The sequence below is a fragment of the Enterobacter cloacae complex sp. P42RS genome (genome assembly GCF_014930595.1).
GTDB classification, from domain to species: domain Bacteria; phylum Pseudomonadota; class Gammaproteobacteria; order Enterobacterales; family Enterobacteriaceae; genus Enterobacter; species Enterobacter bugandensis.
The window spans coordinates 1-51471 of sequence record NZ_JADBRK010000024.1; the positions used below are offsets into that span (position 1 = coordinate 1).

The 51471-nt window shown below is 53.6% G+C and carries 50 protein-coding genes, 3 tRNA genes and 2 pseudogenes; 37 read left to right on the plus strand and 18 right to left on the minus strand.

Annotation, left to right across the window (positions count from 1 at the left end; translation table 11 throughout):
• Positions 1 to 86 precede the first annotated feature (86 nt).
• From amyA to fliD, 4 genes are all read right to left on the minus strand, one after another.
• Positions 87 to 1574 (minus strand): alpha-amylase, encoded by a 1488-nt coding sequence (gene amyA / locus IM314_RS20165; RefSeq protein ID WP_193358892.1) that lies wholly within the window; start codon positions 1572 to 1574, stop codon positions 87 to 89.
• A gap of 64 nt (positions 1575 to 1638) precedes the next feature.
• Positions 1639 to 2001: a flagella biosynthesis regulatory protein FliT gene (fliT, locus tag IM314_RS20170; RefSeq protein WP_193358893.1), complete on the minus strand. Its 363-nt coding sequence runs from the start codon at positions 1999 to 2001 to the stop codon at positions 1639 to 1641.
• A 5-nt stretch (positions 2002 to 2006) separates the two neighbouring features.
• A complete protein-coding gene (gene fliS / locus IM314_RS20175) occupies positions 2007 to 2411 on the minus strand; it encodes a flagellar export chaperone FliS (protein WP_028013691.1) in 405 nt (134 codons plus the stop codon).
• Between the two features lie 13 nt (positions 2412 to 2424).
• Positions 2425 to 3843 carry a flagellar filament capping protein FliD gene (gene fliD, locus IM314_RS20180; protein WP_193358894.1) on the minus strand — a complete coding sequence of 473 codons (1419 nt, stop codon included), beginning with the start codon at positions 3841 to 3843 and terminating at the stop codon, positions 2425 to 2427.
• A gap of 367 nt (positions 3844 to 4210) precedes the next feature.
• On the opposite strand from fliD, the gene IM314_RS20185 reads away from it, so the two are divergent.
• From IM314_RS20185 to IM314_RS20265, 18 genes and pseudogenes are all read left to right on the plus strand, one after another.
• Positions 4211 to 5047, plus strand: a complete 837-nt coding sequence (locus IM314_RS20185) for a flagellin (RefSeq protein ID WP_028013689.1) — start codon at positions 4211 to 4213, stop codon at positions 5045 to 5047.
• A gap of 164 nt (positions 5048 to 5211) precedes the next feature.
• Entirely contained in the window at positions 5212 to 6642 is a 1431-nt protein-coding gene (locus tag IM314_RS20190) for a hypothetical protein (RefSeq protein WP_193358895.1), read from the plus strand.
• A gap of 15 nt (positions 6643 to 6657) precedes the next feature.
• Positions 6658 to 9993 carry a methyltransferase domain-containing protein gene (locus IM314_RS20195; protein ID WP_193358896.1) on the plus strand — a complete coding sequence of 1112 codons (3336 nt, stop codon included), beginning with the start codon at positions 6658 to 6660 and terminating at the stop codon, positions 9991 to 9993.
• 3 nt (positions 9994 to 9996) lie between these two features.
• Positions 9997 to 11151: a DegT/DnrJ/EryC1/StrS aminotransferase family protein gene (locus tag IM314_RS20200; RefSeq protein ID WP_193358897.1), complete on the plus strand. Its 1155-nt coding sequence runs from the start codon at positions 9997 to 9999 to the stop codon at positions 11149 to 11151.
• Between the two features lie 12 nt (positions 11152 to 11163).
• Positions 11164 to 11862 (plus strand): WbqC family protein, encoded by a 699-nt coding sequence (locus IM314_RS20205; RefSeq protein ID WP_193358898.1) that lies wholly within the window; start codon positions 11164 to 11166, stop codon positions 11860 to 11862.
• Position 11863: 1 nt separating this feature from the next.
• Complete coding sequence (locus IM314_RS20210) at positions 11864 to 12826, plus strand: hypothetical protein (RefSeq protein ID WP_059358235.1); 963 nt, start codon at positions 11864 to 11866, stop codon at positions 12824 to 12826.
• On the plus strand, positions 12820 to 13785 hold the full coding sequence (locus tag IM314_RS20215) for a hypothetical protein (protein ID WP_150144197.1): 966 nt from the start codon (positions 12820 to 12822) through the stop codon (positions 13783 to 13785). Before IM314_RS20210 ends, IM314_RS20215 begins: the two co-directional genes overlap by 7 nt.
• The gene (locus IM314_RS20220; RefSeq protein ID WP_193358899.1) at positions 13782 to 14234 is read left to right on the plus strand and encodes an N-acetyltransferase; all 453 of its coding nucleotides are present in this window, start codon (positions 13782 to 13784) and stop codon (positions 14232 to 14234) included. Before IM314_RS20215 ends, IM314_RS20220 begins: the two co-directional genes overlap by 4 nt.
• On the plus strand, positions 14231 to 14968 hold the full coding sequence (locus IM314_RS20225) for a bifunctional 2-polyprenyl-6-hydroxyphenol methylase/3-demethylubiquinol 3-O-methyltransferase UbiG (protein ID WP_193358900.1): 738 nt from the start codon (positions 14231 to 14233) through the stop codon (positions 14966 to 14968). The genes IM314_RS20220 and IM314_RS20225 overlap by 4 nt, the downstream gene beginning before the upstream one ends.
• Positions 14969 to 15116: 148 nt before the next feature.
• Positions 15117 to 15836 (plus strand): RNA polymerase sigma factor FliA, encoded by a 720-nt coding sequence (locus tag IM314_RS20230; RefSeq protein WP_014170714.1) that lies wholly within the window; start codon positions 15117 to 15119, stop codon positions 15834 to 15836.
• A 54-nt stretch (positions 15837 to 15890) separates the two neighbouring features.
• Entirely contained in the window at positions 15891 to 16442 is a 552-nt protein-coding gene (fliZ, locus tag IM314_RS20235) for a flagella biosynthesis regulatory protein FliZ (RefSeq protein ID WP_028013680.1), read from the plus strand.
• A gap of 86 nt (positions 16443 to 16528) precedes the next feature.
• Positions 16529 to 16813 (plus strand): annotated as a pseudogene (locus tag IM314_RS22060) (transporter substrate-binding domain-containing protein); the annotation flags it as partial.
• Positions 16802 to 16981: pseudogene (locus IM314_RS22065) on the plus strand (LuxR C-terminal-related transcriptional regulator); the annotation flags it as partial. The pseudogenes IM314_RS22060 and IM314_RS22065, both read left to right, overlap by 12 nt.
• Entirely contained in the window at positions 16978 to 18810 is a 1833-nt protein-coding gene (uvrC, locus tag IM314_RS20245) for an excinuclease ABC subunit UvrC (RefSeq protein WP_041909391.1), read from the plus strand. The pseudogene IM314_RS22065 and the gene uvrC, both read left to right, overlap by 4 nt.
• 56 nt (positions 18811 to 18866) lie before the next feature.
• Positions 18867 to 19415 (plus strand): CDP-diacylglycerol--glycerol-3-phosphate 3-phosphatidyltransferase, encoded by a 549-nt coding sequence (gene pgsA / locus IM314_RS20250; RefSeq protein ID WP_041909393.1) that lies wholly within the window; start codon positions 18867 to 18869, stop codon positions 19413 to 19415.
• Between the two features lie 152 nt (positions 19416 to 19567).
• Positions 19568 to 19643: transfer RNA gene (locus IM314_RS20255), tRNA-Gly, on the plus strand.
• A gap of 46 nt (positions 19644 to 19689) precedes the next feature.
• Positions 19690 to 19763 (plus strand) — tRNA-Cys (locus tag IM314_RS20260).
• A 12-nt stretch (positions 19764 to 19775) separates the two neighbouring features.
• Positions 19776 to 19862: transfer RNA gene (locus IM314_RS20265), tRNA-Leu, on the plus strand.
• A 272-nt stretch (positions 19863 to 20134) separates the two neighbouring features.
• Here IM314_RS20265 and IM314_RS20270 read toward each other — a convergent pair.
• From IM314_RS20270 to IM314_RS20300, 7 genes are all read right to left on the minus strand, one after another.
• A complete protein-coding gene (locus IM314_RS20270; protein ID WP_047362808.1) occupies positions 20135 to 20587 on the minus strand; it encodes a DUF3828 domain-containing protein in 453 nt (150 codons plus the stop codon).
• 1 nt (position 20588) lies between these two features.
• Complete coding sequence (locus tag IM314_RS20275) at positions 20589 to 20948, minus strand: hypothetical protein (RefSeq protein ID WP_047362807.1); 360 nt, start codon at positions 20946 to 20948, stop codon at positions 20589 to 20591.
• A 161-nt stretch (positions 20949 to 21109) separates the two neighbouring features.
• Positions 21110 to 21826, minus strand: a complete 717-nt coding sequence (locus tag IM314_RS20280; RefSeq protein WP_045631541.1) for an ABC transporter ATP-binding protein — start codon at positions 21824 to 21826, stop codon at positions 21110 to 21112.
• Positions 21823 to 22698: an ATP-binding cassette domain-containing protein gene (locus tag IM314_RS20285; RefSeq protein WP_045260336.1), complete on the minus strand. Its 876-nt coding sequence runs from the start codon at positions 22696 to 22698 to the stop codon at positions 21823 to 21825. The genes IM314_RS20280 and IM314_RS20285 overlap by 4 nt, the downstream gene beginning before the upstream one ends.
• Positions 22695 to 23969, minus strand: coding sequence for a high-affinity branched-chain amino acid ABC transporter permease LivM (gene livM / locus IM314_RS20290; RefSeq protein ID WP_047362806.1), 1275 nt, complete (start codon positions 23967 to 23969; stop codon positions 22695 to 22697). The genes IM314_RS20285 and livM overlap by 4 nt, the downstream gene beginning before the upstream one ends.
• An 11-nt stretch (positions 23970 to 23980) precedes the next feature.
• The gene (locus tag IM314_RS20295) at positions 23981 to 24895 is read right to left on the minus strand and encodes a branched-chain amino acid ABC transporter permease (protein WP_047362805.1); all 915 of its coding nucleotides are present in this window, start codon (positions 24893 to 24895) and stop codon (positions 23981 to 23983) included.
• 99 nt (positions 24896 to 24994) lie between these two features.
• Complete coding sequence (locus IM314_RS20300) at positions 24995 to 26116, minus strand: branched-chain amino acid ABC transporter substrate-binding protein (protein WP_028013667.1); 1122 nt, start codon at positions 26114 to 26116, stop codon at positions 24995 to 24997.
• Between the two features lie 415 nt (positions 26117 to 26531).
• Between IM314_RS20300 and IM314_RS20305 the strand changes: the two genes are divergently transcribed.
• Positions 26532 to 27200: a YecA family protein gene (locus IM314_RS20305; RefSeq protein ID WP_028013666.1), complete on the plus strand. Its 669-nt coding sequence runs from the start codon at positions 26532 to 26534 to the stop codon at positions 27198 to 27200.
• Positions 27201 to 27237: 37 nt separating this feature from the next.
• On the opposite strand, the gene tyrP is transcribed toward IM314_RS20305, so the two are convergent.
• From tyrP to yecR, 3 genes are all read right to left on the minus strand, one after another.
• On the minus strand, positions 27238 to 28449 hold the full coding sequence (tyrP, locus tag IM314_RS20310; protein WP_041909407.1) for a tyrosine transporter TyrP: 1212 nt from the start codon (positions 28447 to 28449) through the stop codon (positions 27238 to 27240).
• Positions 28450 to 28694: 245 nt separating this feature from the next.
• Positions 28695 to 29192 carry a non-heme ferritin gene (ftnA, locus tag IM314_RS20315; protein WP_028013664.1) on the minus strand — a complete coding sequence of 166 codons (498 nt, stop codon included), beginning with the start codon at positions 29190 to 29192 and terminating at the stop codon, positions 28695 to 28697.
• 203 nt (positions 29193 to 29395) lie between these two features.
• A complete protein-coding gene (yecR, locus tag IM314_RS20320) occupies positions 29396 to 29734 on the minus strand; it encodes a YecR family lipoprotein (protein WP_041909409.1) in 339 nt (112 codons plus the stop codon).
• Positions 29735 to 29988: 254 nt separating this feature from the next.
• Here yecR and IM314_RS20325 point away from each other — a divergent pair, with 254 nt between their 5' ends.
• From IM314_RS20325 to IM314_RS20335, 3 genes are all read left to right on the plus strand, one after another.
• Positions 29989 to 30627, plus strand: coding sequence for an RpiB/LacA/LacB family sugar-phosphate isomerase (locus IM314_RS20325; RefSeq protein ID WP_028013662.1), 639 nt, complete (start codon positions 29989 to 29991; stop codon positions 30625 to 30627).
• 118 nt (positions 30628 to 30745) lie between these two features.
• On the plus strand, positions 30746 to 30829 hold the full coding sequence (gene azuC / locus IM314_RS20330; RefSeq protein WP_014884364.1) for a stress response protein AzuC: 84 nt from the start codon (positions 30746 to 30748) through the stop codon (positions 30827 to 30829).
• A gap of 110 nt (positions 30830 to 30939) precedes the next feature.
• Complete coding sequence (locus tag IM314_RS20335; protein ID WP_008500405.1) at positions 30940 to 31191, plus strand: DUF2766 family protein; 252 nt, start codon at positions 30940 to 30942, stop codon at positions 31189 to 31191.
• A gap of 40 nt (positions 31192 to 31231) precedes the next feature.
• Here IM314_RS20335 and IM314_RS20340 read toward each other — a convergent pair whose 3' ends face one another.
• Both IM314_RS20340 and IM314_RS20345 read right to left on the minus strand, forming a co-directional pair.
• On the minus strand, positions 31232 to 32575 hold the full coding sequence (locus IM314_RS20340) for an anaerobic C4-dicarboxylate transporter (RefSeq protein WP_193358901.1): 1344 nt from the start codon (positions 32573 to 32575) through the stop codon (positions 31232 to 31234).
• Between the two features lie 163 nt (positions 32576 to 32738).
• Entirely contained in the window at positions 32739 to 33242 is a 504-nt protein-coding gene (locus IM314_RS20345) for a non-heme ferritin-like protein (RefSeq protein ID WP_028013660.1), read from the minus strand.
• A gap of 787 nt (positions 33243 to 34029) precedes the next feature.
• Between IM314_RS20345 and araF the strand changes: the two genes are divergently transcribed.
• From araF to otsA, 5 genes are all read left to right on the plus strand, one after another.
• Positions 34030 to 35019, plus strand: a complete 990-nt coding sequence (gene araF / locus IM314_RS20350) for an arabinose ABC transporter substrate-binding protein AraF (protein WP_008500409.1) — start codon at positions 34030 to 34032, stop codon at positions 35017 to 35019.
• Positions 35020 to 35090: 71 nt separating this feature from the next.
• Positions 35091 to 36605, plus strand: a complete 1515-nt coding sequence (gene araG, locus IM314_RS20355; RefSeq protein WP_028013659.1) for an L-arabinose ABC transporter ATP-binding protein AraG — start codon at positions 35091 to 35093, stop codon at positions 36603 to 36605.
• A 14-nt stretch (positions 36606 to 36619) separates the two neighbouring features.
• Complete coding sequence (gene araH, locus IM314_RS20360) at positions 36620 to 37600, plus strand: arabinose ABC transporter permease AraH (protein ID WP_032644894.1); 981 nt, start codon at positions 36620 to 36622, stop codon at positions 37598 to 37600.
• A 176-nt stretch (positions 37601 to 37776) separates the two neighbouring features.
• Entirely contained in the window at positions 37777 to 38580 is an 804-nt protein-coding gene (gene otsB, locus IM314_RS20365; RefSeq protein ID WP_193358902.1) for a trehalose-phosphatase, read from the plus strand.
• A complete protein-coding gene (otsA, locus tag IM314_RS20370) occupies positions 38555 to 39979 on the plus strand; it encodes an alpha,alpha-trehalose-phosphate synthase (protein ID WP_028013656.1) in 1425 nt (474 codons plus the stop codon). Before otsB ends, otsA begins: the two co-directional genes overlap by 26 nt.
• Before the next feature lie 17 nt (positions 39980 to 39996).
• Here otsA and uspC read toward each other — a convergent pair whose 3' ends face one another.
• On the minus strand, positions 39997 to 40425 hold the full coding sequence (uspC, locus tag IM314_RS20375; protein ID WP_163332576.1) for a universal stress protein UspC: 429 nt from the start codon (positions 40423 to 40425) through the stop codon (positions 39997 to 39999).
• Between the two features lie 795 nt (positions 40426 to 41220).
• Here uspC and flhD point away from each other — a divergent pair.
• The 6 genes from flhD (at position 41221) to cheW (ending at position 46653) form a co-directional block, all read left to right on the plus strand.
• Positions 41221 to 41571: a flagellar transcriptional regulator FlhD gene (gene flhD, locus IM314_RS20380; RefSeq protein ID WP_028013654.1), complete on the plus strand. Its 351-nt coding sequence runs from the start codon at positions 41221 to 41223 to the stop codon at positions 41569 to 41571.
• Between the two features lie 2 nt (positions 41572 to 41573).
• Complete coding sequence (gene flhC, locus IM314_RS20385; RefSeq protein ID WP_013096051.1) at positions 41574 to 42152, plus strand: flagellar transcriptional regulator FlhC; 579 nt, start codon at positions 41574 to 41576, stop codon at positions 42150 to 42152.
• A gap of 123 nt (positions 42153 to 42275) precedes the next feature.
• A complete protein-coding gene (gene motA, locus IM314_RS20390) occupies positions 42276 to 43163 on the plus strand; it encodes a flagellar motor stator protein MotA (protein WP_008500417.1) in 888 nt (295 codons plus the stop codon).
• Positions 43160 to 44089 (plus strand): flagellar motor protein MotB, encoded by a 930-nt coding sequence (gene motB, locus IM314_RS20395; protein WP_028013653.1) that lies wholly within the window; start codon positions 43160 to 43162, stop codon positions 44087 to 44089. The genes motA and motB overlap by 4 nt, the downstream gene beginning before the upstream one ends.
• A 4-nt stretch (positions 44090 to 44093) precedes the next feature.
• A complete protein-coding gene (cheA, locus tag IM314_RS20400; protein WP_028013652.1) occupies positions 44094 to 46130 on the plus strand; it encodes a chemotaxis protein CheA in 2037 nt (678 codons plus the stop codon).
• A gap of 19 nt (positions 46131 to 46149) precedes the next feature.
• A complete protein-coding gene (gene cheW / locus IM314_RS20405; RefSeq protein ID WP_041909416.1) occupies positions 46150 to 46653 on the plus strand; it encodes a chemotaxis protein CheW in 504 nt (167 codons plus the stop codon).
• Positions 46654 to 46748: 95 nt separating this feature from the next.
• Here the strand turns inward: cheW and IM314_RS20410 are convergent, their stop codons facing one another.
• The gene (locus tag IM314_RS20410) at positions 46749 to 48008 is read right to left on the minus strand and encodes a dicarboxylate/amino acid:cation symporter (protein WP_041909418.1); all 1260 of its coding nucleotides are present in this window, start codon (positions 48006 to 48008) and stop codon (positions 46749 to 46751) included.
• 430 nt (positions 48009 to 48438) lie between these two features.
• Between IM314_RS20410 and IM314_RS20415 the strand changes: the two genes are divergently transcribed.
• The 4 genes from IM314_RS20415 to IM314_RS20430 all read left to right on the plus strand — a co-directional run.
• Positions 48439 to 49011: a spore coat protein U domain-containing protein gene (locus IM314_RS20415; RefSeq protein ID WP_059355163.1), complete on the plus strand. Its 573-nt coding sequence runs from the start codon at positions 48439 to 48441 to the stop codon at positions 49009 to 49011.
• 12 nt (positions 49012 to 49023) lie between these two features.
• Positions 49024 to 49572, plus strand: coding sequence for a spore coat U domain-containing protein (locus tag IM314_RS20420; protein ID WP_193358903.1), 549 nt, complete (start codon positions 49024 to 49026; stop codon positions 49570 to 49572).
• 16 nt (positions 49573 to 49588) lie between these two features.
• A complete protein-coding gene (locus IM314_RS20425) occupies positions 49589 to 50347 on the plus strand; it encodes a molecular chaperone (RefSeq protein ID WP_193358904.1) in 759 nt (252 codons plus the stop codon).
• Positions 50323 to 51471, plus strand: a 1149-nt coding sequence (locus IM314_RS20430; protein WP_193359405.1) for a fimbria/pilus outer membrane usher protein, incomplete at its 3' end; no start/stop codon positions are given. The genes IM314_RS20425 and IM314_RS20430, both read left to right, overlap by 25 nt.

The window sequence follows — 51471 nt, forward strand, 5'->3', positions numbered from 1 at the left end:
AAACTCAGTGACAGTTTACCCGTCTGTTGACGGGTAACTGAAGTGACTTTAAACATACAAGGGCATCAGGCCGCACGTTTCCCGTTCTACAACGCATCCTCAATCACCCACACGCTGACGCTTCCCCCTTTACAGGTAAAGGTGCCTTCGCCATCCGCCGCGGTGGTGACCGTTTCTTCACGATTGCCGAGGAAATCACGCCACGTTTTGTTGCCGTAGTTTTCTCCCAGGCAAATCACCTTCTCGCCATCGTCGCCGTTCGACATCACCACCACGCAGCCGGGATCGTCTTCCGTGCCGCTGCGGCTGAAGGCGATGCAGTTTGGATGGTCAAAAAAGAGCGTCTGCACGCCGTGGGCAAAGCGCTGGCGGGCGAGGATCAGCTCGTGAAGCTGCTCAATCACCGGCATATCAATATGGTACGTTTCACCGTCGCCTCCCGTATCGTCATAGCTTGCGCCGAACAGATCCGGATAGAAGACGCTCGGCACGCCGTTTTCCCGCAGCAGGATCAGCGCGTACGCCAGCGGTTTAAACCAGGCTTCAACCGGGGCCTCCAGCGCCTGCAAGGGTTGAGTGTCGTGGTTCGCGACGAGGGTCACCGCATGGAACGGGTCGGCCTCCACCAGCGTGCCGGTGAAGATTTGGCTCATGTCGTAATCCCGGCTCTGACGTGACGCTTCGTGGAATTTCATCTGCAGCGGGGCATCAAACAGCATGGTTTTCCCCTCGACCTGGTCAATATAGGCCTGAAGTTTATCCACCTCGTGAGACCAGTATTCCGCCACGATAAACAGCGGCTGTTCGGCGACTTCCTGAACGTGCTCAATCCACTCTTTGTAAAACCAGGCGGGAATATGCTTGACGGCGTCCAGACGAAAACCGTCGCAGCGCGTCTGTTCCATGACCCAGCGGGCCCAGTATTTGATCTCCTCGGTGACGGCGTGATTGCGAAAGTCGATGTTTTCGCCCATCAGGTAATCGAAGTTACCCATCTCATCATCGACCTGGTCATTCCAGCCTTCTCCGGTGTAGTCGTTGACGATTTTAAAGATCCCGTCTTCATCCGGGTTTTCAATATGGTCGACGCCGCTAAAGCATTTGTAATCCCAGATAAACTGCGAATATTGCCCGGCGCGGGCAGGGAAGGTGTAGCGAGTCCAGGCCTCACACTCAATGATTTCATCATCAATTTGTGTACGGTCCTGTTCGTTCACGCGCTGCACGCGGACAGGCTCTTTCTCATCAGCCCCCATTTTGTGGTTAACCACCACGTCCAGCAGGACGGCAATGTCGTTGCTTTTGAGGGCGTCGATGGCTTCCAGCAGCTGCGCTTTGTCACCGTATTTCGTGGCGATGCTGCCTTTCTGATCAAACTCGCCGAGGTCAAACAGATCGTAAGAGTCATAGCCAACCGAATACCCGCCGGAAGCTCCTTTATACGCGGGCGGGAGCCAGATCATGTTAATGCCGATTTCGTTAAGGTTGGGGGCTAACGCCGTGACTTCTCGCCACAATTCACCGCCAGCGGGGTAATACCAGTGAAAGCATTGTAACAGGGTGGGGTTTTTCATCGTCCGTGCTCCAGAAGCCATATGGCAGACTTCTGGAGTATGGTTGATGAATCGCTAATGTGTCTTATTGATTCATCTCTCCGGGAAATAAAATGTTGCCAGAAAGCCTACCGTAGGTAACGTTAACGTTTTTTTGCTTATTGGTTTGAGCAATAAGGCCGCTTAGCTCACTCATCCTCTCCTGCAGCAACGTCTTCAGAATGATTTCATTCTGAAGCACCTGATTCAGTATTACCATCGCCTGGTCCTGAATCCCCTTACTGTTGGGTGGAAAAGGCGTCGTGCTGATCTCTTCAACCAGCGAAACGTACGCCACTTCCTGGTCAATAAGCTCATCCCATTTCCCGGATTGAGCAAGGCTTAGCATGGTATTGCTAAGGGCATTAAGGGCATGCCACTTTTTAAGGGATAAGCTGGAGTCGTTCATTACAGTTAATCCTGCTTGGGAGAATAACCCGGGCCGATTTGCTTCCAGGCGTCGGAAATATTGAGCAGCAGAGCCTCGACTTCGGTAATGGCCTCGATGTCATTGCGCAGGTTGGCATGTAACAAACGGCGTACCATATAGTCGTAAAGCGCAGAAAGGTTGCGGGGGAGTTCCCCACCCACATCCATATTTAACCCAGCCTTAAGGCCATTTTCGATAATATTAATGGCCTTAGACAGGGCCTCTCCTTTTGCCGGGATATCCCCTTGCTCAAGGAAAAGGCGCGCCCGGACAAGCGCGCTATGGATACCGTCGAACAACATGACAACCAACTGGTGCGGGCTGGCACTCAAGACAGCAGATTCAAGACCTACCTGCTGATAGGCTTGTACACCAGATTTGTTATACATATCGGTTCCTTTCTTACTTACTGCTGAACTGTTGGGTCAAATAAGTGGCCGTACCATTGAATTTAGTCACCAGCTTATCCAGGTCGTTAAATTGCTTTTTATAACGCGCCATCGTGGCTTCAATGGTCAACTCCATCGCGTCGTAACGTTTGCCGATAGATTTGAGCGTGGCGTTAATACCGTCCTTCGCATTCTGAATAACACCTTCTTTACCGACAGACGTACTCAGCATATCGGTTAGCTTGTTATTCATCTGGGTAGCGAAACCGGTCGTTTTCCCGTCACCCACAAAATAGGCCTGAACGCCAGCGGGATCGTCCGTGAGCATCTTGGTTAACTTTTTATCATCGATTTTCAGGTTGCCAACCGCGCCGTCAGCGCCTTTGACCGGGTCCTGCGTGATGCCAAGTTGAGCCATGATGGCATAGGAGCCACTCTGTACATTGGTCAATAAAGCACGAAGATCGGATTGTACTCCGCGGATAGTACTGTCACCCATTAACACGCCGTTGTTCGAAGACTGGGCGGTTGCACCCACTGCGGGTGGTTCGTATTTGGTCAGCGCAGCGATGGTAGACTGCAGAGAGTTATAGGCATTAACCCATTCCGTAATGGCTTTTTTGTTATCGTCGGATGCGCGGGCTACCGTCAGGGTTTCATCTGCCGTGCTCGGAGCTTTCAGGGTTAATGTGACGCCAGGCATAGCGTCAGTAATGGTATTGCTCTGGCGAACAATTTGAATACCGTTCACGTTAACGACGGCATTTTGTGACGGAACCTGTACCTTCAGCGCGGCGCTGCCGATGACGGCATTCAGCGTATCGTCCCCGGTTACCGAAACCGTCATATCAGAATCGGTACCCGTGGTTTTTGAGGTCAGCATCAGACGGTAGTCGCCGTTATCGGCTTTCACCACGCTTGCTGATACGTTGCCGTTGGCCGCGTTGATGGCTTTCGCGATGCCATTCAGTGAGGTATCTCCATCGGCGAGCGTGACCGTCAACGGTTTGCTGTCGGCGCCTGCCTGGGTGATGGTAATGGTTCGGCTATTGGAACCTGTAGTTCCCCCCAACTGCTTTGTATTGCTGTCAATGGTGCCGGGAGCCGTCGTCAGTACCTGGCCTTTCGCGATCTTACTGACGTTAATAGTGACATCGCCAACGTTAGCGCTGGAGGTACTGACAGCCGAGAACGCGGTGTTGGTGCTGGAAACGGACGTCGAGTTCCAGGTGTCCGCCTTTGCCAGCTTTGCTGCTGCGGTTTGCAGGGTAGTCAGGGCGCTTTGTAATTTTCCGTAACCGGTGATTTGCGCGTCGTAAGCGGTCTTTTGTTTGGCAATCGCCGTTAATTTCGTCTCTTCTGCTGCCTGCAGTTTATCGTACAGATCCGACAGGCCGGGCACGCCCACCCCGAGATTACTGATAGTCGCCATGTAATGTTCCTTCTCAATGGATGTTTCAGTCGTTTATCGGCCCAGCCTGCAAAAAGTTTACGGTGAGTTTTAAAAAATAATCGGGTAATAAGCGCTCTTTATGTGGCTTATAAAATCTGACTGGACGTGGCTAAAGGGATCTTTCAGTGAGGATAAAAATGCGGATCTGATGCTGATATTTTGTATGTTCCTGGTATTGCTGGTGTCTGGGTTTCCTAAATAACTTATTAAAAAACAATGAGTTGATTTTTTTATTAGATATTTTCTAAAGTCTGCTGCAAGGGCGTCGATAACCTTGTTGACGGTGAGAGACGCCGTGAGTGTTAGGCACCGACCCTAGAAACCATTTTTGAAGGAATTAAAAATTATGGCAGTTATCAATACTAACCTGTTGTCCCTGACCACTCAGAACAACCTGAACAAATCTCAGTCTTCTCTGGGCACTGCTATCGAGCGTCTGTCCTCTGGTCTGCGTATCAACAGCGCGAAAGATGACGCTGCTGGCCAGGCGATTGCTAACCGCATGACCTCCCAGATTAAAGGTATGACCCAGGCGGCACGTAACGCTAACGACGGTATCTCCCTGGTTCAGACTGCTGAAGGTAACCTGAACGAAATCAACACCAACTTACAGCGTATTCGTGAGCTGTCTGTTCAGGCTGCTACCGACACCAACGGTTCTTCTGACCTGACTTCCGTTAACACTGAAATCAAACAGCGTCTGGCTGAAATCGACCGTATCGCGGGCTCAGCTAACTTCAACGGTAAGAAACTGCTGGACGGTTCTGTATCTACCGCGCTGAAAATTCAGGTTGGTGCTGGTACTTCTGCTAACGACACCATCTCTGTTGACAGCAACGCGCTGATCAATGCGACCTCTGGTACTCTGAGCGCTGGCCTGAGCACTGCAATCTCCGATAACGCCTCTGCACAGGCTGTTATCTCTGCTGCTGATGCTGCAATCGCGAAAATTGATACCGCGCGTTCTAACATGGGTGCGATTCAGAACCGTTTCGAATCTACCATCAACAACCTGAACAACTCTATCAATAACCTGTCTGCTGCTCAGTCCCGTATCCAGGATGCTGACTACGCTACCGAAGTTTCCAACATGTCTCGCGCGCAGATCCTGCAGCAGGCTGGTACTTCTGTACTGTCTCAGGCAAACCAGGTTCCACAGGCTATGCTGTCTCTGCTGCGTTAATCGCCGCGTCTGTTTCACAAAAGGTTGCTGGAGACAGCAACCTTTTTTTTTGCTCGCCAGACAATCTCCGAAATAAGCCCTTATTCCCGAGGGTGTTCCTTCCATTATCCCAAATATTCCCTTGTACGATAGGTAAGAATCGCAATCTTACTAAGAGAATCGGGATGAACAAGTTCGAGCGTACACGATCGCTGCATCAGTATTACCGTGATGAATTTTCACGGCTAATTTACTTGCCAGAAACAGATGCATTGCCTGCGCATATCGTGACCGAAATCCTGCACTATAAAAATTCTGATATCGCCACGCTCGAACCCCAGATCATGGATGCAACAACCGATCTGGATGCACAAAAAGAATTCGCCGTTAAGCGCATGCTGTGCGCGATTGCCGTTGCAAACGCCGCGTTTGATTTTAAAAATCAGGGCAAGCCAACACCCTTTTCGAAAGAGATGAGCGAAACCATTACCGGTTGGGTCGTAGAGGCGCTTCAGCATGACGACAGCATAAATCTTCTGGTGGCGGGTATTCAGGTCTTCTTTCGGATTAACGAAATTGAGGCCGCGTTATTCCTGATTTCAAATTACTACACGGTGGTAAACCTATCCCCGATAGTGATGAAAATATTGCTGCTAGTGTGTCTGATGGAAGATGACTTTAATCAGATGCAGGTGCTGATCCAGCAGTTGACCGCTAATCCTGAGTATATTGGTGAAGATGCGTTAACCATGCTGATGGTTGTCATGGGGATTCATAAGCTGGGTGGCTGCCCTGAATCGTTCATCGATTTTTCCGCATTGAAAATGCCTGACTACGAGCCTGATTTTTCGCACTACGAGTGGCTTCAACCGGCAGAAAATAATGGAAAAACCACGGTTCTGGTCGCGTGCGATAAGCGCTATTACTTCGATCATGCCCTGACGCTGTTAGGTTCGATCTTCCATACCAACGGCGACCAGCTTAACGTTCACCTGCATCTCTATAACCCTGATGATGAGACTACGGCGCACGTTCATTCGCTGCATCAGCGTTTTCCGGGAATGGTGATATCGGCGACAGCCGAAAAGATTGCGCCGGCTTTTGGTATCAACGTCTGGTACGCCTCAAGACGTTTTGTTTTCCTCAGTTATGCACAGAGCGTGTTCACCTCTCCAGTGATTGTTCTTGATGCAGATTGTCTCGTTCGTAAGAACTGGGCCGAAATTAAGCAATATCTCCCTGAGAACGAAATTGTCCTCTCTTACAGCAACGGCGCTCCGCCATGGGAGCAGGTTCCCGCGGGCTTTGTTTATACGGTTCCAGGCTCGCTTTCGCGTAAATACCTGTCGCTTGTGGCGACATTTATTGACTGGAATCTACGCCGCGGCAATGCGGAGTGGTTCCTCGACCAGGTCGCACTTTCTGTCGCACTGGATGCATTGCCTGCGGTTGAGCAGATGGCCATTCATCGCGAGCCGCTGGAGAACCTGATCGATATTCGCTACACCGACGCCACGTTCAGCTGGACGGTGACCACGCAAAAATCAGGCGGCGAAGCGTATCAGCGCTATAAAACAGCGATGCAACAAACCTATTTTTGTTATCCACTGAATTAACGGAACCCTCCCTGAATGTTGTATCCAGATAATCGATTCACGCTATCGGGTTTACAGGCCGCCGCCGCCCTGTATCAGTTCCCTGCCGGGGCGCCTGCCAATGCGCGCGTCCTTGATTTAGGCTGTGGCTACGGGGATGCGTTGTTATCCGCCGCGCTGGCCTGGCCTGGCTGTGTCGGGATTGGTATTGATATCAACGAAGATGCTATTGCAGAGGGGCAGAGACAGGCGCAGCGTCTGGGCATCACCCATATCGAACTGGTTGCGGCAGGTGTTAACGATGTGCTGAACGTGTCGCCAGGAGAATTCGATTACATCCTCATTCGCGGGAACTTCATGCCTGAAAGTATGTTAGAGCGTGATGCGTTGTTGCAGTGGTGCCGTCGGCACCTTTCGGCACAGGGCATCATTGCCTTCCATCAGGTGTTTACCTCCCCGGAATCTGCGGCGCAGTATGTTCAGGATGCGTTGGCCTTCCATGCGCGTCTTGCGGAACGACCGGAAGATAAAGTCGCGTTTGCCCGCGGTATGCTCAGCTATCTGGCATTGACCCAGCCGGAAGGCGAGATCAAACAATATGTGCTCGAGATGGAACGTGCTGACGACGCCGCCCTTATCGAAGCCCTGGCACGCGCCACGCATACCTTCGCTCAGTTTCATCACTTCACCGAGAGTCTCTTATCCTGCGGGCTGCGCTACGTGGGGGATGCACTTCCTCAGTATGAAAGCGGGGAGAGCGTTAGCGAGCATATTCATCAACTGCACGCGCTGGTGTCATCGGGGCAGACGTCGACTGCCGCTCAGCAATATCTTGATTTTGCCGTCAACCGTCGCGAACGCGTCGGCCTGCTTTCCCGTGATGATGCCGTTAACGCGGCGGCGCTGGATTTTACCCGGTTAAACAAGCTGCACTGGGCCGGTGATTTCAGACGTTGCCGCAACGATCGCGGCGAGGTCGTCAATGCTCACACTAACGCTGAAGGGAAGTTTTTCTCGACGCAAAATACCACGACGCTGCACATTCTCGATCTGCTTGGCGGCGCATGGCCGCTGAGCCTGTCATTTGATCAACTGGTGAGTAACGCGCGTCTTCCCGAAAAAGAGGAGGATGTCGCCCAGAGCGTGCTTGAATCTCTAAAAGATCTCTTTCTCAACCAAATTCCAGGGCTTCACTGGGCGGGCTCACCGGGGCCTTACAATGTTCAGCCTGAAGGTGAGCTCACGTTAATTGCTCCCCTTCAGGTAGGGCAAGACGCCGACATCACGTTTAATCTCTGGGGTGAACGTGTGGCCCTCAGTGAGGACGAGCGGGAGTTCGTGGTTGCTGGTATGGATGTGAATCAGGCCAGAAGCCGCGAGCGCTTTACTGCACTGAAGGCGAAAGGGCTGTTGAAAGGCTCCCCTGAAGCATGGCGCAAAGCACTGCAGCGTTTTTTGCGCCTGGGGGATGTCGACTACCTCAAAAGCAACATTGATACGCTTTTGCTGCTTAATGTCGGGTCGCAACAGGGCGGGTTACTTGTTGACGGCCAGATAATGGCGGGGGAGAGGGATGAGCAGGATCCTGATATCGATCTCATCTACCAAAAAGTAAACGCTCTGATTGCCGCCGGTCTGGCGAAAGATGCGCGCGATTACATTACGGGACAGATTGAAAACGATCCCCATAATTTGCATATGCTTCGCTGCTTTTCCCGTGCCAGCCTGCTGATGGGCGACTGGGACGAGGCTCTTCTGGCACTCTGCCAGCTCATGAGCCGCTACTCTGCCGGACAGGATATTTGGTTCGACCTGGCCACCGTGCTGCAGAAAAAAGGCGAGCTGCATTATGCCGCCCGGATCCTGCAGACGCTACTGCGGTTGAATAAACAGAATGCGTCATTCTGGAACACGCTGGCGGTGGTGTATCACGCGCGTCGTAATATGGCCATGGCTGAACGCTGTGCAAGGGAGTCTTTGCGTTATAACGCCACTAACCCGCTGCATCTTGCGATGATGGGCATTATTCTCAGTGATAACCAGAAGCTGACGGAAGCACGTTATTTCCTCGAGAAATCGCTCGAGTTTGCGCCGGGTGATTTTGACTGTTTCACCAGCCTGCTGTTTGTTCTTACCCACGATTTTTCTGTCTCGCCGGAAGTGCTCTTCGAGCGCCATCTTGCCTATGGTGAGCTGGTGACCGCATGGGCGAAAAATGTCGACCTGACGCTGCCGTGGCAGGGTAGCAAGGATCCTGAGCGGCCGTTGCGCGTGGGCTTTGTCTCAGGTGACTTCCGTAATCATCCCGTAAGCCGCTTCCTGCGCCCGTTCTGGGACGGCATGGATCGGGAGCGTTTTTCTCTCTACGGATATAGCACGCTGGATAAAGATGATGCCGTCACGGAGCACTTCCGTAACACCTCTACGAAGTGGTTATCCGTTACCCATCTCAATAATGTTGAGCTGGCAAAACAGATCCACAGCGACGGGATTGATATTCTTTTTGACCTCTCGGGGCACACCACCGGGACGCGTTTACCTGCGTTTGCCTTTAAGCCTGCTCCGGTGCAAATCACCTGGCTCGGCTACCCTGGCACGACCGGAATGCGGCAGATTGATTACCGCATAATCAGCACCGGGTTTGTCCGGAGTGCCGAAATAGACGCTCAGTTTACGGAGAAGCTTATCGCGATCCCACTCGATAACTTTTTCGAGCCGGATGCGTCCAGCCCTGACGTTAATACACTGCCAGCGCTGAAGAACGGCTGGTTTACCTACGGTAGCTTCAATCGTCCTAAAAAATTGAACGATCGGGTCTTTGCGCTGTGGGCGCGTATTTTGCTGCATAACACTGCGTCACGCTTGCTGATTGGTTTTATGGATGACGATGCAATGATTGCTCGTTACCGCAAAAAGCTTAATGCGCTGGGCGTGTCGGATGAGCAGCTTATCTTCCGCAAGACGACGGGGCTGGAGGCCTACCTTCATATGCACCATGAGGTAGACATGCTGCTTGATTCCTTCCCGTACAACGGGGGAACCACCACCAGTCATGGCATATGGATGGGCGTCCCGACGCTTACTCTGGCAGGCGCGACGTATCCCGCACGTCAGGGGCTGGAGATCATGCATATCTACGGGCTGGATGAGTTTGTGGCGGAAAGTCAGCAGGACTATTTCGACAAGGCCGTTAGCTGGCAAACCCGGCTGGAAACCCTCAGCGCTTTGCGCCAGAACATGCGCAGCACAATCCTACCCCAGGGCCAGAGCAATGTGGCGATTCCCTTCCAGCAGGCCCTTCGTGAGGCCTGGCGAAAATGGTGTGCTGATGAAGCACCGCGCAGTTTCCAGGTATCAGGTACTGAGGATTAACTTATGAAAAATGTCTATGTTACCAGTCCACTTCTTCCGCCACTTGAGGAGTTTATCCCTTACCTGGAGACACTGTGGGAAAGTAAAATTTTGACTAACAGTGGCCAATTCCATCAGCAGCTGGAGGAGGCGCTGGCGGCGTATCTGGGTGTAAAGCATGTTTGCCTGTTCTCCAACGGCACGCTTGCACTGCTGACGGCGCTTCAGACATTACGTATTACTGGCGAAGTGATCACCACGCCGTATTCCTTTGTCGCTACGTCTCATAGCCTGCTGTGGAATGATTTGACGCCGGTCTTTGCCGATATTGATCCCGTTACCTTTAATATCGACCCGGACCGCATTGAGGAGCTGATTACCCCTAAAACGACCGCTATCATGCCGGTCCACTGCTATGGTATTCCGTGCGATATGGAGCGCATCCAGAAAATTGCCGATACCTATGGCCTGAAGGTCATTTACGATGCAGCCCACTGTTTTGGTGTTAAACAGGATAACGCCAGTATACTTAATTATGGCGATTTGTCCGTGCTCAGCTTCCACGCAACGAAGGTATTTAATACCTTTGAAGGGGGAGCCATTATTTGCCATGACGCCAAAACCAAACAGCGTATCGATTACCTTAAAAACTTTGGTTTTGCCGATGAAACCATTGTGATGGCGCCGGGTATTAACGCAAAAATGAATGAAGTGCAGGCGGCGATGGGGCTGCTGCAGCTGAAGTATATTGACAGCGCGCTGCAGGAACGCGCAATTATCTATCAACGCTACGTTGAGCTGCTCGATTCCACGCTTCCTGCGCTGGCGTACATTAAGCCTGCTGATAATATTGAATGGAATTACTCCTATTTCCCGGTGCTTATTCGGGCAGATTCCGCGGTAAGTCGGGATGCTATCTACGCAGAGCTGCGCAAGCATAATATCTATGCCCGGCGCTATTTCTATCCGCTGATCAGTGCATTCCCGATGTATCGCCACTTCCCGACGGCGAATGCGCAGCATCTCCCTGTGGCGGATGAAATTTCTCATGCGGTGCTTTGCCTGCCAATTTATCCGGGCCTGCCGGTGGCCGATCAGCGTCGCATTATTGAGATTATCCAGGCGCTGTTTATCGATGCCGAACGCGCGGCAGAGCCTGCACTGGTTGTTAATGGATAGGAAAGGAAACCGATGAAGTTGGCGATCATGCAGCCCTATTTTTTTCCGTATTGCGGCTATTTCCAGCTGATGGCGGCAGTGGATGCTTTCGTGGTGTATGACAACATCAAGTACACGAAAAAAGGGTGGATTAACCGTAACCGTATCCAGACACGCGGCGCAGAGTCGTTAATTTCACTACCGCTAAAAAAAGACTCTGACTTTCTGGATATCAGGGAGCGGAAGCTCTCGGCTGCGTTTGACCGCAATAAGCTGTGCAATCAGATTGTTGGCGCGTATCGCCACGCCCCCTGTTTTTCCGCGGTAATGCCGATAGTTGAGGTCATTATTCAGAACCCGGATGATAATCTTTTTAATTATCTGTGGAGGGGGTTAGTGGAGCTGCGGGATTACTTCGGCTTCTCCTGCGAACTGATTGTCTCGTCTTCGTTACCCGCGAATCACGCCTTAAAGTCCCAGGATCGCGTCATTGATATTTGTCAGGTGATGAACGCCCGAACGTATATTAATCCTCCGGGAGGTACCGCGCTCTATTCACGACAGGAGTTCATTGAACGCGGACTTGAACTGCAATTTATACAGCCGCAGCCGTGGCACTACCGGCATTCTGACGCGGAATTTATACCCTGGCTGTCCATTATTGACGTCATGATGTTTAACCCTCGCGATGAGGTGGTTCGTCGCCTGCAACATGGTTATGAGTTAATTTAATATGTTTACATGGAAAAAATTAGGGAAGGTCTTTACCCCGCAGGAGGTCACCCATCTCCCATGGCTTAGAGAGTTTGCGCAGGCTCCTGCGACGCTGATCTTTGATGATTTCGTGCGCGTCTATTTCTCCTGCCGCCCGCCTGCTGATGAGCAAGGGAAATATGTCAGCTATTCCGCCTGGGTAGATTTGGCGCGTCACGATCTCTTCCAGGTATTACGCTTTGCCCGCGAACCGATTCTCCCGCTGGGTGGATACGGAGAATTTGACGAGTTTGGTACCTATCCCGTCTCCGTGATGCGCGATAACGATGTGGTAAAAGCCTGGTATGCCGGCTGGACGCGCTGCGAATCCGTGCCGTTTAACGTGGCGATTGGCATGGCAGTAAGCCATGACCAGGGTGAAACCTTCGTTAAAGCGGGGCCGGGTCCGGCAATTGGTTACTCTCCGGATGAGCCATTTGTGATGAGTGGGCCGAAAATTCGCAGATTTAATAACCAATGGCAGCTTTTTTATATTGCTGGTCGCAAATGGAAATGGGTGGATGGCCGCGCAGAGCCGGTCTATAAGATTCGCATGGCGACATCTGAAGATGGCATCAACTGGACAAAACTGAATAAAGATCTGATCCCCAGCCGTATCGAAGAGGACGAGGCACAGGCCAGTCCGGATGTTTTTTACGCCAACGGCAAATACCATATGTTTTTTTGCTACCGCTACAGTGCCCATTATCGCGGGAAACAGAACGGTTACCGGATTGGCTACGCGTGGAGCCTGGATATGATCTCGTGGCATCGGGATGATAGCAAAGCCGGCATTGATGTCTCTGCGTCCGGATGGGATGCAGAAATGATCAGCTACCCGCACGTCTTCGAACTGGATGGCAAGATTTATATGGCTTATCTGGGGGATCAGGTAGGGCGCTACGGCTTTGGACTGGCACAACTTGAGGGAACATTATGCTAACCCTGAACTGGCGTAAGCACGGGCTTATCTATTCGCCGTCACAGTTTCCTCCTCTGGCAAATGGGGTTGGTTTTGCCCAGTCTCCGCAAGCGCTGGTGTTTGATGACTTTGTTCGAATCTACTTTTCCACGCGTGAACGGGAGGAGAACTCAGCAAAGTTTATTAGCCGCGTCTGCTATGTGGATATGGATAAATCTCTGCGGGAGGTGCTTCGCATCAGTCCCGAGCCGGTGATAGCACCTGCCGAGCTGGGTACATTCGATGAGCACGGTATTTTCCCCTGTAACGTTCTGCGTCATGAAGGAAAAATCATGGCATGGACAACGGGCTGGAATCGTCGCGTTTCAGTCTCGGTTGATACGGCTATTGGTCTTGCGTTAAGCGCGGACAATGGCGAACATTTCACCCGTTTCGGTACCGGGCCCGTGATGGGACCCTCATTGCACGAGCCACACTTAGTGGGTGATGCCTTTGTTATCCATACCCGTGAACGTTTCCATATGTGGTACATCTTTGGCACGGGGTGGAAGAAGCGCACACCGGATTCAGCTCCGGATCGCATCTATAAAATTGCTCATGCGGTATCAAACGATGGTATCAACTGGCAGCGTGACGGCAGACAAATTATCCCTTCTGTTCTGGGCGATGATGAATGCCAGGCACTGCCGACGGTGATTGAAATAAATGGCCGGTATCATATGGTCTTTTGCTTCCGGGAATGTTTTGACTTCCGCACAGGGCAGGGGAGGGGGTACCGTCTGGGCTACGCATGGTCTGATGATTTACATCACTGGCATCGTGACGACAGTCAGATGAGCTCGCTGGCTTCCGTGGATGACTGGGACAGTGAAATGCAGTGCTACCCGCACCTTTTCCGCTGCGACGAAAAAGTCTATTTGCTTTATAACGGTAATGCGTTTGGCAAAGCCGGATTTGGCCTGGCAGAGTGGGTAATATGACTCGCTGGGAGTTCTGCCAGAATCGCGCCACACCGGAGGACATCGTCGTCTATTTTAACCAGTGTGACCCGCTTTTTATTGCCTCGATCACCGATGTAATCGCGTTACAGGACTATGCCCAAAAAATAGTGGATCGGGCATGGAGAACCGAAGCCTGGCATGACAACGCGCTCATCGGGATGGTTGCAGCCTATTATAACGCGCAGCGTCAGCAGGGCTTTATTACTCATGTTTCCGTTTTGCCTGGCACTCAGCATTGCGGTATAGGTAGCCAGCTATTAATTCAGAGCATTGAACATCTACAGTCTCTGGGTGTGACTGAAATTAATCTTGAAGTCGATGAGAATAACGTGTCGGCACAACATTTATATCTAAAGCATGGGTTTATCTTTGGTCGATCAAACGCTTCGAAGATAACCATGACTTTGCAGAGTGAGATAACAACATGATCCTTCGTGATTACAATCTGGAAATTAAAGATACTGCCGACCATCAGTATGCCTATAACTTTGATTTTGATGTGATGCACCCTTTTATGATCCGTGCGTTCACACCTTTTTTTAAAACCGGTAATTTACTTGAGCTTGGCAGTTTTAAAGGTGATTTTACCGCACGATTGGCAGAAAAATTCAGCGACATCACCTGCGTGGAAGCCTCGGCAGAGGCGATGAGTATCGCCAGTGAACGCCTGGGGAAAAATGTATCGTTTGTGCATTCCCGCTTTGAGGATGTTGAACTGCCGGAGCGTTATGACAATATTGTTCTCACCCATGTGCTGGAGCATATTGACGATCCCGTTAACCTCTTAAAACGCATTAATGATGAATGGTTAACGGATGAAGGACACCTTTTTCTGGTGTGTCCAAATGCGCATGCCGCCTCCCGACAGATTGCCGTTAAAATGGGATTAATCTCGCATAACAGTGCGGTGACGGAAGCTGAGTTTCAGCATGGCCATCGTTGTACATATTCTCTGGATACGCTTGAGAGAGATGCCCGCCTTGCAGGACTTAACGTTGTTTATCGCACGGGTATTTTTTTCAAGGCGCTCGCTAATTTCCAGTGGGACAAACTTTTACAGACGGATATCATCTCGAAGGAATATCTTGAAGGGTGCTACGAGTTAGGCCATCAATACCCTGATTTATGTTCAAGCATATTCTTGCTGTGTAAAAAAGGCTGACGTTATTCTTACTCCAGGATGCATGTTATCCCAACATGCATCGGTAACCCCCAAATAACCCCTTATTTTACCCACTATTCATCCAATTGAACGCCCTGCAGAATCGGATAATCATGCCGATAACTCAACTAACGCAGGGCTGTTTATCGTGAATTCACTCTATACCGCTGAAGGTGTAATGGATAAACACTCGCTGTGGCAGCGTTATGTCCCGCTGGTGCGTCACGAAGCATTGCGCCTCCAGGTGCGTTTGCCGGCGAGCGTGGAACTTGACGATCTGCTACAGGCGGGCGGTATCGGGTTATTGAATGCAGTTGACCGATACGACGCTCTGCAAGGAACGGCATTTACGACTTACGCAGTTCAGCGTATTCGTGGTGCGATGCTGGACGAGCTGCGCAGCCGCGACTGGGTGCCGCGCAGCGTTCGCCGCAACGCGCGCGAAGTGGCGCATGCGATGGGACAGCTGGAACAGGAACTGGGACGCAACGCAACGGAAACCGAAGTGGCGGAACGTCTTGGTATTGCTGTTGAAGAGTATCGTCAGATGTTGCTCGATACCAATAATAGCCAACTCTTCTCCTATGACGAGTGGCGCGAAGAGCATGGCGATAGCATCGAGCTGGTGACGGACGAGCACCAGCAGGAAAACCCGTTACACCATTTAATGGAAGGGAATTTACGCCAGCGCGTAATGGAAGCGATTGAAGCTCTGCCCGAGCGCGAACAGCTGGTGTTGACCCTTTATTACCAGGAAGAGCTTAATCTCAAAGAGATTGGCGCGGTTCTGGAGGTGGGGGAGTCGCGGGTTAGCCAGCTGCACAGCCAGGCCATTAAACGCTTACGAACCAAACTGGGTAAGTTATAGGTGATCCAATCACCCGAAAAATGCCGCACAACGTATTGACAACCAGGAGTTATCATGACGGTGCAGCAATCTAAAAGACGGCCTTTAAGCCGCTACCTGAAAGACTTTAAACACAGCCAGACGCATTGCGCCCACTGTAACAAATTACTCGATCGTATCACGCTGGTTCGCCGCGGCGAGATCGTGAATAAAATCGCTATCTCTCGCCTCGACACGTTAATGGATGAAGCCGCGTGGCTCGAAGAGCAAAAAGAGTGGGTGGCGCTTTGCCGTTTCTGTGGCGATCTCCACTGCAAAGAGCAAAGCGACTTCTTTGATATCATCGGCTTCAAGCAATTCCTGTTTGAACAAACGGAGATGAGCCACGGCACCGTGCGCGAATATGTGGTTCGCCTGCGCCGTCTTGGGCAGCATCTGAGCGTTAACAATATATCTCGCGATCTGCTGAAGACCGGTTACCTGGATGAAAATCTGGAGCCGTGGCTGCCTGCAACCAGCACCAACAACTACCGTATTGCGCTGCGCAAGTATGCGCAATATAAGGTGCAAATGCCGGGTTCCGTGAAGCAGAAAGCGCTCGCCGGAACAACTTCTGATATATATTAAAAAAGAATAAGATGTAGCGCAGTCGCCTTTGACGTTGCAGGCGATTTCTCTACACTACGTAAAAATTCCACTATATCGGGGTATTTATGAAATTTGCACTTCTGGGTCGTCAGGCGCTGATGGGTGTTATGGCTGTCGCGCTGGTTGCGGGCATGAGCGTGAAAACGTTCGCTGCAGAAAACCTGCTGAATAAAGTAAAAGAGCGCGGTACGCTGCTGGTCGGGCTGGAAGGAACCTATCCTCCGTTCAGCTTCCAGGGCGATGACGGCAAGCTGACCGGTTTTGAAGTGGAATTTGCAGAAGAACTGGCGAAGCACCTCGGCGTTAAAGCCTCCCTGAAACCGACCAAATGGGACGGTATGCTGGCCTCGCGTCAGAAAGTGAATGAGATCTCAGAGCAGCTGAATCTCAGCCCGAAAACGGTCAACAGCTATCGTTATCGTATGTTCAGTAAACTGAACATTCATGGTGATGTTGAACTGACTCATCTGGCCATCCGGCACGGTTTATGTAACGCGGAGACGTTGTTAAGTCAGTGAGTGATGTATTCGATTCAAAAGCATTTCTGAAAACCGTAACCAGCCAGCCAGGCGTCTATCGGATGTATGACGCTGGCGGTACGGTTATCTATGTGGGGAAGGCCAAAGATCTTAAAAAGCGTCTTTCCAGCTATTTCCGCAGTAACCTTGCCTCCCGTAAGACCGAAGCGCTGGTCTCACTCATTCAGAATATTGATGTCACCGTGACGCATACCGAGACGGAAGCGCTGCTGCTTGAGCACAACTATATTAAGCTCTACCAGCCGCGCTATAACGTGCTGCTGCGGGACGACAAATCCTATCCGTTTATTTTTCTGAGTGGCGACACCCATCCGCGTCTGGCGATGCACCGCGGCGCAAAACACGCGAAAGGGGAATATTTCGGCCCCTTCCCGAATGGCTATGCCGTGCGGGAGACGCTGGCGCTGCTGCAAAAAATCTTCCCGATCCGCCAGTGTGAAAACAGCGTCTACCGCAACCGCTCGCGCCCGTGTTTACAGTACCAGATTGGGCGTTGCCTTGGCCCCTGTGTTGCCGGGCTGGTCAGTGAAGACGAGTATGCGCAGCAGGTAGAGTATGTACGCCTGTTCTTAGCTGGCAAAGACGATCAGGTTTTAACCCAGCTGATCGCCAGAATGGAAAAAGCCAGCGCCGCGCTTGAGTTTGAAGAGGCTGCGCGGATCCGCGACCAGATCCAGGCGGTGCGCAGAGTCACTGAGAAACAGTTTGTCTCAAATACCGGCGACGATCTCGACGTTATTGGCGTGGCCTTCGACGCCGGCATGGCCTGCGTGCATGTGCTGTTTATTCGCCAGGGCAAAGTGCTCGGCAGCCGCAGCTATTTCCCGAAGGTGCCTGGCGGCACCGAGCTGGGTGAAGTGGTAGAAACCTTTGTTGGCCAGTTTTATCTTCAGGGCAGCCAGATGCGTACGCTGCCCTCGGAGATCCTGCTCGATTTTAGCCTCGATGATAAAACCCTGCTGGCCGATTCGCTTTCCGAACTGGCCGGGCGTCGGGTCAATGTTCAAACCAAACCGCGCGGCGACCGTGCACGCTATCTGAAGCTGGCGCGGACCAACGCGGCGACGGCGCTCACCACTAAACTGTCCCAGCAATCGACGGTTAGCCAGCGTCTAACCGCGCTGGCGACGCTCCTGAAGTTGCCGGAAGTGAAGCGAATGGAATGTTTCGATATCAGCCATACGATGGGTGAGCAGACAGTGGCGTCCTGCGTAGTATTTGACGCCAACGGCCCGCTGCGCGCCGAGTATCGCCGCTATAACATCACCGGCATCACGCCGGGTGACGACTATGCTGCCATGAATCAGGTGCTGCGCCGTCGCTACGGTAAAGCGATTGAAGAGAGCAAGATCCCGGACGTGATTCTTATCGACGGTGGGAAAGGGCAGCTAGGTCAGGCGAAAGCGGTATTCGAGTCGCTCGACGTTGAGTGGGACAAAAACCATCCGCTGCTGTTAGGCGTGGCAAAAGGGGCCGATCGTAAGGCCGGTCTGGAAACGCTGTTTTTTGAGCCGGAAGGTGAGGGCTTCAGCCTGCCGCCGGACTCCCCGGCGCTGCACGTCATCCAGCATATTCGCGATGAGTCGCACGACCATGCCATCAGCGGCCACCGCAAAAAACGGGCGAAGGTCAAAAACACGAGCACGCTTGAGACTATTGAGGGCGTTGGGCCAAAACGCCGCCAGATGCTGCTGAAGTATATGGGCGGATTGCAAGGATTACTCAACGCCAGTATGGAGGAAATTGCAAAAGTGCCGGGTATTTCGCAAGGGCTGGCAGAAAAGATCTACTACTCGTTGAAACATTGAGGGCTCTGTAGCAACATAGAGCTAAATTTTACTGACAACAAATAGTTACCGTCACTATGCAATATAATATCCCTACGTTGCTCACTCTCTTTCGTGTTGTACTCATTCCGTTCTTTGTGCTGGCGTTTTACCTGCCGGTCGTCTGGGCACCGTTCGCCTGCGCATTGATCTTCCTTATTGCAGCGGTAACTGACTGGTTTGATGGCTATCTGGCGCGCCGCTGGAACCAGAGTACCCGTTTCGGCGCCTTTCTCGATCCGGTAGCGGATAAAGTGATGGTCGCGATCGCGATGGTGCTGGTGGCTGAGCACTATCATACCTGGTGGGTGACGCTGCCCGCCGCAACTATGATTGGCCGTGAGATCATCATCTCTGCGTTGCGTGAGTGGATGGCGGAGCTGGGGAAACGCAGCAGCGTGGCGGTATCCTGGATCGGTAAAGTGAAAACCACCGCGCAGATGGCCTCGCTGGTGTGGATGCTCTGGCGTCCGAACGCCTGGGTTGAGTGGGCGGGGATTGGCCTCCTGTGGGTCGCGGCGGTGCTGACGCTGTGGTCAATGCTGCAATATTTGAACGCTGCGCGCGGGGATTTGCTTGATCAGTGATCGTTTCGCCGTAATTTTCAGCAAACAATCCAGACAAGCAAAAAATAACGTTGACTCATCACGTCATATCAGTAGAATGCAACGCATCGAACGGCGGCACAGTAAGCCGGACGATAATGAAATCAAGTGGTTAGCAGTTAACTTGATAACATGCGGGAATAGCTCAGTTGGTAGAGCACGACCTTGCCAAGGTCGGGGTCGCGAGTTCGAGTCTCGTTTCCCGCTCCAGATTAAAGACATGCGCAATTGCGGGTGTCAGTTAGAAAAGTTTTACGGCGCGTTAGCAAAGCGGTTATGTAGCGGATTGCAAATCCGTCTAGTCCGGTTCGACTCCGGAACGCGCCTCCACTTTCTTCCCGAGCCCGGATGGTGGAATCGGTAGACACAAGGGATTTAAAATCCCTCGGCGTTCGCGCTGTGTGGGTTCAAGTCCCACTCCGGGTACCATGGGAAACAAAGAATAATCAAAGCAATAAGCAGTGTCGTGAAACCACCGAAAGGTGGTTTTTTTGTGCCTGAAATCCGCTTTCTTGCATCATTGTTATTATTCAGTTATTCAGTTTTTCAGTTATTCAGTTATTCAGTTATTCAGTTATTCAGTTATTCAGTTATTCAGTTATTCAGTTATTCAGTTATCCAGAGCGAAGGTGTATTTGTCGGCGATACGACAGGGATTCGCGAAGATGCATTGCATCAGTACCCCTGTCATATCGCCGATATCATTCTGCGCCCAGGTTGTCAGAAATATTCACGCTTGCCACGGACTGAACTTTCCATGCGCCATTTTCTTTGACCATGCAGTCAATCACGGTGTGATCCCGCTTTTTGCCGAATGATATATACACCTGCATGCATGCGGCATCGTAATCTAATGCCCGCGCACTGACGATGCCCCAGTCATCATCATATCCCTGGGCCTTTATGAACATATCGACGTCAGGCACGTCATATTCATCCGGATCCAGCTTATCCATGGCTTTGAGCTTGCTGATTGTTTCGCGGGTAACGTATCGGCTCAGCGCTTCATAGTTTTTTATTGGCTCTTTCCCACTAAGAATCTGCGAGATGTACCACTTATTAAACTGAAGGGCGGCGGATGCCTCAGGGGGTAGCTTCTGTGCAGCTGATACGAGAGTGGGCAGAAGCAGGGCAGCAAGAATTATTTTTTTCATGTTAGTCATGCCTGTATATTGCATACACTGGCTTTACTTCCCGGTATTCTTTTCCCGGATACATTGTTCGCTGAACAAAATCAGAGTACCAGACGCCGTTCCCGCCATAGATGCATGCATGGCCATAGGGGTGGTGGGCTGTAGGCTGGATCACTGCCACGTCACCCTCAACAGGCTCGCCGTAAATCTGATGGAAGCCAGCCAAAATCAAATTGCTTTTCATATCCTTAGCATAATGTGTGTTCTGCAGATTCGCACCGCCAGCGCGAATGGCTTTTGAAACAAATTCTGCACATCTTTTCTGGCTATGCTCGCCCGCATGCTGGCGGGCATAAACTGCGGCTTTATGGGCACTCCACATAATTTAATCCCTTATAGACTTAATGGTTAACAAGGGAAACATTACGCCTGTAAGTTGCAGTTTTTTGTAAATAAGGGTGATCGGAATTAAACCACTATCTGTTTGGATAATGGTGTTTGGTTAATCCATACGGCATCTTTATGCCCGCTATCGCGGGCGTTTTAATATCCACCCAAATACGCCTTCCTCACCTCCTGATTTCCCAGCAGCTCCTCGCCGCTGCCGCTCAACCGGATCTGCCCGTTAACCATCACATATCCGCGGTCGGAAAGCTTCAACGCATGGTGCGCATTCTGCTCCACCAGAAAAATGGTCATGCCGTTGCGGGCCAGCTCGCGCAGCGTCTGGAAGATCTGTTTCACCACTATCGGCGCTAAGCCCAGGCTCGGTTCATCCAGCAACAGCAGCCTGGGACGGCTCATCAGCGCCCGGGCGATCGCCAGCATCTGCTGTTCCCCGCCGGACATGGTCATCGCGCGCTGCTTGCGCCTCTCCTTGAGGCGAGGGAACAGGTCGAACATGGTTTGCATATCTTCAGCCGCAAACCGATTGCCGATGGGGATGGTTCCCATCAGCAGGTTCTCTTCGACGGTCATATCCGGGAAGACACGCCGGCCTTCAGGCGCCTGCGCAATGCCGCCGGAGGCGACGTAGTGGGTGGATTGATGGCTAATGTCGTCACCACTGAACAGAATCTGCCCGCTCCGGATGCGCGGCTGGCCAAAGATAGACATCAGCAATGTGGATTTACCCGCGCCGTTAGCGCCAATCAGCGCCACGGTCTCACCTTTATTGACCTCCAGGGAGACCTGCTTCAGCGCCTGAATGGCGCCGTAGAACACATCCACCTTGCGAAATGCCAGCAGCGGTTCGGTCATAGGGTCACCTCGCTTTCGTCCGTACCCAGGTAGGCAGCAATCACCTTTTCATCATGCTGGATCTGTTCGGGTTTCCCTCTGGCAATGACATCGCCGTGGTCGAGCACGATAATGTCGTCCGAAATCTCCATCACCATCCCCATATCATGTTCAATCAGTAAGACCGTGATGTCATGACGATCGCGCAGGAAACGAATAATGCTGCTCAGCTTATGCGTTTCGACCGGGTTAAGCCCGGCGGCAGGCTCATCGAGACAGATCATCTCGGGCCCGGTACACATTGCCCGGGCGATTTCCAGTCGCCGCTGCTGGCCGTACGACATCTCTCCCGCCAGGCGATTGGCGCACTCCACCAGGTCCACCACCTCCAGCCAGTAGAAGGCCCTGTCCAGGGCATCGCTTTCCGCCCGCCGATATGCCGGCGTGTTTAAGATCCCGGCGAGCAGATTGCGGTTAACGCGCATATGCTGCGCAACCAGCAGGTTTTCCACGACAGACATCTCGCGAAAAAGGCGGATGTTCTGAAAGGTGCGCGCCAGCCCGGCGCGGTTCACCAGGTGCGTTCCGCCAAACATTTTGTAGAACAGGCGCTGCCCGAACTGCGCGGGGTTAATCCAGTCGCCCGGCTGGAATTTTTGTCCGAGAACCTGAATAACGTTGGTCGTTTTAGTGCGGGTAGAAAATAAAATATTGCCGCCGGAGGCCTTATAGAAACCCGTCAGGCAGTTAAACACGGTTGTTTTTCCCGCTCCGTTTGGCCCGATAAGGGCGGTAATGGAGCCGCGCTGCACGTCCAGATTTACATCGTTAAGCGCCTTAATCCCACCGAAGTGCATCATCAGATGTTCCACGCGCAATATCGTCCCGTTCATGGCGCCACGCCCTTACGCACGGCAAACCCGCTGCGGTTAATGCGGATCAGGCCGCGTGGACGCCAGATCATCATCACCACCATCAGCATGCCAAACAGCAGGACACGATACTCAGCAAAACTGCGCAGCAGCTCCGGCGTTACCGTCAGCACGAAGGCGGCCAGCACCACGCCAAGGGTCGAGCCCATGCCGCCCAGCACCACGATGGCGAGGATCAGCGCGGATTCAAAGAAGGTAAAGGAGGTCGGATTCACAAACCCCTGATAGGTTGCGAAGAACACCCCGGCAATCCCCGCGGTCGACGCGCCCAGCGTAAAGGCGGAGAGCTTCACCAGGACGTGATTCAACCCCATCGAGCGGCAGGCAATTTCGTCTTCTCGCAGGGCTTCCCACGCCCGGCCAATCGGCATCCGCGTCAGGCGGTGTTTGACGTAGAGCACCAGCATCACCACCAGGAACAGCACCGCGTAGATAAAAATAAACTTCATGTTCGGGTTGTAGGTCAGGTGGAAAAACTCGTGAAAAGGCACGCCGCCTTCTTTCGCGCGTCGTCCAAATTCCAGGCCGAAAAAGGTGGGGGGAGGGGCTGACACGCCGTTGGGGCCGCCGGTGAAGGTCAGCCAGTTGTTCAGGATTAGGCGAATGATCTCCCCGAACCCGAGGGTGACGATCGCCAGATAGTCGCCGTGCATGCGCAGTACCGGGAAACCGAGCAGGGCACCGGCGGCGGCGGCCATGATTGCCGCCAGCGGCAGCATGCTCCAGAAGCCTAACCCCAGATACTGATACCCCAGCGCCAGACCGTACGCGCCAATCGCGTAGAAGGCGACGTACCCCAGGTCCAGCAGGCCGGCCAGCCCCACGACGATGTTCAGCCCCAGACCGAGAAGCACGTAGATCAGCCCGAGAATGGCGACGGTCAGTACATACTTGGTGGCGACAAACGGGAAGCAAACCGCAAGCGCAATCAACAGAGGAATAATCCAGCGCATGCGGCTTTTGTAGTCCGGTGGCCTAACATAGACGCCCGCGTTATCAGCTTCGAAGCGCGCCTGGAAACGAGCGCCCGCGGCGGTACCCAAAAAAGCGCTCAAGAGAAAACGCCCCAGCATTACAATGCCGACCATCCAGGCCAGCCGTTGTCCGGCAAAGTTAAAGCTGTACCCGTCCAGCACCACGCCAGCAATCGGGCCGAAGATAATCAGCGCAATCAGCCCGGAAAAAATCGCGTCCAGAACGCAGCGCTTTAGAGAAAAACCGTGCGATGTCATCATTCTCTTCCTCACACTTTGGCCACAACCGGACGCCCGAGCAGACCCTGGGGCCGGAAAATCAGGATCAGGACCAGCAGGCCAAACGAGAAGACATCTTTATAGTCCGAGTTCACCATGCCCGAGAACTGGGCTTCTGCGACGCCCAGGATAAGGCCACCGAGCATGGCGCCGGGCAGGGAACCGATACCGCCGAGCACCGCCGCCGTAAAGGCCTTAATGCCAATCACAAACCCGACGTAGAAATCAAAGGTGCCGTAATTCATGGTGATGAGCACGCCCGCCAGGCCGGCCATCGCCGCGCCGATAACAAAGACCAGGGAGATAATCCGGTCGGTGTTGATCCCCAGAATAGAGGCCATTTTGCGATCCTGCTGTACCGCGCGGCACATCCGCCCCAGCCGGGTATGGTTGATTATCCACGTAAGCAACAGCATGCCGGCAAACGAGGCGAGCAGAATAAACACTTTGGTGTAGGTTATCTGCACGAACCCGTCGCCAAGATGCAGTCGAATCACGCCGTCGAGCATGGTCGGCACCCCTTGCTGGCGCGGGCCCTGGCTAAGCTGGGCGTAGTTTTGCAGGATAAGCGACATCCCGATGGCGGAGATAAGCGGCGCCAGGCGCGTGGAGTTGCGCAGCGGCCTGTAGGCGATACGCTCGATAGTCCAGCCGTACACGCCAGTTACCGCGATGGTGAACACCAGCGTACCCAGAATCAGCAAGGGGAAGGACTCAAGCCCGAAGAAAGAGAGCAGCGCCAGACCAATGGCGCAGAGATAGGCGGAAATCATATACACTTCGCCGTGGGCGAAATTGATCATCCCGATAATGCCGTACACCATGGTGTAGCCGATGGCGATCAGGCCGTAGACGGAGCCCAGCGTTAAGCCATTGACTAACTGCTGCAGGAAGAATGTACTCATCTTAGCGCGCTCGTTTTATAGGCTGCGCGAGGCGCGCAGCCTGATGTTTATTACGCGCCGACGGGCAAGCCCGCCGACGTTGAGCGTGATTCCGTCCCGTTACTGCACTTCCTTATATTTTCCCTTGTCGTCCCACTGGTAAACCACGTAGTCAGACACTTTCAGGTCGCCTTTGCTGTCCCAGGCTTTTTTGCCCATCACCGTGTCGACGGAATTGGCTTTCAGCCACTCGCTGGCTTTCGCGGAATCCTTGCCGCCGGTGGCCTTGAAGGCTGCGGCAATGGCCTGTACGGAGGCATAGGAGTAGAGGGTATAACCTTCCGGCTCGAATTTACCGGCGCGGAATTTGTCGATAACCGCTTTACCGTCCGGGATCAGGCGCGGATCTTTACCAAAGGTCATGTAAATGCCGTTGGTATATTGCGGGCCGCCCGCTGCCGTCACCATCTCTTCGTTGACAATGCAGTCGCCGGAGAAGAATTTCGCCTGCACCCCCTGTTCACGCATCTGGCGAACCAGCGGGCCAGCTTCCGGGTGACAGCCGCCGAAGAACACCACGTCCGGTTTTTGCGCGCCGATCTTCGTCACCAGCGCGTTAAAGTCTTTTTCACCGCGGGATAAACCTTCATACATCACATCCTTGACCCCGCGCTTCGCCAGCGCCGCTTTGGTGGCGTCTGCCAGCCCCTGTCCATAGGTGTCTTTATCGTGAATGATGACCACGCGTTTGGCTTTCAGCTTGTCGATGATGAAGTCGCTGGCGACCTGACCCTGCTGGTCGTCGCGGCCGCACATGCGGAACATGTCGCTCATGCCGCGTTCGGTGATCTGCGGGTTAGTTGAGCCAGGAGTAATCGCGATGATGCCCGCGTCGCTATACACCTCGGAGGCGGGCATGGTGGAAGAGGAGCAGAAATGGCCGACCACGGCGTTGACCTTATCCTGGTCGACTAAGCGGTTGGCGACGGCCACCGCCTGCTTAGGCTCGCAGGCGTCATCCCCCTGAACCAGTTTGATCTTCTCACCGTTAATACCGCCTGCGGCGTTAATGTCTTCGGCGGCCTGCGTTGCGCCGTGCCAGTACTGATCGCCGTAGGTGGCATTAGGGCCCGTGAACGGTCCGGCGACACCGATCACGATATCTGCCCGGGCGGAAAATGCCGTTACCAGACAACCGGCCAGCACAAGAGAAACAGGCGTTTTGATAAATTTCAGCGACATTATTATGTTCCTTAGCAAAGAGGTTTTTGCACCACGGCGTAAGCCTGAACGCCCAGGGCGCAGCCAATCCAAAAACACGAGCAAGAACAAAATGCACTAAACGAACGGCATCCTGCGTGATACGGCGAGGTTTCCATGCGCAGCGTCGCGCGAAGAACAGCAAGCAAAAACGTTGCCAGAATGGTTAACCCCTTGACGGGGTTATGACATGTTTGAGTATAGAGCGCCGCGTTATCCCGCCCTGCGCCAGGAGAAGAATTTACAGCGGAGATCACACATCGTTAACAATAAAGCCCATAAGTTGTGCAACGGTCACGATTTGCACACTTTTGCAGCAATAAAGACCTAAACTTCAGCCAGGGCAGGCGTGCGATCTGTGGTAGGATCCTTTCCTTTTTTATCAGGAGTGTCCGCGATGACGGAAGGTCCATTAAATGAAAGCGAAATGGCGTGGCTGGAAGAGACGTTAATGTCTTACGGTCATGACGATGCGTCCGTGATTGACGTGTCCGAACTGGACGGCATGCTTACTGCAGTGCTTTCCGGCCCTGTTGTCGTTGAGCCAGATGCCTGGCTGGTGGCGGTGTGGGGCGGGGAGAAGTACATCCCGCGCTGGAAAAACGATCGTGAAATGAACCGTTTTATCGATCTCTGCTTTAAGCATATGAACGACATTGCCGAGCGCCTGAGTGAATACCCGGATCAGTTTGAGCCGCTGTTCGGCTATAACGACGTTGACGGTGAGAGTTACACCGTGGTCGAAGAGTGGTGCTATGGCTACATGCGCGGCGTGGCGCTGACGGACTGGTCAGCCCTGCCGGAAGCCCTGAAGGCCGATCTCGACGTGATTGCCCTGCACGGAACGGAAGAGAACAGCGAGAAGCTGGATGAACTGTCCGAAGAGGAGTATATCGCCAGCATCGAGAGCATCCAGCCTGCGGCCCTGCGCTTATACAACTACTGGGTGGAGAACCCGCAGCAGCCGGAAGCGAAGAAGCCTGTCGTGAACGGCACGAAAGTGGGGCGTAACGATCCGTGTCCTTGCGGCAGCGGGAAGAAGTTTAAGAGCTGCTGCCTGCACTGATAAAAAAAGGGGCTGATGATAGCCCCTTTTATCTTCTTTAACCCACTTCCGGCAGCATCCCGGCGGCAATCAACACCTGCACCAGAATAATCATTACCCCGCAGCCAAACACAACGCACAGCAGCGGTTTTCCTCCCGCGACGCGATATCCTTGCTGAGGATGCTGCTGACGGCTTTTCCACGCCAGCAGGGAAGGGAGCAGCAGGGCCAGGACAGAGAGCGCCACCCCCGCGTAGCCCAGCGCCATCACAAACCCGCGAGGGTAAAACAGCGCAAACGCCAGCGGCGGCAGGAAGGTAATGGCTCCGGTCTGTAACCGCCCGGCGGCAGTATTGCGACGCTGGAACAGGTCGGCCAGGTAATCGAACAGGCCGAGCGCTACGCCCAGGAATGAGGTCGCGAGCGCCAGGTCGGCGAACAGGTGAACCGCCAGCTCCACGTGCGGCGAGGTGACCACCTCGCGCAGAGACAACAGAAAACCGTTCAGGCCAGCGTGCTGCGCCATCAGCCCGACGAAGGTTGAAGAGTCAATGCTACCCAGCGTCACCAGCTGCCAGAAAATGTAGGCGATCAGCGGAATGGCGCTGCCGATAACAAACACACGACGCAGCTTGCGGACATCACCGTTCATATAGCTGACGATGCTCGGCACGCTGCCGTGGAAGCCAAACGAGGTGAAAATGACCGGGATGGCGGAAAGCGCCAGCCCTTGCTCCAGCGGCAGCGTCAGCAGGTTCACCTTGTGCACGTGCGGTGCCAGCAGCGCCAGCATGACAACCAGAAACAGAATTTTGGCGCTGAAGAGAAAACGGTTAAAGAGATCGACCAGCGATGTGCCCACGCAGACCACGCCGCCGCCAATAAGCGCAAAGAAGATAGCCCCCGTTGCAGGGGTAATGTCAGAGCCAAACCAGTCGTTGACGCTGGAGGCGATTAACTCCCCGGCACCGCTGATATACGCGGCCGTGAGGGCGTACATCAGGAACATCATGCTAAAGCCGGTGATCCACTGGCCGTAGCGTCCCAGATAGCGCGCCGCCAGCGAACCCAGCCCGGTATCGGCGGGCACATGCTGGTAAACCTCAAGCAGCAGCAGTGCGGTATAGCACATTAATGCCCAGAGCGTGCCAAGCAGCAGCAGGGTCATCCCAAATCCCACTCCCGCGGCAGCCAGAGGCATTGCCAGCATTCCTGCGCCAATCGTCGTTCCGGCGACGATAAAAATACTTCCCAGGGTTCTGTTCTTCACGCTTTCCTCTACAACGACGCTTAACCGCAACAAAATCTGCGGCGCAGAGTAAGGCAAAATCGGTAATTCGTCAAACCACCGTTACAAGGCGTGTAATGAAAGGTTTACGTATTGCGCTACTGCTCATCCTGAGTGGGGCGACGGTCAGGTGTGACGTAAATAAGGCGTACGGGGAATAAAATGCGTGTTTTAATGCAGGGGAAAGGTAAATTAACGCGGCGCCGGAAACCGGCACCGCGCTGATATTAATTCTGCGTATCGAGAGTCGATAGTTCTTTATCAATAAAGTAAAGTCCTTCGCCGGATTTACCCACCAGGGATAATTTATCCAGCACGGATTTAAACAGCTTCTCTTCTTCGTGTTGTTCCGCAACGTACCACTGCAGGAAATTAAAGGTTGGATAATCTTGGCCGATCATTGCCGCATGAACCAGTTCGTTAATTTTCTGGGTGATCAGCTGTTCGTGCTCGTAGGTGGCGCGGAACAGTTCGTCGAGAGAATTATATTCAGCAAAAGGCGATGCCACGTTCTCAATGCGCGGCAGGCTGCCCGTATCGGTCAGATAATCAAACAGGCGCTGCATGTGGGTCATCTCTTCCTGGGCGTGACGACGCAGAAACGCGGCCGCACCTTCAAAGCTGTGATAGCTGCACCAGGCGCTCATCTGCTGGTAGAGAAGGGATGAATAGAGCTCAAGGTTCATTTGTGCATTGAGCTTGTCGATCATTTCAGTTTTCAGCATGGTGGCGCTCCGGATTATTATTACGGGTTCATAATGAGCGACACTATAATTTGTTATTTAATTATTTGCAAAACGTAAAATTAAATATTTGTTCGTTTAAAATACGAATGGGAATAAAACGCATTGGCGATATTTATTTTTATTAATGCGAATTATTTTTGTTCTTAGTTAAATAAAGCGCCAGCAAACGCTGGCAGCTTTGATTAATACCAGGGATTATTTGCCTTAGGGTTAACGGCATACCCCATGCACTTATACTGGATAGTAACGCTCTCGTTCAGGCACAAAGAGCCGCTTGTCAGGGTACAGGTTTTGACCGGCTGCCCGTAGGCAGAGGCGGTGGCATAGCCCATGTTCTGACAGGCTTTTACCGCGGTACCGTTATTAACATATTCATCGGACCAGGCGTTTTGCAGCACGGCCTGGCCATAGTCGAGGCGGACAATGCCGTTCGGCGCGTCGAGGCTGCTGATTTCCGCCTGGCGTTTAACGCTGCATCCCGCGAGCAGCAGGACTGTAGCGGCTACGATGGCTCTTTTCATGGTTCGCTCTGAGTGGATGGAAATACGTTATCGTACCCGCAGATGCCCGCTGCAATGCCAGGAATAGCCGGACGATCTACCCTCACTCTTTGCAACGGACGGCGTAGATCCTCCCCTTCACAAAATTGTGAGCGTGCATTTAGTTTTTAAAACTGCATTTCATTTACTTTGAAAGTCTGTTTATTTGATGCCAGAATGAACGGGAACAGGTATCCATGGCGGGGAGCGCCCGCAGCGCATTCTGGAGAGACATGATGAAAATTGCACTGATGATGGAAAACAGCCAGGCGGCTAAAAACCCAGTCATATTAAAAGAGCTGAAAACGGTAGCCGATGAAAAAGGGTTTCCGGTTTACAACGTGGGTATGAGCGACGAAAACGATCATCACCTGACCTACATCCACCTGGGCATTATGGCGAGCATTTTGCTGAATGCGAAAGCGGTGGATTTTGTGGTCACCGGCTGCGGCACCGGGCAGGGGGCGCTGATGTCGTTAAACATCCACCCTGGCGTGATTTGCGGCTACTGCATCGATCCCGCAGACGCGTTTCTCTTCGCGCAAATCAATAACGGCAATGCGCTCTCGCTGCCTTTTGCCAAAGGTTTTGGCTGGGGAGCGGAGCTAAACGTTCGCTTTATCTTTGAAAAGGCGTTTACCGGCCGAAAAGGGGAGGGTTATCCTCCAGAGCGTAAAGAGCCGCAGGTGCGTAACGCCGGTATTCTGAACCAGGTAAAAGCGGCCGTGGTAAAAGATAACTATCTTGACTCGCTGCGCGCCATCGATCCTGAGCTGGTGAAGACCGCTGTTTCCGGCCCGCGTTTCCAGCAGTGCTTCTTTGAAAATTGCCAGGATAAGGCGATCGAGGATTTTGTTCGCAGTATCGTGGGTTAATGCGCACTGCGCAGTTTAAATTGTGATATGCGTCACAAAAATATTGATTTTTGTGACGATGGTCATATTATAGGCACATTGACAATAAAGTTGTATAACAAGTTAATGGAGCATCACAATGAAACTGCGCAAAATCCTGAAAAGTATGTGGGCCAATTACTGCCGCACTTTTAAAGACGTGCCGCCTGGCGCCATGTTCTGATAAAAAAAAACCTGCTTCGGCGGGTTTTTTTGTGTCCTGCGGCAATGAAGGGCAGATGTCACGGGCCACGTTTTGATACTATGGCGGCCTTTGAATAAGGAGAAACCCCCATGTCACAAAACCTGAGCGCCGATCAGGAACTGGTCTCTGACGTTGTCGCCTGTCAGCTGGTTATCAAGCAAATACTTGATGTTCTGGACGTTATTGCACCGGTTGAAGTGCGCGAGAAGATGTCCACGCAGCTGAAAAACATCGATTTTGCCAGCCATCCCGCGGCTGCCGACCCGGTGACGCTTCGCGCGATCCAGAAAGCCATCGCGCTGATTGAACTGCGCTTTACGCCGCAGGGCGAGTCTCATTAAAACGCGAACGGGCGACCACGCGTGTCGCCCGTTGAAAACGTTAAAAGAAGGTCTGGACCAGCAGGTAGCTCGCCGCGCAGGCGCAGCTCACGCCAATTAGCCCCGGCAGAATAAAGCTGTGGTTAATGATGAATTTGCCGATGCGGGTTGTTCCCGAGCGGTCAAAGCCGATGCAGGCTAAATCACTCGGGTAGGTCGGCAGAACAAAATAGCCGTAGGACGCCGGGAAGAAGGCGATCAGCATTTTTGGATCGATGCCCAACATCAATCCCATCGGCGCCACGGCCGTCAGGGCCGCCGCCTGGCTGTTTACCAGCTTCGTCACCAGGAAAAGCACGATGGCATACGTCCACGGATGGCTTTTCACCACCCCTTCCAGCGCCAGCTTTAACTCATCGAGATGCGCCTGGAAAAAGGTATCGCTCATCCACGCCACCCCGAACACCGAGAAGATCGCCACCATACCGGCCTTGAATACCGCACCGTTTGAGATGGCTGAGGCATTGACCTTGCAGGCCATCAGCATCACGGCACCGGCAATGAGCATCATCATCTGAATGACGAGGTTCATCGACAGGGCCGTAATTTTACCTTTCAGTTCGAAGGCCGGGCGCAGTTCGGGGAAAGCCCCGAGCAGGACTACCACCGCAATACCGGCAAAGAAAATCCATGTCGACCAGTAGGCCTGCTTCGGAAAACGCTGGTTCATTAACGTCTCCGTGCCGCCATAGATAAACTCGCGCTGTTTGGGATCTTTCAGTTTCTCCTGAAACTCCCCGTCGTCAGCCAAATCTTTCCCCCGACGTAAACTCCACAGGGCCGCGATCGCGACGCCGAAAAGCGAAGCGGGAACCGATACGGCGAGGATTTCCAGGATCCCCCACGCGTGCCCAATCCCATGCTGTGCGGCCAGGATGGAGACCAGCGACACAACGGCGACGGAAACCGGAGACGCGGTGATCGCCATCTGGGATGCCACCGATGCCACCGCCATTGGGCGTTCCGGGCGGATCCCTTTTTTCAGGGCGATATCCGCAATGATGGGGAACATGGTGTAGACCACGTGCCCGGTGCCGCACAGAAAGGTCAGCATCCAGGTGGTAAAAGGGGCGAGAAGCGTGATGTGCTGCGGGTGTTTGCGCAGCAGGCGTTCAGCAAACTGCATCATGACGTTGAGGCCACCCGCGGTCTGCAGGGTAGCGGCACAGCCTATCACCGCGAGAATGGTTAACATGACGTCAACCGGAGGCTTGCCGGGCTGGAGCCCAAAGACAAAACACAAAATAAAAAGGCCAATACCGCTGATTAACCCAAGCCCCATGCCGCCGAAACGTGTTCCCGTCAGCAGGCAGAGGAGAATGACAACAAACTCAATGGTGATCATGCTTTTCCCTCGTCAATGATTATGTAATTAAATAAATCATTACATTTTGTAAGGTTAATCATTGGGAGCGAGATCTGATTTGTTAAATTTCAGCAAAAGCAGAGGGTTGGGGAGATAAGAAGAAACCTGCCTCCCTGAACCAGGGCAAAGGCAGGTTAAACGCTTAGTGGTGCTGCACCGTCACAAGATCGAGCAGGTGGCGGTCGGCTTGCTCCGGGCGTAAACCGGCCTGGCGCGCATTGTGGATCTCATCCGCCAGCGTTTTCAGCAGCATACCGTCCTGCTGCTGTTCTTTATCCATATCGCGTAAAAATTTAAGAGTGATGATGTCATGCTGTGCTCTGGCTTCATCGGCCAGCTTGTTGAGCGTCGTACAGCGCTGCTCATGCTCTTCCAGCGTTTTCTGGAACAGTTCTTCCAGAGAAGAGTAATTTTCGTTGATCCCATCAAGGGCTTTAACAACCGGGTTAGCCCCCGCGGCCTTCAGGAAGTTAAAGACGCGCATCATATGGGTGACGTTGCTTTGTGCCTGTGAACGAAAGAACGTGGCAGAGCCCGTGAGACTTTTTTCAGAACACCATGCACTTAGGTGAAGGTGCAGGTTCGAGGCGTAGAACTCAAGGTTCATCTGCGCGTTAAGTTTTTGCATCATCGTTTGGGTAGCCATACTCATATCCTTATAGACTGTGGGACGTGATGTCCGCTGCTTAACCTGACAGCCAGGCAAATACGAAGAAAAACAGAATTGCAATTTTTGCAGTGACTAAAATCGATCGAAAATTCACTTCCTGTGTTCGATATAAATAAGCATACCTTTGTCTTATGATTAAGAAAACTCTTAATTAGGCTGTGTTTACCATACATTACAAAGTTTAATATAGTACAAAAATACAAATATATAGCCACCAAATGAAATTTTATTAACCTATTGATATTAAAGGTTAAGTGTCTTTCGAGGGATACTGATTTACTTTCGTGAACATTTAGCCGGAATAATGCTCTGTAAGATAAATAAATACAGATTATTCATTTCAAATATATGATGCGTTTCTGAATTTGCGCTAAGTCAATTTTAACGGAATAACGCCTTTTCATGATGCGTTCGTTTTTTTGATGAAAAGCATGGATCCCCGTCAGGGGAGAGCCGCAGCGACATCCGCCGTAAGGCATCAGGGATTTCTTAGCTAATCTTATGGATAATTCTGCTTACCCTGCTTTCATTTGTCAGACAATTCCTACCTTTTTTATGTCATTTTTCGCTGAATTTATGTACGCAATTACTGTAATTCTGCGGTGTGATGGGGCTCTCTTATGGATGATTAATTTCCCGCTAAAACTATCATCAGCAATAACGCTTATGACGAGGTAAGCGCTAATGCCTTGTTTTAAGTCCGATTAAATAAGAAGCACGCAAATCTTCCCTACAGAAAAGAATGCTAAAGCTGGAGTTTACCATGCACAAATTTACTAAAGCGCTGGCGGCCATCGGTCTGGCTGCCGTTATGTCACAATCCGCTATCGCTGAGAATTTAAAACTCGGTTTTTTGGTAAAACAGCCGGAAGAACCCTGGTTCCAGACCGAATGGAAATTCGCTGATAAAGCCGGAAAAGATTTAGGTTTTGAAGTGATTAAAATCGCCGTGCCGGACGGTGAAAAAACCCTGAACGCCATCGACAGCCTGGCGGCCAGCGGCGCGAAAGGCTTTGTTATCTGCACTCCGGATCCAAAACTCGGATCGGCAATTGCGGCGAAAGCCCGCGGTTACGACATGAAGGTTATTGCGGTTGACGATCAGTTCGTTAACGCCAAAGGCAAACCGATGGACAGCGTTCCGCTGGTCATGATGGCGGCGACCAAAATTGGTGAACGTCAGGGGCAGGAGCTTTATAAAGAGATGCAGAAACGCGGCTGGGATGTGAAAGAGACCGCCGTCATGGCCATCACCGCAGACGAGCTGGACACGGCGCGTCGTCGTACGACCGGTTCAATGGACGCGCTGAAAGCGGCCGGCTTCCCTGAAAAACAGATCTATAAAGTGCCCACCAAATCCAACGACATCCCGGGCGCCTTTGACGCTGCGAACTCTATGCTGGTCCAGCACCCGGAAGTGAAGCACTGGCTGGTGGTCGGCATGAACGACAACACCGTGCTGGGCGGCGTGCGCGCGACGGAAGGTCAGGGCTTCAAGGCGCCTGACGTTATCGGGATCGGCATCAACGGCGTGGATGCGGTGAGCGAGCTGTCCAAAGCGCAGGCCACCGGCTTCTACGGCTCTCTGCTGCCAAGCCCGGACGTTCACGGCTACAAATCCAGCGAAATGCTCTACAACTGGGTAACCAAAGGGGCTGAACCGCCGAAATTTACCGAAGTGACCGACGTGGTGCTGATTACCCGCGACAACTTCAAAGAGGAACTGGCGAAAAAGGGACTGGGCGGTAAGTAATACGCTGTGATTGTGCCCCTTACTCGCCGTAAGGGGCCAGACGTACACACTACAGGAATCACGGAGTCGTTATGCAACAGTCTAATCCGTATCTCTCTTTTCGCGGCATCGGGAAAACGTTTCCCGGTGTTAACGCGCTGACCGATATCAGCTTCGACTGCTATGCCGGCCAGGTTCATGCCCTGATGGGGGAAAACGGAGCGGGGAAATCCACGCTGCTAAAAATCCTCAGCGGCAACTACGCGCCAACAACCGGCACGCTGGCCATTCGCGGTGAAGAGGTGGCCTTTGCCGATACCACGGCGGCGCTCAACGCCGGTGTCGCCATTATCTATCAGGAGCTGCACCTCATCCCTGAGATGACCGTGGCCGAAAATATCTATTTAGGCCAGCTTCCGCACAAAAGCGGCGTGGTGAATCGTTCGCTACTTAATTATGAAGCGGGGCTGCAGCTTAAGCATCTTGGTCTGGACGTCGATCCCCAGACCCCGCTGAAATACCTCTCCATCGGTCAGTGGCAGATGGTTGAAATTGCCAAGGCGCTGGCGCGTAACGCCAGGGTTATTGCCTTTGATGAACCCACCAGTTCGCTTTCCGCACGTGAAATTGAAAACCTGTTCCGCGTGATCCGCGAGCTGCGGCAGGAAGGCCGCACCATTTTGTACGTGTCGCACCGCATGGAGGAGATATTTGCCCTGAGCGATGCCATCACCGTATTTAAGGATGGGCGCTATGTGCGCACCTTTACCGATATGCAGCAGGTTAACCATGATCAGCTTGTTCAGGCGATGGTCGGGCGCGATCTGGGCGATATCTATCACTGGAAACCGCGCGAGTACGGCCCCGAGCGCCTGCGTCTGGACAACGTCAAGGCGCCGGGCGTGCGAACGCCGGTTTCGTTATCCGTACGCAGCGGTGAGATCGTCGGTCTGTTTGGCCTTGTTGGGGCGGGGCGCAGCGAGCTGATGAAAGGGCTGTTTGGCGGTACACGCATTACCGCAGGGCAGGTCTCCATTGACGGCGAGCAGGTGGATATCCAGAAACCCGCCCACGCAATCAGGGCCGGGATGATGCTCTGCCCGGAAGACCGCAAGGCTGAGGGGATCATTCCGGTGCATTCGGTGCGCGACAACATCAACATTTCCGCCCGGCGTAAATTTATCCGCGCGGGTTGCCTGATTAACGACGGCTGGGAGTCGAGCAACGCCGACCATCATATTCGCTCGCTGAATATCAAAACGCCGGGACCGGAACAGCTGATTATGAATCTGTCAGGAGGAAACCAGCAGAAGGCCATTTTAGGCCGCTGGTTGTCGGAGGATATGAAGGTCATTCTGCTGGACGAGCCGACGCGCGGTATCGATGTGGGCGCAAAACACGAGATTTACAACGTGATATATGAACTGGCAAAACGCGGCGTGGCGGTGCTGTTCGCCTCCAGCGATCTGCCTGAGGTGCTTGGCGTTGCTGACCGCATTGTAGTGATGCGCGAAGGCGAAATCGCCGGTGAATTACTTCATGAACAGGCGAATGAACAACAGGCGTTGAACCTCGCCATGCCTAAAGTCAGCCAGGCTGTCGCCTGAGTAAGGAGTTAATGATGTCCTCTGTTACTACATCCGGAGCGCCGAAGTCGGCTTTTAGTTTTGGACGCATCTGGGATCAGTACGGCATGCTGGTGGTCTTTGCCGCACTCTTCATCGCCTGTGCAATCTTCGTCCCTAATTTTGCCACCTTCATTAATATGAAAGGGCTGGGACTGGCGATTTCCATGTCCGGCATGGTGGCCTGCGGCATGCTCTTCTGTCTGGCCTCCGGTGATTTCGACCTGTCGGTGGCCTCGGTTATCGCCTGCGCGGGCGTCACCACGGCGGTGGTTATCAACATGACGGAAAGCCTGTGGATTGGCGTTTTTGCCGGTCTGTTGCTCGGCGTGATCAGCGGTCTGGTGAACGGTTTTGTTATCGCACGCCTGAAGATTAATGCCCTGATTACCACGCTTGCAACGATGCAGATAGTCCGCGGTCTGGCCTATATCATCTCCGACGGTAAAGCGGTAGGGATTGAAGACGAGCGCTTCTTTACGCTGGGCTACGCCAACTGGCTGGGCCTGCCTGCGCCTATCTGGCTCACCGTGGCCTGCCTGATCCTGTTCGGCTTCCTGCTGAACCGCACCACCTTTGGCCGTAATACGCTGGCGATCGGCGGTAATGAAGAAGCGGCCCGTCTGGCAGGGGTGCCGGTTGTACGCACCAAGATTATTATCTTTGTGCTCTCCGGGCTGGTCTCCGCCGCGGCGGGGATTATTCTGGCGTCGCGTATGACCAGCGGCCAGCCAATGACGTCTATCGGTTATGAGCTGATCGTCATCTCGGCGTGCGTTTTAGGGGGCGTTTCCCTCAAGGGAGGCATCGGAAAAATCTCATATGTGGTGGCCGGTATCCTGATTTTGGGCACGGTGGAAAACGCCATGAACCTGTTGAATATTTCGCCGTTCTCTCAGTACGTCGTGCGCGGCCTGATCCTGCTGGCAGCCGTGATTTTCGACCGTTACAAGCAAAAAGCGAAGCGTACCGTGTAACCCCAGCGCTGACTTTTTATTGCTCAACTAATAACCATAGTTGACCCCTGAACCGCCTCGCCAGTTTTGCTGGCGGGGCGGTTGTCAAATGGCGAGGCCCATCACACTGTCTATACTTACATGGCTATGAAAGAGGTAAAGGCGTTTACCTCTCGTAAACCGTAAGGAGGATTAGGGTGGCTGACTTGTTAACCGCACCGCCTGTACTGCCCGGAAAATATGCTTTCTTTTTTGACCTCGACGGGACGCTCGCCGGGATCCAGCCGCATCCTGACGACGTGGTCGTACCGGATACGGTGCTAGAGAATTTGCAGCAGCTCTCTCGACTGAACGAGGGCGCATTGGCATTGATTTCAGGGCGCTCAATGGCCGAGCTGGATGTGCTCGCCAGTCCTTACCACTTTCCGCTGGCCGGTGTACACGGAGCGGAGCGCCGCGATATCCATGATCAACTGCATGTTGTATCACTCCCCGATACCTTAATTCAGGCGTTACATTCTGAACTCTCCTCGGCGCTGGCGTCGCTCCCGGGCACGGAACTGGAAGCGAAAGGCATGGCGTTCGCCTTGCACTATCGGCAGGCTCCGCATCACGAAGCGGCGATCTTTGCGATTGCCCGCAGCGTGGCCGATGCACATCCGCAGCTCGCGCTGCAGCCGGGGAAGTGCGTCGTTGAGATAAAACCTGAGGGCATCAATAAGGGGGCCGCTATTGCGGCGTTTATGGCGGAACCGCCATTTAAGGGACGTACACCGGTATTTTTTGGCGATGACCTGACCGATGAGGCCGGTTTTCGCGTGGTGAAACAGGCCGGAGGGATCGCCGTCAAGGTAGGGCCTGGTGACACTGTCGCTGAATGGCGTCTGGCGAATGTCGAGGCTGTCTGGCAGTGGATTTCTGATATCGCTAACCAGCAACAACAACAAATAGCGCAAAACAAAGGGGGAAACCATTATGGGTCGCTTAGTCGTCGTCTCTAACCGAATTGCACCGCCTGATGATAAAAAAGCCAGTGCAGGTGGCCTGGCGGTAGGGGTATTAGGTGCCTTAAAAGCTGCTGGCGGGCTGTGGTTTGGCTGGAGCGGTGAAATCAATGAACAAGAGAAACCGCTTAAAAAGGTGACGCGCGGGAACATTACGTGGGCATCATTTGCGCTCAAAGAGAAAGACTATGACGAGTATTACTCGCAGTTCTCCAACGCGGTCCTGTGGCCTGCGTTTCACTATCGTCTTGACCTGGTGAAATTCCAGCGTGAATCCTTCGAGGGCTACTCGCGGGTGAATGCGCTGCTGGCGGATAAACTGCTGCCTTTAATTGAGGAAGACGATATTTTATGGATCCACGATTATCATCTGCTCCCCTTCGCCAGAGAGCTGCGTAAAAGGGGAGTCAATAACCGGATTGGCTTCTTCCTGCACATTCCGTTCCCGACGCCGGAAATTTTCACCGCGCTGCCGCCGCATGAAGAACTGCTGGAGGCGCTGTGTGATTATGACCTGCTGGGCTTCCAGACCGAAAATGACCGTCTCGCGTTCCTGGACTCCGTGTCAGGCAAAACGCGCCTGGTAACCAACGGCGGCAAAACCCATACGGCGTGGGGCAAAACCTTCCACACCGAGGTCTATCCGATTGGTATTGAACCCGACGAAATTGCGGAACAGGCCTCGGGCCCGCTGCCGCCGAAGCTGGCCCAGCTTAAGAATGAACTCAAGCACGTGAAGAATATCTTCTCGGTAGAGCGTCTGGATTATTCCAAAGGGTTGCCGGAACGCTTCCTGGCGTATGAAACGCTGCTGGATAAATACCCTCAGCACCACGGTAAAATTCGCTATACCCAGATCGCGCCAACGTCGCGCGGGGAAGTGCAGGCCTATCAGGACATTCGTCATCAGCTGGAGACCGAAGCGGGGCGCATCAACGGGCGCTACGGCCAACTGGGCTGGACGCCGCTCTTTTATCTGAATCAGCATTTTGACCGTAAGATCCTGATGAAGGTCTTCCGCTACGCCGACGTTGGCCTGGTTACGCCGCTGCGTGACGGGATGAACCTGGTGGCAAAAGAGTACGTGGCGGCTCAGGACCCGGCGGATCCGGGCGTGCTGGTGCTTTCCCAGTTTGCAGGGGCAGCGAACGAACTGACCTCAGCGCTGCTCGTTAACCCTTACGATCGGGATGATGTGGCAAATGCCCTCAACCGCGCGCTGACCATGCCGCTGACGGAGCGAATTTCCCGCCATGCAGAAATGATGGAGACGATCCGGAATAACGATATAAATCACTGGCAGGCGCGTTTTATTCAGGATCTACGCGAAATAGCCCCGCAAAGTCACGAAGGCGATCTGCAAAAAAAGATCGCGACCTTCCCTAAACTCGCCTGATATTCCTCTGGGGGGGGTTAAGCCCCCCCAAGCGGCACTAACAGCACGTCAACCTGGCTTGAGGCGATAATAGATTTTGCCGCGCAGGTAGCCCTCGATATAAAGCTGTGGTTATGGTTCCCGCAAATCACTAAATCAATATTCAGCTTGCGGCACATATCAAGAATATGGGCATTCAGTTCCCCCGTCGCAATAACGGTTTCATCAATGGGGTACTCTGCTTTTTCGACAAGCTCTCGCAGAAACTGCTGCGTTTCCTCCTGCAAAACCTCACGAATATCTTCCAGCATCGGGGCCGCCAGTTGATTGTACATCTCGGGCTCGGCCGCAAGGGTAATGAGGCTGATGCGCGCATTATGCGGCCGGGCGATGGAAACGGCCCGGGCGACAAGCTGGTGGCTTTCGGGGGAAACGGCAACAGAAACAAGAAGATGGGAGTAACTCATGGCGCACTCCTTAGATGCCTTACAGACAGCGTTTCATCACCATTACCGCGAATTTCCTGGTTTCGCAAGACTTGAATACGACATTAGTGTGAAGCTTATCATAATTATTCATTAATTATTCTTATAAGAAGAATAACTGATAAATGCGCCTAAATGAAAAAAATTAACAACTTAACGTAAGTCACACAAATCCTCGCTTTCACTATTAAATCGTTCTAACAAGTTATAAACGCATTTCGAATGATCACGCAATGAAACAATTTTTTTGCCAGAAATGCATAACTCTATGTTTTATCGAAGTAATCAAAATGTGTCCCTGACGCATACGCGATGTAAACGATTGCCGATACTGCACGCACGGGTAAAAGCACATTGCGTGCCACTTATTCTCACGCTTATGCATGAGTATTCGTCGATTAAGAATACAAAACAGTGCCGATTGATTTAAAAATGAGCAAATTAGAAGTCATACTGATGGATTTATGGGTAACATTCACTTAAATTGTGTGACGTGGATCACATTTTTTTTAAATTTGAGGGTGGCTGCATTGTATGTGTCAAATCTGGCGAGTAGAGTTTGCGTCGAATTAGGAAAAATCTTAGTTATTTGTAAGAAATGATAAAACCTGTAAGAGATGTAACCGCGTTGCATCCCTTACGCGTTTGGATGAATACAAACCTAGATTCAACTATGCATTTAGCCTTTTCTTTTTTATACCGGGTGATTTCCCGGCGACATCACGGGGTGCGGTCTTTCCGCATAAAAATAATAGTTGGTTATTCGGGATGGGAACAATGCATACATCCGAGTTGCTAAAACATATCTATGACATCAATTTGTCATATTTACTGCTCGCGCAGCGTTTAATTAGTCAGGACAAAGCGTCCGCGATGTTTCGTCTGGGTATTAACGAAGAAATGGCAACCATGCTGGGTGGATTAACCCTCCCGCAGATGGTAAAACTGGCGGAAACGAATCAACTGGTGTGCCAGTTCCGTTTTGATAATCCGCAGACGATAACGCGTCTGACGCAGGAATCCCGCGTGGACGATCTGCAACAGATCCATACCGGTATCCTGCTCTCCACTCGCTTGCTTAGCGACATCAGTCAGCCTGATGACGCAGCCCGTAAGAAAAGGGCCTAGCAATGAGCGAAAAAAGCATTGTTCAGGAAGCGCGTGACATACAGCTGGCCATGGAGCTGATTACGCTGGGTGCTCGTTTACAAATGCTGGAAAGCGAGACTCAGCTGAGCCGTGGTCGCCTCATCAAACTGTATAAAGAGTTACGCGGTAGTCCCCCGCCGAAAGGCATGCTGCCGTTTTCTACGGACTGGTTTATGACCTGGGAGCAGAACATCCACGCTTCCATGTTCTGTAATGCCTGGCAGTATCTTCTCAAAACCGGTTTGTGTAGCGGCGTAGACGCCGTGATCAAAGCGTACAAACTTTACCTTGAACAATGCCCACAGCAGGAAGAAGGCCCTCTGCTGGCGCTGACCCGCGCATGGACGCTGGTGCGTTTTGTTGAGAGCGGAATGCTTGAACTGTCGCGCTGCAATTGCTGCGACGGCAATTTTATTACCCATGCTCATCAGCCTGCAGGCAGCTTCGCCTGTAGTTTATGTCAGCCGCCATCCCGCGCAGTAAAAAGACGTAAACTTTCCCGGGATGCTGCCGATATTATTCCACAACTGCTGGATGAACAGATCGAACAAGCTGTTTAACCCGAACGTGTGGGCAAGATTCCAGCAGCGGTAAGTCATTACCGCTGCTTTTTTTTACCCCGCAAACGGCAAACGCTGCGAGCTGGACGTCCTTGCCATAGTCACTAGCGGAAGGATGATGTCGTGCTTATCTTATTAGGTTACCTGGTAGTTCTCGGTACAGTTTTCGGCGGTTACATGATGACCGGCGGGCACCTTGGAGCACTCTATCAACCGGCTGAACTTATTATCATCGGCGGCGCAGGGGTAGGGGCTTTTATCGTTGGCAACAACGGTAAATCGATCAAGGGCACGTTGAAGGCAATTCCATTGCTGTTCCGTCGCTCGAAATACACCAAAAGCATGTATATGGATCTGCTGGCGCTGCTCTATCGCCTGATGGCGAAGTCGCGTCAGCAGGGGATGTTCTCGCTTGAACGGGATATCGAAAACCCGAAAGAGAGCGAAATTTTTGCCAGCTATCCGCGCATTCTGGCGGACGCCATGATGCTGGATTTCATCGTCGATTACCTGCGTCTCATCATCAGCGGCAACATGAATACCTTCGAAATCGAAGCGCTGATGGACGAAGAGATCGAAACCCACGAAAGCGAATCTGAAGTGCCGGCCAACAGCCTGGCGCTGGTTGGCGACTCCCTTCCGGCGTTTGGTATCGTGGCGGCGGTCATGGGGGTGGTACACGCCCTGGCCTCGGCGGACCGTCCGGCGGCTGAACTGGGCGCGCTGATTGCCCATGCGATGGTGGGCACCTTCCTCGGTATTTTGCTGGCTTATGGTTTTATCTCTCCGCTGGCAAGCGTGCTGCGCCAGAAAAGCGCGGAAACCACCAAAATGATGCAGTGCGTGAAGATCACGCTGCTCTCTAACCTCAACGGTTACGCGCCACCGATCGCGGTTGAATTTGGCCGTAAAACGCTTTACTCCAGCGAGCGTCCGTCGTTTATCGAGCTTGAAGAACACGTGCGCGCGGTGAAAAACCCAAACCAACAGACGACAACTGAGGACGCATGAAAAACCAGTCCCATCCGATCGTCATTGTCAAAAAACGCAAGCACAAGGGCGGCGGGCACGGTTCCCACGGCTCCTGGAAAATCGCGTACGCCGACTTTATGACCGCAATGATGGCGTTCTTTCTGGTGATGTGGCTGATCTCCATCTCCAGCCCGAAGGAGCTTATCCAGATTGCCGAATATTTCCGTACCCCGCTGGCGACGGCGGTGACCGGTGGGCCGCGTATCTCTAACAGCGAAAGCCCGATCCCTGGCGGCGGCGATGATTACACCCAGCAGAAGGGTGAGGTGAAAAAAGAGCCGAACATCGACGAGCTGAAACGCAAGATGGAGCAGGCGCGTCTGAAAAAACTGCGTGGCGATCTCGACCAACTGATTGAAGCGGATCCTAAACTGCGCGCGCTGCGGCCGCACCTGAAAATCGATCTGGTCCAGGAAGGGCTGCGTATTCAGATTATCGACAGCCAGAACCGCCCGATGTTTAAAACCGGGAGTGCGGAAGTTGAGCCGTACATGCGCGATATTTTACGCGCCATTGCGCCGGTGCTGAACGGTATTCCTAACCGAATCAGCCTGTCGGGCCACACGGATGACTTCCCGTACGCCAGTGGGGAGAAGGGATACAGCAACTGGGAGCTTTCTGCCGATCGTGCCAACGCCTCGCGTCGCGAGCTGGTGGCAGGTGGGCTTGATGATGGCAAGGTACTGCGCGTGGTCGGCATGGCAGCAACCATGCGGGTCTCCGACCGCGGGCCGGATGACGCCATCAACCGTCGTATCAGTCTTTTAGTGCTGAACCAGCAGGCGGAGCAGGCCATCCTGCACGAAAACGCCGAAAGTCAGAATGAGTCACTGGACGATTTAAAACAGCCTGGGGCCGTCCCTGCGGCTGCCGTTCCAACATCGCCACCAGCCAATCCGAGGTGATAGCGTGAGCATGGATATTAGCGATTTTTACCAGACATTCTTTGATGAAGCCGACGAACTGTTGGCGGATATGGAGCAACATTTGCTCGATCTGGTGCCCGAAGCACCGGACTCCGAGCAGCTCAATGCCATCTTCCGCGCGGCGCATTCTATTAAAGGCGGAGCCGGAACGTTTGGATTTACCATCCTGCAGGAAACGACCCATTTAATGGAAAACCTGCTTGATGAAGCACGACGCGGTGAGATGCAGCTCAATACCGACATTATCAACCTGTTTTTGGAAACCAAAGATATTATGCAGGAACAGCTCGACGCCTATAAAAGTTCGGCAGAGCCTGATGCCGCCAGCTTTGAATACATCTGCAATGCGCTGCGCCAGCTCGCCCTGGAAGCCAAAGGTGAGGTCGCTGCAGCCGTTGTCCCTGCGGCAAAGCTGAGCGTTGTCGATGCGGTTGCTGCTGAAGAGGCCGCGCCAGCCGCCGCGCAAGCGGGCAAGCTGCGCGTTGTGCTGTCACGCCTGAAAGAGAGCGAAGTTAACCTGCTGGAAGAAGAGCTGGGTAACCTGGCGAAATTAAGTAACGTAGTGAAAGGCAAAGACAGCCTCGCAGCGACCCTCGATGACGGTATCAGTCAGGACGATATCGTGGCGGTGCTGTGCTTTGTCATTGAAGCCGACCAGATCGCCTTCGAAACGGAAGCCGCCGCGGTAGCAGCTCCGGCTGCAGAAGAAGAGGTTGCTGTCGTTGCCCAGGCCGCCGCACCGGCTGTGGCCCCAGCGGCCCCGGTGCTGAAGGCGGTGCCAAAAGAGGCCGCGGCGCCTGGCCGTGGTGAAAAACCGGCCGCGCGCTCCAGTGAGTCCACCAGCATTCGCGTTGCCGTTGAGAAGGTTGACCAGCTGATTAACCTGGTTGGCGAACTGGTGATCACCCAGTCCATGCTGGCGCAGCGTTCTAACGAACTCGACCCGGTCACGCACGGCGATCTGATCACCAGCATGGGCCAGCTGCAGCGTAACGCCCGAGACCTGCAGGAATCGGTGATGTCCATCCGCATGATGCCGATGGAATATGTCTTCAGCCGCTTCCCACGCCTGGTGCGCGACCTTGCCAGCAAGCTGAATAAGCAGATTGAACTGACCCTGATGGGCAGCTCAACGGAGCTGGATAAGAGCCTGATCGAGCGCATCATCGACCCGTTAACGCACCTGGTGCGTAACAGCCTCGACCACGGTATTGAACTGCCGGAAAACCGCATTGCCGCCGGGAAATCTCCGGTCGGGAATCTGATCCTCTCTGCGGAACATCAGGGCGGGAACATCTGCATCGAAGTGACCGACGACGGCGCGGGCCTTAACCGCGAGCGCATCCTGGCGAAAGCCATTTCACAGGGGATGGCGGTGAATGAAAACATGACCGATGAAGAAGTGGGCATGCTGATCTTCGCGCCGGGCTTCTCGACCGCCGAGCAGGTGACGGACGTTTCCGGACGCGGCGTCGGCATGGACGTGGTGAAACGTAACATTCAGGAGATGGGCGGCCACGTTGAGATCCAGTCTAAACAGGGCTCCGGCACCACCATCCGCATCCTGCTCCCGCTGACGCTGGCGATCCTCGACGGCATGTCGGTCAAAGTCGCGGACGAAGTCTTCATTCTGCCGCTGAACGCGGTGATGGAATCCCTCCAGCCGCGTGAAGAAGATCTGCATCCGCTGGCGGGCGGCGAGCGCGTTCTCGAAGTGCGCGGTGAGTACCTGCCGCTGGTCGAGCTGTGGAAAGTGTTCGAAGTGGACGGGGCGAAGACCGAGGCCACGCAGGGTATCGTGGTGATCCTGCAAAGCGCGGGCCGTCGCTACGCGCTGCTGGTCGATCAGCTGATTGGTCAGCACCAGGTGGTGGTGAAGAACCTCGAAAGCAACTACCGCAAGGTGCCGGGTATTTCTGCTGCCACCATTCTGGGGGATGGTAGCGTGGCGCTGATCGTCGACGTGTCGGCGCTTCAGGGATTAAATCGTGAACAACGTGTGGCGTACACAGCCGCCTGATTAAGTAGAAGGTAATAACATGACCGGTATGAGTAATGTAACGAAACTGGCGGGCGAGCCATCAGGGCAGGAGTTCCTGGTATTCACTTTGGGCGATGAGGAGTACGGCATCGATATCCTGAAAGTGCAGGAAATTCGTGGTTACGACCAGGTTACCCGCATCGCTAACACGCCAGCGTTTATTAAAGGCGTCACCAACCTGCGCGGCGTGATTGTGCCAATCGTGGATCTGCGCGTGAAGTTCAGCCAGGGTGACGTTGACTACAACGACAATACCGTCGTGATCGTCCTCAACCTGGGACAGCGCGTGGTGGGTATCGTGGTGGATGGCGTATCTGACGTGCTTTCCCTGACCTCTGACCAGATTCGTCCTGCGCCGGAGTTTGCGGTCACGCTGTCGACCGAATACCTGACCGGCCTGGGGGCGCTCGGCGAGCGTATGCTGATTCTGGTGAACATCGAAAAGCTGCTGAACAGCGAAGAGATGGCGCTGCTGGATATCGCCGCGAGTCACGTAGCCTAAAACAAAGCCGGGTGGCGCTGACGCTTACCCGGCCTACGTGTCGAGCCATTTGTAGGCCGGGTAAGGCGAAGCCGCCACCCGGCTTTTTCATACCCTTACGCTTCCTGCTTTACCAGCTCAGCGTCCGCTTCCCGCGCACCTTCATTCTGCGACAGCATCGCGGTCGCAATGCCGTTCCCCAGCACGTTAATCGCGGAACGCCCCATATCCAGGAAGTGGTCGATCCCCATCAGCAGCAGGATCCCCGCCACCGGAATGTTAAAGCTCGGGATCGTCGCGGCCAGCACCACCAGCGAAGAACGCGGCACGCCCGCAATGCCTTTCGACGCCAGCATCAGGGTCAGCATGAGCACCGTCACCTCAGAGAAGCTTAGGTGAATGTTGTACGCCTGCGCAATAAACATCGAGGCAAACGAGCAGTACACCATCGACCCCACGAGGTTGAAGGAGTAGCCAATCGGCAGAACGAAAGAGGCGATATTGCGCGAGCAGCCAAAGCGCTCCAGCTGCTCCAGCGTTTTAGGGTAGGCCGCTTCAGAACTGCTGGTGGTGAATGCGACCAGCACCGGATCTTTCAGCATGCTGACCAGGCGAAACACCTCTTTTTTCAGCACCATGTAACCCACGGCCAGCAGCACCATGCAGGTAAGAAGAATGGCAACGTAGTAGCCGCCAATAAAGGAGGCGTAGTTCAACAGGATGCCCAGACCCTGCGTGGCAATGACGGAGGAGATCGCCGCGAAGATGGCCAGCGGCGCAACGTACATCACGTACCCCGTTACCTTCAGCATGATATGGGAAACCACATCCAGTGCGGCCACCAGCGGCGCGTTGAATTTCTGCCCCAGCGACGCGCCGCCGATGCCGAAGAACATCGAGAACACCACTATCTGCAGGATCTCATTGTTCGACATCGCCCCCGCGATGCTGGTGGGAATGGTGTGAGACAGGAACGCTTTCAGCGTCATCCCGCCCACGGCCAGACCGGTATCCACCGCCTCGGTTGGAATAGTCAGGTTCAGGCCGCTTCCCGGACGCTCCAGCGTGACGATAAACAGTCCGACCAGAATAGAAAGCACGGATGAACTGATGAACCATACCATCGCTTTGCCGCCCACCCGGCCTATGGTGGAGGTTTCTCCCAGCTTCATAATGCCTACGGTCAGCGTGCTGAAGACCAGCGGCGCAATAACCATTTTGATCAGACGGAGGAAAATATCGGTCAGAAGGGTAATATTATCCGACCAGGCTTTGATGGCATCCGCAGATGCGTACTCGTGAATTGCCGCCCCTGAAAGAATACCCGCCAGCATGAATATCACGATGAAGAGTGTAAGTTTGTTTGCACTTGCCACGAAAAAAGACCCTCTATGCGCTATCAGATGTCGCCCGCGCCGATACATATAAATTTTTTATTACTGCGCGGGAAAATATTCGGCACATAAATTGACGCAAAGCGTAGGGGGATACAACTCCTTTTTAATTTTTATTAATTTTGTTGTTAATGCCCGAACGATATATTGTGATGCTTATCACACTTTAGCGGATATATCCTCAGATTATGTAGCGAATTTTTCCTCTGTTTCGTTTTAAATCTCTGTTTTTAAAGAAAGAAATGAGTCAATAGGTCATTGGTTTGTCTCTGCGCGTCGCGGGTGGTCGAAGCGATATCCGTAAACTAAATTCTCAATAACCCCCTCTGAGGAACGTTTAGCGGGGCTAACATCTTGAACGTTAAAAATAAAATGTCGCAAGGGAACGGAGACGTCTTCTGGAGGGTGGTAAATGAAAAGAAAACTCCTTTTGATCTGCGCAGGCACGTTGCTGACTGCGACAACAGCCCATCATGCACTGGCCGTCACAAGCAGCGGCACCATTGGCGCCACGCTGACGCTGACAAACGGTTGTCTGATTAACGGATCGCCCGCGCAAAGCGGCATTAACTTCGGGATACTCGATTTTGGTACCCATCCCGCAACGTTTTCCACCCTGACCACGCAGCTCACCGGCGCCAGCGGCGGAAACACCTTCACCATTCAGTGTACGACCGCCAGCTATACGGTGGCGATCACCGGCAACACCAACTCCACAGCCCCCGGTACCGTTGTCGGCACTCCGGGAACACCTGCGCGCTATCTGGTTAACACCGCCAATGCGGCACAGGGTGTTGCGTACAGCCTGTACAGCGACAGCGGGTTTAACAGCGTGATTGCCAATAACACCGCGTTGCAGGCCGCCTCTACGGCCGGAGGGGTGGACAGTTACACCCTCTACGGACGTATTACCGGCGGCGGTAACAGCGTGACGGTCGTCCCGGGCACCTACACCGACACGATTAACGTCAGCGTCACCTATTAGTCCTGCACCGCCATGAAGGCAACTCTTACTGGTCTGCGCGTATGCGCAGAGGGACACGTGCAGCCTTTTTTCGCGCTGATCGTCGGATTGCTGATGACGCCCGCGGCGGAGGCGGTGACATCACAGTCCTTTAAGGTCAGCGCGACGATTGTTCCGGGATGCGCGGTGGCCACCGGCAGCGGAGGGGTTCTCGGCACGCTGGATTTTGGCACCCATAACGGCGTCGAGAGCGCACCGGTAAGCACCAGCTTTGTGCCAAACGGGGCGTTGTCTATCGCCTGCACGCCGGGCGTGGCGCTGAGCATGAGCATTAATGGCGGACAGAATTATTCAACCGTTCGCCGCATGAAGCGCTCGAACGGCGCCGACGTGGTGGGATACCGGCTTTACAGCAGCAGCTCGCTGGCCGCGAACAGCGAAATTGGCGTCAACCAGGCGATACCGGTGACCTATAGCAACAGCAATAACATCGCGCTGCCGCTTTTTGGCGTGGCGCTACTGACCGGATTTAGCCCGGCAGGAACGTATTCCGATCAGCTCACCGTGACCTTGTCATGGTAATAAAGGGAGAGTGTTGATGAAGCCAGTTTTCAGACCTGTTTGTCTGGCGGGCGCGTTGGGAATGGCTGTGGCAACCGGTCAGGCGCAGGCGGCAGCCACTATTCTGCTCTGGCCGATTGACCCGTGGCTTGCGGCAGACGCCAACGCCACGGAGCTGTGGATCCAGAACCAGGGAAACAGCGCCACCACGATGCAGGTGCGCATTGTACGCTGGAAGCAGGAGGACGGACACGAGCGCTACACCGCACAGCAGGATGTGGTCGCCAGCCCGCCCATCGTCACGATTGGCACAGGCAGCAAGCAGCTTATCCGTCTTATTAAGCAGGCCCCCGTTCCCGCAGGCGTCGAACAAGCCTACCGCATTATCGTGGATGAAATTCCTCAGCCTGATACCAAAGCCGAACCTGCCATCGGCCTCAAGTTGCAGATGCGTTACTCCATTCCGCTGTTTGTGTATGGCCAGGGGATCCCGACAATAAAAGAGGGGGCGCATCACGCGCTGGCCGAGACCCGGAACCTGAGCTGGCGGGTGACGCGAACGGAGGGGCAGCCGGCACTGGAGGTTCGGAATCGGGGTGATGTGCACGTCAGGCTGAGCCAGGTGACACTGGCGCAGGGAGGGCAAAAACGCACCGTCGCGGAAGGATTACTGGGCTACGTCCTTCCGGGCAGTACCCGCAGCTGGCCGATACCCGCTGGCGTTCGTCAGCCAGACACGATGAGCGCGCAGATTAATGCCAGGGACGAACAATGGCAGTCGCCTCCCGTCAACTGAAGCCGGCAATGATGATGCTGCTTTGCGTCAGTACCACAGCCTGGGGCGATCCCGGCGACGACAGTTTGCCGCCGCCCCCCCAGGCACAGGCGATACATGATGAAGCGGTCTTTCAGCTTGCCCTCGTGCTCAACCACTACGACACCGGTCTGGTGGTTCCCGTGACGCAACGCAACGGCGCTTTCTTTATCTCCAGCGCCGATTTGCTGCGCGCGGGGCTTCCCCCGGAGCATGTGCCCGCCGGAGAGGTGAATCTCGCCTCGCTGAGCGAGGTTCGTGTGGAGTACGACAGCGCCGCGCAGCGCCTGCTGCTGACTCTTCCCCGGGACTGGATCACCGCCCGGGTGACCCCCTTTAGCGCGCAAACGGCGCAGTCCAAACCGCACTACGGACGCGGGGCACTGCTGAATTACGATCTCTACACCAACCACACGGAGCACATTGGCGGCCAGGCGTCGCTCTGGCATGAACTCCGCTACTTCGACGAGAACGGCTCATTTTCCTCCACCGGATACGCCCGGAAAAACTTCACCGGAAACGACGGTCAGCAGGAAGGGTATGTTCGCTATGACACCACGCTGCTGATAACGAATGAGGATGACGCGACCACCTGGAGCGCCGGAGACGTGATCAGCGATGCCCTGAGCTGGACCTCCAGCGTGCGGATGGGCGGTATCAGCTACGGACGCGATTTCTCCCTGCGCCCTGACCTGGTGACATGGCCGCTGCCCGAATTTTCGGGGGAGGCTGCGGTCCCCACCTCGGTGGATCTCTTTATCAACGGCTATCGATCCGGCTCAACTCAGCTTCAGCCGGGGCCCTTCACCCTGACTAATCTGCCCTATATCAACGGGGCGGGGGATGCGGTGCTGGTCACCACCGATGCGCTGGGACGCCAGGTGAGCACCACGTTGCCGTTTTACGTCACCAGCGATTTGCTTAAAACAGGGCTGAGCGACGGGGCCGTAACGCTCGGCAGCCTGCGCCGCAATTACGGCATCAGGAATTTTGACTACGGCCCTGCGGCAGGCAGCGGCTCGTATCGCTATGGTGTAACCGACTGGCTGACGCTGGAGGGCCACGCGGAAGGGGCTGAAGAGCTGGCGCTGGGCGGGGCGGGGACG

What these genes read in the sequence shown, in the direction of transcription:
- amyA (WP_193358892.1), bottom strand. Translation starts at nt 1,574, where the DNA reads ATGAAAAACCCCACCCTGTTACAATGCTTTCACTGGTATTACCCCGCT.
- fliT (WP_193358893.1), bottom strand. Translation starts at nt 2,001, where the DNA reads ATGAACGACTCCAGCTTATCCCTTAAAAAGTGGCATGCCCTTAATGCC.
- fliS (WP_028013691.1), bottom strand. Translation starts at nt 2,411, where the DNA reads ATGTATAACAAATCTGGTGTACAAGCCTATCAGCAGGTAGGTCTTGAA.
- fliD (WP_193358894.1), bottom strand. Translation starts at nt 3,843, where the DNA reads ATGGCGACTATCAGTAATCTCGGGGTGGGCGTGCCCGGCCTGTCGGAT.
- IM314_RS20185 (WP_028013689.1), top strand. Translation starts at nt 4,211, where the DNA reads ATGGCAGTTATCAATACTAACCTGTTGTCCCTGACCACTCAGAACAAC.
- IM314_RS20190 (WP_193358895.1), top strand. Translation starts at nt 5,212, where the DNA reads ATGAACAAGTTCGAGCGTACACGATCGCTGCATCAGTATTACCGTGAT.
- IM314_RS20195 (WP_193358896.1), top strand. Translation starts at nt 6,658, where the DNA reads ATGTTGTATCCAGATAATCGATTCACGCTATCGGGTTTACAGGCCGCC.
- IM314_RS20200 (WP_193358897.1), top strand. Translation starts at nt 9,997, where the DNA reads ATGAAAAATGTCTATGTTACCAGTCCACTTCTTCCGCCACTTGAGGAG.
- IM314_RS20205 (WP_193358898.1), top strand. Translation starts at nt 11,164, where the DNA reads ATGAAGTTGGCGATCATGCAGCCCTATTTTTTTCCGTATTGCGGCTAT.
- IM314_RS20210 (WP_059358235.1), top strand. Translation starts at nt 11,864, where the DNA reads ATGTTTACATGGAAAAAATTAGGGAAGGTCTTTACCCCGCAGGAGGTC.
- IM314_RS20215 (WP_150144197.1), top strand. Translation starts at nt 12,820, where the DNA reads ATGCTAACCCTGAACTGGCGTAAGCACGGGCTTATCTATTCGCCGTCA.
- IM314_RS20220 (WP_193358899.1), top strand. Translation starts at nt 13,782, where the DNA reads ATGACTCGCTGGGAGTTCTGCCAGAATCGCGCCACACCGGAGGACATC.
- IM314_RS20225 (WP_193358900.1), top strand. Translation starts at nt 14,231, where the DNA reads ATGATCCTTCGTGATTACAATCTGGAAATTAAAGATACTGCCGACCAT.
- fliZ (WP_028013680.1), top strand. Translation starts at nt 15,891, where the DNA reads ATGACGGTGCAGCAATCTAAAAGACGGCCTTTAAGCCGCTACCTGAAA.
- pgsA (WP_041909393.1), top strand. Translation starts at nt 18,867, where the DNA reads ATGCAATATAATATCCCTACGTTGCTCACTCTCTTTCGTGTTGTACTC.
- IM314_RS20270 (WP_047362808.1), bottom strand. Translation starts at nt 20,587, where the DNA reads ATGAAAAAAATAATTCTTGCTGCCCTGCTTCTGCCCACTCTCGTATCA.
- IM314_RS20275 (WP_047362807.1), bottom strand. Translation starts at nt 20,948, where the DNA reads ATGTGGAGTGCCCATAAAGCCGCAGTTTATGCCCGCCAGCATGCGGGC.
- IM314_RS20280 (WP_045631541.1), bottom strand. Translation starts at nt 21,826, where the DNA reads ATGACCGAACCGCTGCTGGCATTTCGCAAGGTGGATGTGTTCTACGGC.
- IM314_RS20285 (WP_045260336.1), bottom strand. Translation starts at nt 22,698, where the DNA reads ATGAACGGGACGATATTGCGCGTGGAACATCTGATGATGCACTTCGGT.
- livM (WP_047362806.1), bottom strand. Translation starts at nt 23,969, where the DNA reads ATGACATCGCACGGTTTTTCTCTAAAGCGCTGCGTTCTGGACGCGATT.
- IM314_RS20295 (WP_047362805.1), bottom strand. Translation starts at nt 24,895, where the DNA reads ATGAGTACATTCTTCCTGCAGCAGTTAGTCAATGGCTTAACGCTGGGC.
- IM314_RS20300 (WP_028013667.1), bottom strand. Translation starts at nt 26,116, where the DNA reads ATGTCGCTGAAATTTATCAAAACGCCTGTTTCTCTTGTGCTGGCCGGT.
- IM314_RS20305 (WP_028013666.1), top strand. Translation starts at nt 26,532, where the DNA reads ATGACGGAAGGTCCATTAAATGAAAGCGAAATGGCGTGGCTGGAAGAG.
- ftnA (WP_028013664.1), bottom strand. Translation starts at nt 29,192, where the DNA reads ATGCTGAAAACTGAAATGATCGACAAGCTCAATGCACAAATGAACCTT.
- yecR (WP_041909409.1), bottom strand. Translation starts at nt 29,734, where the DNA reads ATGAAAAGAGCCATCGTAGCCGCTACAGTCCTGCTGCTCGCGGGATGC.
- IM314_RS20325 (WP_028013662.1), top strand. Translation starts at nt 29,989, where the DNA reads ATGAAAATTGCACTGATGATGGAAAACAGCCAGGCGGCTAAAAACCCA.
- azuC (WP_014884364.1), top strand. Translation starts at nt 30,746, where the DNA reads ATGAAACTGCGCAAAATCCTGAAAAGTATGTGGGCCAATTACTGCCGC.
- IM314_RS20335 (WP_008500405.1), top strand. Translation starts at nt 30,940, where the DNA reads ATGTCACAAAACCTGAGCGCCGATCAGGAACTGGTCTCTGACGTTGTC.
- IM314_RS20340 (WP_193358901.1), bottom strand. Translation starts at nt 32,575, where the DNA reads ATGATCACCATTGAGTTTGTTGTCATTCTCCTCTGCCTGCTGACGGGA.
- IM314_RS20345 (WP_028013660.1), bottom strand. Translation starts at nt 33,242, where the DNA reads ATGGCTACCCAAACGATGATGCAAAAACTTAACGCGCAGATGAACCTT.
- araF (WP_008500409.1), top strand. Translation starts at nt 34,030, where the DNA reads ATGCACAAATTTACTAAAGCGCTGGCGGCCATCGGTCTGGCTGCCGTT.
- araG (WP_028013659.1), top strand. Translation starts at nt 35,091, where the DNA reads ATGCAACAGTCTAATCCGTATCTCTCTTTTCGCGGCATCGGGAAAACG.
- araH (WP_032644894.1), top strand. Translation starts at nt 36,620, where the DNA reads ATGTCCTCTGTTACTACATCCGGAGCGCCGAAGTCGGCTTTTAGTTTT.
- otsA (WP_028013656.1), top strand. Translation starts at nt 38,555, where the DNA reads ATGGGTCGCTTAGTCGTCGTCTCTAACCGAATTGCACCGCCTGATGAT.
- uspC (WP_163332576.1), bottom strand. Translation starts at nt 40,425, where the DNA reads ATGAGTTACTCCCATCTTCTTGTTTCTGTTGCCGTTTCCCCCGAAAGC.
- flhD (WP_028013654.1), top strand. Translation starts at nt 41,221, where the DNA reads ATGCATACATCCGAGTTGCTAAAACATATCTATGACATCAATTTGTCA.
- flhC (WP_013096051.1), top strand. Translation starts at nt 41,574, where the DNA reads ATGAGCGAAAAAAGCATTGTTCAGGAAGCGCGTGACATACAGCTGGCC.
- motB (WP_028013653.1), top strand. Translation starts at nt 43,160, where the DNA reads ATGAAAAACCAGTCCCATCCGATCGTCATTGTCAAAAAACGCAAGCAC.
- cheW (WP_041909416.1), top strand. Translation starts at nt 46,150, where the DNA reads ATGACCGGTATGAGTAATGTAACGAAACTGGCGGGCGAGCCATCAGGG.
- IM314_RS20415 (WP_059355163.1), top strand. Translation starts at nt 48,439, where the DNA reads ATGAAAAGAAAACTCCTTTTGATCTGCGCAGGCACGTTGCTGACTGCG.
- IM314_RS20420 (WP_193358903.1), top strand. Translation starts at nt 49,024, where the DNA reads ATGAAGGCAACTCTTACTGGTCTGCGCGTATGCGCAGAGGGACACGTG.
- IM314_RS20425 (WP_193358904.1), top strand. Translation starts at nt 49,589, where the DNA reads ATGAAGCCAGTTTTCAGACCTGTTTGTCTGGCGGGCGCGTTGGGAATG.